Below are 57,671 nucleotides of genomic sequence, written 5' to 3' on the forward strand. Positions count from 1 at the left end.
CCGGTAAACGGCGGCCGTAACTATAACGGTCCTAAGGTAGCGAAATTCCTTGTCGGGTAAGTTCCGACCTGCACGAATGGTGTAACGATCTGGACGCTGTCTCGGCCATGAGCTCGGTGAAATTGTAGCATCGGTGAAGATGCCGATTACCCGCAACGGGACGGAAAGACCCCGTGCACCTTCACTACAACTTTGCATTGAATTCGGTTAAATGATGTGTAGTATAGCTGGGAGACTATGAAGCAGCGGCGCTAGCCGTTGTGGAGTCAACGTTGAAATACCAGCCTTTATTTGATTGGTTTCTAACCCCCTAACGGGGAGACAGTGCATGGTGGGTAGTTTGACTGGGGTGGTCGCCTCCAAAAGAGTAACGGAGGCTTCTAAAAAGTGCCCCTCAGCACGCTTGGTAACCGTGCTTCGAGTGCAATGGCATAAGGGTGCTTGACTGGGAGACATACAGGTCGAACAGGTACGAAAGTAGAGCATAGTGATCCGGTGGTTCCGTATGGAAGGGCCATCGCTCAAAGGATAAAAGGTACGCCGGGGATAACAGGCTGATCTCGCCCAAGAGCTCATATCGACGGCGAGGTTTGGCACCTCGATGTCGGCTCATCACATCCTGGGGCTGGAGAAGGTCCCCAAGGGTCCGGCTGTTCGCCGGTTAAAGTGGCACGTGAGCTGGGTTCAGAACGTCGCAAGACAGTTCGGTCCCTATCTGTTGTGGGCGTTAGAGATTTGAGAGGACCTGACTCTAATGCGAGAGGACCGTGTTGGACGAACCTCTAGTACCTGTTGTGGCGCCAGCTGCATCGCAGGGTAGCTATGTTCGGAAAGGATAAGCACTGAAAGCATCTAAGTGCGAAGCCTACCTCAAGATGAGATCTCTTTTAAGGGCCGTGGAAGATGACCACGTTGATAGGCTGCAGGTGTAAAGTCAGTAATGGCAAAGCCGAGCAGTACTAATTACCCGTAAGCTTTCATTTTTTTTTATTAATTAATTACACCCCATTCAATACGTCAAACTTATTACCTGGTAATAACCTAGTGTTATTGCTCGCGTTAAAGAGTCTTTGGTGATTATAGCGTAGGTGTCCACCTCTTCCCATTCCGAACAGAGAAGTTAAGCCCTACTGCGCAGATGGTACTTGAGTAAAATCTGGGAGAGTATGTCGTCGCCAAGTTTTTAAAAAACCCTGACTTAGGTCGGGGTTTTTTTATGTACCTACCTGAAATTTATTCATCCTTCCTACTAGTCCCCAAATCCCTATTTCTAATTGTTATTTTTTCCCCGCTTTGGAAATTCCACTAGTTTCTTATATTTGACTTACTATTTCAACTATGAAGAAAATTCTACCATTCCTGCTTATCTGTTTAACCCTTGCAACTAAGGCTCAGATTGTTAGTATCGATGAACCTAACACCTATATCCCATCTGAACTAACCGGTGCTAAACTCGGAATAGGAATTGCTGAATTCCAAAAAGTAAATGACACCACTAAAATGGAAAGGAACAGCCAAAATGGTTTTTCTTACATTCAATTTAAACAATCTAAACCTTCTGCTAATATTCTTTCTGCTACCTATAAATTTGATACGCCTCAACGTGGTGTTAATACCAACCGCCCGATGTATGAAATCGGCATCGAATTTATTGATGCAGACGCAGCTGAAAAATTTGTTTCTTCAACATTCACAAGCCAATATCGTATAAGCGCCGCTGCAGAAAAAGAATGGTTTCTTTCTACCAGCAAAGATTATTGGATTCTGATTCGTAAAACCGGAAATATGGTAACCATCGCAGCAATGATGAATGGAACTGAATGGGGATTCGAATAATTTATTTTCCTTCATTATTTTTACACCATCATGTTTTCCTTAAAAACAACCTTCAAATATATTGCCCCGCCATGTACTCCAGTGGGCAAATTTATTCCTGTTGTTTCCCTTTTATTTTTTTATAACCTTAAAAACAAATTATGCAATTAGTTAAAACATTTGCAAGCTCGGTGCAAGGCGTTAATGCCTTTACCGTTGCTATTGAAGTTAGTGTATTCACAACCGGCCAGGCCGCGGATATGAAACATTTTATGGTGGGTTTGCCCGATAACTCAATTCGTGAAAGTTGGCATCGCATTGAATCTGCAGTTAAAGAAAATAGTTTTACGATGCCGCGCACTAAAATTGTTGTTAATCTTTCACCGGCTGATGTCAGAAAAGAAGGGACACATTACGATTTGCCCATTGCAATCGGTGTACTTGGTTCTTCCATGCAAATGCCTGCTCACCATTTTCATGAATATGTGATTTTAGGTGAGTTATCGCTTGACGGAACAATTAAACCAATTAAAGGTGCACTGCCAATTGCAATCCAGGCAAAAAAAGAAGGCTTTAAAGGCATTATTCTCCCAAAACAAAATGCCCGGGAAGCTGCCATTGTTAGTGGTATTAAAATTTATGGCGTAGAAAATATTTATGAGGTAGTCCGTTTCTTAAGTGATGATATTGACCTGGAAGAAACAATAGTAAATACACGCGAAGAATTTTTTAATCAGATTGGCGATTCCGAAATTGATTTCAGTGATGTGAAAGGACAGGAAAATATTAAGCGCGCATTGGAAATTGCTGCTGCAGGTGGTCATAACGCAATATTAATCGGTCCTCCCGGAGCAGGAAAAACCATGCTCGCCAAAAGATTACCAGGTATACTTCCTCCATTGAGTTTGTATGAAGCTTTGGAAACTACGAAAATTCACAGTGTAGCAGGTAAACTCCCTGTTGGCTCTGCACTTTTGTACGCAAGACCATTCAGAAATCCGCATCATACAGTTAGTGATGTGGCTTTGGTGGGCGGTGGAAATAATGCCCAGCCCGGAGAAATTTCATTTGCACATAACGGCGTTTTGTTTTTAGATGAATTGCCAGAGTTTAAACGAAATGTGCTCGAAGTGTTACGGCAACCGATGGAAGAGCGGAGAGTTATGATTTCCAGGGCTAGAGTTTCAGTGGAATATCCCGCAAATTTCATGTTACTTGCTGCTATGAATCCATGCCCTTGTGGTTATTATAATCATCCGGAAAAAGAATGTGTTTGTGGTCCTGGCGTGGTGCAAAAATATCTGAATCGTATCTCAGGACCGCTGCTCGACAGGATTGATTTGCATGTAGAGGTTGTTCCGGTTAGTGTAACTGAAATTTCACAAACTGCTGATGGTGAAAAAAGTGCTTTCATTAGAGAACGTGTCATAAATGCGCGCAAAATACAAGAGCAGCGTTTTGAAGGAAGCAGTATTCACAGCAATGCGCAAATGACATCCAAACAGGTGAAAGAAATTTGTGGAATAACTACTGCAGGACAAAATTTATTGAATAAGGCAATGGATAAACTCGGTTTAAGCGCCAGAGCTTACGATAGAATTTTAAAGGTAAGCCGCACTGTTGCTGATTTAGCGGGTTCTGATGATATCAAAGTTGAACATCTTGCAGAAGCTATTCAATACCGCAGTCTCGACCGGGATAATTGGGCTAATTAGTGGCTAAAGTATAATAATTGATACAGAAAAAATTTATCCGGTGTATTTCAACTGTGCTGGAAGTTTGCATTTTGATATATTTGGTATGTGCAAAACATTTATAACCCTGTCACAATAAAAAGTATTTGTGGCAAGTTTATTGTAAAAACAGGGTTATGGAATGAACGGATACACTAAACCTTTTGTATGAAACGAACTGTCGGGCATAAACCACTCCTTATAGCTTTGCTATTGATATGTTGTGCATTCCAATTAAAGGCTGCGGAGGTAAAAACAATATACACCTGGACTTATAGTGATAAATTATTTACGATGGTTTATTACTTTGATCAGGCTGATTATAATTATTATAAAGGGCAGGACAGAGTATATAATGATTTTCTGTTTTATTTAAATGAATCGGTTAAGCATCCTGTAATTGCCGATTTTGCAGCTGAATTTAAATCAATAGCTTCTGAAAATAAATTGAGCGATTGGCAGTTGGCAGAATGCGTTATTGCATTTGTGCAAACCATGAAATATAAAAATGACGGCACTTATGAATATCCACGTTATCCAATAGAAACACTGATTGAAAAAGGTGGTGATTGTGAAGACACAGCAATTTTATTGGAAGCTATTTTAAGAGAATTAGGATTCGATGTTGTAATGGTTTCTCCAAATAAACATATGGGGGTTGGTATTGCATTAAAGTATGAAATTAACGGCACTGCTTTTCAGCACCGTAATAAATACTACTATTATATAGAAACTACAAGTGCAGGTTGGGGTATAGGTGATTACCCTGAACATTTAAGCACTGGTGTAAATATTTATGATCCGGGCGATGTAGATGGAGGTGTATTATTATCAGAATATGTTTATTCCTATAAAGATTATAATCCTGAAACAGAAGTAACACAACAGGAACCTACTTATGCTGCCGAACCGGATAAAACAGAACCTGCAAACGAAAATGAATTTGATGGTAATTTCAATTTCGAACCTACACCTGAAAATAGTTATACGATTGATGTAGACGAAGTAGTTATTGATGGTAAAAAAGAAACTGTTGTAACAAAAAAAGTGGAAGCTGAAGGAAAAGAAAAAGTCGTCGCCACTTCAAATTAGTTATTCTTTTTAATAGAATAATAAAATACATCAGTTTCATAAACATACCATTCTTTAATAAAACGTAATCCGCATTTTTCCAATACATGTTGTGAGCGCATGTTTTTTGGATGCGTGATGCCGACAATTTCATTCAAGTTACAGATATTAAATCCATAATCAATTAACGCTTTAGCACCTTCGGTTGCATAACCTTTCCCCCAATGTTTATGTAGTAATCGATATCCTACTTCAACCAAGTCAGTATTATCGATATACTTCAAACAAAACCATCCTATTTTTTCGTTCGTATTTTTAGTTACTGCTACCCAATTACCAAAACGGTTGTCAATTAATCGGGTATTCATAATCCTGTTATACCCAGGCTGAGCTTGATGTGGTTCGGTTATAGCGGGGCGAATGAATTCCATCACGCGCGCATCTGAATCCAATTCAAAAATTAAATTGAGATCAGATGGAGTGAATTCTTGAAATAACAATCGTTCTGTTTGAAGGAAAATTCCTGACATATTAAATTAAATATTGCAACTTTTGAAAGATAAAAATACTGCACAAAATTAATTGCTTATTACTTAAATGACAAAAGCATTTACTGCCGGAAATGATAAAGGTCATTCCGGGTGTATCTATAATGTGGTATTCTAATTAAATATCTTTTCTTATTATATATAAGATATCTTTTTCACCAACACTGTATCCGTACTCATAACAAAAATAAAGCGGAGTGCCTTTTTTGGTAATTTCAACGGAAGTGATGTAATTAAAATTAAATCCTTTTTCGTAGAGTTTTTCTTTTTGAATTTTAACCGGTTCTTTTGGGTTTAATTCAGCAAGAATTGTTCTGTTTTTACGAAGAATGGAATTAATGTTGTTTACATAAACACCATTTAAAATACGTTGGCGATTGTTGTTTGAATGACGGCAAATATCAGAGCAGAATTTTTTGTCGACACGGCCAAATAAGGCCTTGCCGCATTCGGGGCAATGTTTGTTGTCCATAGATAAACAAGTTTTTAAAGTTTTTAAGGTTTTGGATAAATAACATGGAGCAAATATATAAATATTTAAGAAAAAACGAAATTAAGCGCTTATATCCGAATATAAGCGCTTAAAATTTTGTAATTTATTTTGCCCTTCACATCTTTGTTTCGTTGATATGAAATGCATATTGACACAGCTTAAAAACATGCTGATTGTTTAACCCTTAAAATTTAACGTATGAACAACCTTAGAAACAAGGTGCAATTGATTGGCCGCTTAGGTGCCGATCCTGAAGTGAAATCCGGAGCAGGTTATGGTAAACTTGCAAAATTCAACCTCGCAACGGATGAGACTTACAAAAACGCTAAAGGCGAAAAAGTTAAAGAAACCCAATGGCATAGTCTCATAGCCTGGGGTAAAACCGCAGAAATTGTGGAAAAATACCTAACCAAAGGTATTGAAGTAGTGGTGGAAGGTAAACTGCTAAATCGCAATTACACCGACAAAAATGATGTGAAAAGGTATGTTACTGAAATTGTGGTGAGCGAACTGGTCATCGTGAGCCCGAAAAAGTAATGTTCCCCTAATACAAACTGCCTCGACATTCCTTTATGTGTGCAGGTGCCGGTTTTTGCTTTGTTGGTTAGAGGGACTAGGGGCAGTTTTCATCTTAGGTAATATTCTTTGTTGGTTAGTTTACCTGATTATCACTGAGTGTTTTTTAGGTAGATGATGATTAATTGCTGAAGGAAATTCACTGCATTTGCAACGCTATTGTTGTTTGAATCAACTTGTGAGTGTTTACGCATGGTTAAACCATTGGTGCAAGCATGCGTTGAGAATAACCTTGTAGTTAATTAAATGCTGTAATTGAACATTCAGATTTGGCTTAAAAATCTAAAAACGTAGTAAATAATTAAATGTATTAATAGAGTAGTGATTAATTTATAATCATATCTTCTAATACAGATTTCGCCTCGTCGAAATTGATGCGTTTTTTGGTTTGAAGTATACTATCGCAAAGTTCGATATCAACTGGCTGTCCGTCAAAGGCTGTGTTGCTCATATCTAATTGAATGAAGATATAACCTTTGATTAATTCATTGTCAGTTTCTGTGCCTGGCCGGGTTGCAAACCGAACCACATAGTTGGTTTCTTTTAAAACCTGAACTGCAGAGCCGCTGCCTTTAAAATATTGGTAACTTTTTAGAAAATTGCCTACTTCAAGCGCGTTTGCTTCGGTAACAGGTGGTTTATAAAAGAGTTGATCACCACCAATGTCAAGCTTGGTGCCGTAGTCGTTGGATTTAGTTGAACATGCACTTAATATCGAAACACACAATGTAAGCAGCAACAAATTTTTCATCTGTAATTTTTTTTCAAAGTTAGAGAATAATAGGAGATGTGTTATTTAAAAAGTAAAAACATAGTTGATTATGATGATTGAATATGGGGGACTTATTCGCCCTATAGCATAAAAATATAGTTGGTATAACGTTTCAGATTAATGATTGATTGTTGACATGAAGTAAAACAGGCAGTTTCCGATTGCTTTTGTATATGGCATATATACGATTTAGGGTTCAACAAAAGGGGCTGCCTGCTTCATGAAAACCTTTTAAGCAGGTTAAATATTGAACCGTTTACAGACTGCCAGGTTTCTTATGGCAGTGTAATAATTGAGGTCAATTAATATGATTAATCTATAGCAAATGTCTATTTTTGCTATAAGCAATCACTTGAAAAGAATCGTTAAATCAACCTTTTTTATTACAGCCGGCGGCACACTTCCATTGCTGTCGAGCGTGGTATTGTTAATACCCTATACAGACAATCTGAATACCGCTGATTATGGCGCTCTTGCTATATATATATCGTTTGCGTTGTTTGTGCAGATATTGATGAATTATGCGGTTGATTCCTATTTGTCGGTGCATTATTATGACCATCATGATGATGCATCTAAACTCAAACATTTTCTTAGTTCTATTTCCGGAATAGTGCTCAGTATTGGACTGCTATTCATAGGATTGTTTTCGTTGTTAGGTTATTTTTTATTTCCAATAATATTTAAAGACTCCGGCATCGAATTTTTCCCATGGGGATTTATGAGTGTGCTTACCGGCTTTTTTAATGCATGGTTTAGAACTTATGTAAATATTCAGGTATTTGCCGATCGGCCTGTAAAATATTTTTTATTCGGGTTGTTCAATTTCGTTGTAACGATTGCCATATCAGTAATTTTAATTTACCAATTCCCATTTACATTAGTAGGCCCGATGTGGGGGCGATTATTGTCAGGTGTGCTCATTTTTTTACTTACTTTTATTTATGGTTTAAAGGAATTTGGAATCAAGTTTAAATTTAACCTGCTTCCTGAAATAAAATCTTATGCAACACCTGTTGTGTTGTTTAGTTTACTTACATGGGTTCTTGGTTATATAAATAATTATATCCTCACCGGCCTTGCAACTACCAGCGATGTTGGTGTTTACGACTTTGCGCTTAAGTGTACATTAGTTATTGAGTATGCTGGGTTAGGGATTACGGGTGCAATAAATCCACGCATTTATCAGCTTTGGAAAAAAAGTGACCAGCGCGTTAGCACCCCAGAAGAAAATAGATACTACCATGTTTACAGTGCATTAAATATAATTATTATAGCTTCAAATATTTTATTGTTACCTTTTATTATTAAATTGTTTGTGAGCAACGAACAATATTATGCAAGTATTCAATATTTGCCGGTTTTATGTGCAGCATTTGTATTTAAGGGATTATATACGATGTATATCAATCCAATATTATTTTACAAAAAAACTAAGGCATTACCTGTAATGCTCATAGTAACGGCAATAGTTCAAATTGTTTCAGGAATTATTTTTATTAAACTATTCGGGTTATGGGGAGCAGTATGGAGTTATTTTCTTGTAAGGCCTATTCAAATAATTTTATTGCGATATGCAGCTCGCGAAGTTTTCACGTTTAACTACAATAGTTTTAAATTATTTTGGGTGCCATTAATTTATGTTGCCGGTGTAATAACCATGTGGCAAATTCAAATGCCCGAAAATTTCCGCTATGGTATCCAGTTTGCACTCGCTCTCCTATTAATTTCTGCAGCTTATCGGAATGAGTTAAAAGATTTGCCGGAGTTGTTAAGGAAGTCGAATTAATGACCCTTGGATAACAATTTTGGGTTGAAATTATATTGGTTGAGGGTTTTGCTGCGCCGAATAAAGTTGTAAAATAATGATAATCAATTAATTACGTTTATTTCATGTTAAAGCCGTCACATGCTCGTAAAATCGCGAAACGGTTGTATTTTAGGTTGAGTTAGACTAACTTTACCCTACAATTTTTTTTGAAAGTAACTTGAAACACACTATGAAAAACATGCGCCTCTTCATGGCATTGGCCTTTGGTTTGCTCGTAAACCAGTTAAATGCTCAATTTATTAAAGAATTTTATAAAGGTTCTGCTCAATTCACATCCTTTCATGCAATTGTGCCGGTATCTGATGCTCCTACAAGTAATCTGTATGTTGCCGGCACTTATGGCAGCCAGCTGGTGATAGGTGAGTTAAAACAAAACGGAACTGCCGTGTGGTTTAAAAAACTTATGGTAAATGATTCCAATTATATTGTTAACTCAATGATAAAAGATAGTGATGGTAACTTGATATTGTGTGGAGGTAATTATATTGGAGTTGATGACAATGGTTTTGGATTTTTGATAAAGTTTGATCCGGTATTAAAGTCATTAACATGGTTTCAGAAAACGAATGAAAATATTTTATTTTTTGATTGTACCGAAATGGGTGCAGGAGGAAATTATATTGTAGGTGGGCAGGATGAAGGTGTAGGAACCGGCAATCAGGCCGATCACCTAAGTATGGTTGCCGATCGTACAACGGGGGCATTAAGTGTTTTTACCAGTTTAAGTACGAATGTAAATGAAAACATCGATGCACTATTATTTAATAGTGCTACAAATACTTTATACACCACCGGCAGGTATGAACTTAATCCGGGTGGAACTTCCAAATTCAGAATTTGTCTGGATAAAATAGATTCAACCGGGACTGTTGCGTGGACGAAGTTTTATATAAAAAGCACCGTTGCTACAGGTAGATTTTACCCAAAAGATATTATTCAGGATGGAGATGCATTAATTATAGCAGGATGCGGAGATGATGCAGGAACTAATTCTGTTAAAAACTTTTATTTATTGAAAACCGATTTAGAAGGAAATGTAATTTGGATAAATAAATATGATTTAGCAGGAACAAGCAATGATGGCATTTTCTGTTCAATAAAAAAACATAGCAGTGGGTATATTGTTTTCGGAAGTTTATATAACGTTACTTACACGGATATTTTATTAATGAATACCGATTTTGACGGAAATATTAATTGGGCTCATTCATACCCTTATCGTAAAAAGGAAGGAGCGTTTGGAATGCAAATGTCATCTTCCTTAGCAGTTGTTGGGTCAACCATATTTCATGTAGGTGAACGCGAAATGGTTGATGGTACAATTAGGGGGATTTTATTACGGACATCTGTTGCAACCGGAGATATAGGAGCTTGTGATGTGAATTTGGATATTTCCAAAACTTCGTTAGTTACGCCATATCAGAATACTTATGTAATGTCGAACGCAACATTATCTCCAACTTATACACAACCAACGCCCTCAATTAAAAATCAATCATTTACCCAGGTAATAACCTGTAATGTTAACGGTTTAATTAAAGAGGAGGAAGTTGTGACTTCATCCGAAGGTAGCCTAAAATTATATCCAAACCCAACACAAGATATTATTACCATTTCATTTGATTTACAGGAAAATCAAACTGGGTTTTCTATTCAAATAATAGACTTAACAGGTAAAACAGTTAAACAAACGAATTCATCTGCAAATTCAATTGAACTTTATGTTGGCGATTTGCCTGAAGGGATTTACACAGTTATTGTTATGGGTGAAAATGGTAAAGAAATTATTCAGTTTGTAAAAAATTAAAAAAATACACATGAAAAAACTTATTCTTTTTTCCCTGTTTATTGCAAGTATAAATCAATTAATTGGACAATCTAATTATATTGGATCAGGTATTTCAGTGCAATTCAGCGGTGCAACCGGAAATTACATAAATTTGGGTGATGTATATAATGATTTAAATTTCCCGGTAACAGTAGAGGCGTGGGTAAAACCAACAGGGTGGACTCCGGGCGGATATTCTCCAATTATTGCAACCGATATTATTGGCGTAGGTGGAAGTTATTATGGATTTTGGTTTCGTTTTAATTCCGCAGGGCAACTTATTTTTGAAATTGGTGATGGTTCGGGATCAGGTGGTTCAGACCGAAGAGGAAAGGTGACAACTGCATCTGTAAGTTTGAATAAATGGACACATGTGGCAGTTGTGGCAACCTCTGTAACGGATATAAAATTTTATTTTAATGGAGTTTTGCAAACTGCAAATTTCACTGATGGCGGTGCTTCAAATACTTCCATTTTACATACGACCTATTCTGCAAACATAGGCCGACAAATTACGCCTACTACTGAACATGATTTTACCGGACAAATAGATGAAGTTCGTTTATGGAATGTAGCCAGGACAGAAACTCAAATTCGTGATTACATGTGCTTGAAAATAACCACAATGCCAATTAGTTTAATTGGCTATTGGAATTTCGATGAATCATATGTTGATGCAACTGCAAATGATATAACGACACCTGCTGAAAATGGCACAACTGGAGGCACTGTTACAAAATTATCCTCAGGTGCACCCATTGGAGATGCCAGGGTATACAGTTATGCTGCTGATTTCACCGGGGTTACTCTTTCACTAAACTCTTCTGGTGGTGATATACTCAAAGTAAATAAAATCGGTAATGCACCATATGGCGTGCATCTATACAGAGTTAATTTTGAGCCATATTCAACATCGGGTTTGGCATCAATTCCTAATTATTATTATGGTGTATTTACTGCAGATCATGCCACAGCAGCGAAATACACTATAACTTATTTATATTCCTACGATAATGGAGTAGTTGATTCATTTAACGAGGTGGGATCAAAAATTTACAAAAGATTGGATGGGTCTGTAACAATGTGGACCAATCTTTCTGCACTGCTAGATACAGGTAGTAATAAATTAACTAAAAAGAATATTGCAACACGCGATGAATTTATTTTTAATTACAAAGCAAATGCAAGATTTGCAGAAAACGAGCCTTCAGGTTTAGGATTTAAGTTAAAAGTTAATCCAAATCCAACTACTTCTAATATTATTGTAGAATCAGTATCTCAATTTGAACCGATTCAAATTTTTGACATTAGTGGTAAGTTAATTAAATCGTATACTGCAAATCAAATTGGAGAAATAATAATAATTGATGTTTCCGGGTTTACGCCAGGTTTGTATATCGTTAAACAAAATAATTTAGACAACACTTTTTCAACAGAAATAATTATACAATGAAAACTTTTAAATCAATTATTTTCGCATTGTTTGCAATGTTTGCGTTAAATGCAAATGCTCAATCAAATTTTATTGGGTCTGGCTTAATGCTAAATTTCGATGGTAATGCGGATAATTATTACGATTTGGGTGATAATTATAACACGCTTAATTTTCCTGTTACTTTTGAAGCATGGGTTTATCAAGAGGGTTATTCACTTTACACCCCTGTTTTTGCAACAGATAGTTACACATCAGGTAATTATTATGGATTATATGTACGATTTGACCCTACAGGTAAATTGATTTTTGAAATTGGAAATGGAGCCGGAGCCGGTGGAGCCCATCGACGTGGAAAAATTACATCAACTACAGCACCTTTAAATGAGTGGATTCATATTGCTATTGTTGCAAACTCAATAACTGATATTAAGTTTTATTTTAATGGCGTGTTACAAGCTTGTGTAAATACAGACGGTACTGCAACAAATACTTCTATTCCTCACAATTCAAATCCGGTGAATCTTGGTCGTTATGCAACTGTGCATAGGTCAGATGCATTTATTGGAAAACTGGATGAAGTGAGACTGTGGAATATTGCCAGAACCGAAACTGAAATCAGAGACAAAATGTGTGAAAAACTTACAGCTACTGAAAGTGGATTAATTGGATATTGGATAGTTGATGAAAACACAACTGATCCGACTTTGGAAGATTATTCAGTAAGTAACGTAAACGGGACTGAAATTGGTGAAGTAGTTAAAATGAATTCAGGTGCTCCGATTGGCGATATCAGTGTATTTAATTATACAGCTGATTATACTGGAATTTCATTATCGTTAAATTCTCCTGGTGGGGATAAACTGAAAATTAATAAAATTGCTAATCTGCCATACGGCGTCCATCTTTACCGGGTAAATAGTGCTCCGGCTTCAATTATTGGATTAAACGAAAATCCTAACTATTACTTTGGTGTTTTTTCGGCAGATAATGGTATTGATGCAAAATATACACTTACTTATACCTACTCCTATAGCAATGGTGTTGCTACAGCAATAAATGAAACAGATGCTACATTGTATAAACGGTTAGATGGAAGTTTAAATAGTTGGAATTTTCAACCTGCAACTTTAACGGTGGCTACAAAAAGATTAACAAAGAAAAATTTTTCCGGAAGGAGTGAATTTATTTTTAATATTGAAGCGCCAAATGGTGCTAAGATGGCTGTTGCAGAGAAGCTCGCATTAAACGCTTATCCTCAACCCGCATCTTATTTCGTTAATTTCAATAATTTTGTTCCAAATGAGAATGTGCAAATATTTGATTTGAACGGACGGACAATAGAAAATGTGCGCACTGATTGCGATGGAAAATTAATGATTAATGTTGCTGATTATCCAAATGGAATTTATATCGCAAAACAAAATTATTACGACTTGCAGCAAGGTATAAAGTTTGTTGTGCAGCATTAATTTAAGGCATTGAATATTTTGAATTATTAATTAAAGAGGTAATGATAAAGAAGGGGATTATAGGTTTGTTTAGCAATTTGGGTTATGAAATAACAAAAAAGGCATCAATTTCAAATGAAGCATTTAATGTTGATAAAGAATTTCGACTTATTTATGACGCATGTGCTCCCTTTACTATGACATCTATTGAAAGAATGTTTTCACTTTATAATGCTGTTAAATATGTTGCTGGAAATAAAATTGAAGGCGACTTTGTAGAATGTGGTGTTTGGAAAGGAGGTAGTAGCATGCTAATGGCTAAAACGTTAAACGCCTTAAATCAACCAACTAGGGAATTGTATTTATATGATACCTATGAAGGGATGAGTGAACCTACAGAAAAGGACGTTTCTATTAATGGTCGCCAGGTAGTTGAAAATTGGGAGAATGTTAAGAAAGATGAAAAACTTTTTTGCTATTCATCGATTGATGAAGTTACACGTAATATAAATTCAACCACTTATCCAGAGTCGTTAATCCATTTTGTTAAAGGTAAAGTTGAAGATACTATACCAAATGTAATGCCGGGGAAAATCGCTTTATTAAGGCTAGACACAGATTGGTTTGAATCAACTTATCATGAAATGAAATATTTGTATCCTAAATTGGAAAAAGGTGGAGTTCTCATCATCGATGATTATGGACATTGGCAAGGTGCCAAGGAGGCGATAGATAAATATTTTGAAGAAATCGGTTTAATTCCGCTGCTTAATAGAATTGATTATACAGGAAGAATAATGGTAAAATTATAATTTGTAGTATTTAGAAATACACTTTTCAATATAATTTGAATCATTGATATCAAAGTATTTACTTGCTTCAGAAAGAAACAACGTATTGTTTGTTTTGTAACAACCTCCACGGCTCACAAAATTCTTCGTAGCTTTTTTATTTAATTGACGTTCAAAAATAGTTACCAGCGTTTCCATAGAGGTTTGGTTATTAAAATTGACATCTATAGCTAAATTTCTATAAAATTCATTATTTATAAATGCAGGAAGCACATGCTTAAGATCGTCAATGTCAATAAGATACCGGCACGCATTCACAAATATGTTTATTGGGTTACTTGCATTAATTTGATTGGCTATAAAATTACACAATGTATGTTGATTTGAAGTTTTACCAACTAAAATTGGCAGTCTAAAAATCAGATAGTTAGTCGAACAATTTTGTATTAATAGTTCAATTTCTTTTTTGTGTAATATATATGCGCTGTCTTGCAGCTCAGGATCGTATATGCTAATAGTACTAAAGTAAATTAGGCGTAACTTTAAATCAAGGGCAGATTTAAGTAAAGATTTTTCCCTTTCAAATTCTGATAGATTGGTATTGCCTGAATTTGAAACCCCGGAAGCGAAAATAAGTATACTGTTATCTCCCTTATAATTACTAAAAGCTGTGGCCAGTAATCCGTTACCAATAACCATTTTTAAATTTGTTAATTTTATCCGTTATTTTATCAAAAATTGCTCAGCTTTCTATGGCAAAAAATGTGTTTTATACTTTCCCTGTTTACATATCATTCGTCCGAAATGATGAGGCTTTATTAAAACGTCATTTTAAAGTGAAATCCTTTTACTTTAAACAAAATCCAGTTAAGCTACCTTTTTACTTTGTTAAGCTCTTTCTTTCGTTACTTTTCAATATCCGAAAAACTGATATTTATGTTTCCTTTTTTGCAGGATATTCCTCCTATTTGCCAGCAATATTTGCAAAATTAACTAAACGCCCTCATTTAATTATTCTTGGAGGCACAGATTGTGTATCTTTTCCTGAGATGAACTATGGTAATTTTAGAAAACCATTCTTAGGATATTGCACTAGATTTTCAATTAAATTTGCCACTCATCTTGCACCCGTGGACGCATCTCTTAGGGAATGTGAATACAAATATTTAACGGACCAACAAAGAAGACAAGGATATTTGGAATATTGTAACAATCCTACTACGCCATTCACTGTTATTAATATTGGTTATGATCAAAATCGGTTTTACTGCAAAGAAGAAAAATTGGCTAATTCATTTTTAACAGTGGGTCAAATGAACAAGGCAAATTTTTTAAGGAAAGGAATTGATTTAATCATTTTTTTAGCAAATCGGAATCCACATTGTAATTTTACAATTGTCGGTGATTCTCCCGGAATGGATTATGGTATAGTCCCTGAGAATGTAAAAATATTACCATTTGTACCTTATGAAAAGCTCCGGGAAATTTATGCTACACACCGATTTTATTTGCAACTATCCATTATGGAGGGATTCCCAAGCGCTCCGTGTGAAGCTATGTTATGTGAATGCGTGCCAATTGTATCAAGTGTTGGTGCTTTACCAGAGATAGTTGGTGAAACAGGCTTCATTTTAAAAGTTAAGGATAAGGATAAACTTGAAACCATCATCCAATCTGCCCTAAATTCAGATTTGGATTTTTTAGGTAAAGCCGCAAGGAATAGAATAATTTCAAAATTCCCGTTACAAACCAGAAATAAATTAATTGAAGTTATTGAGCAATTGTAATGTTAAATCCTGTGACCTTCGATTGTAATTTTGAACGATTTGTCCGGAGATTTTGGATATCTATAACTTGTTGAATTGATTTTTTTAGGTAAATAAATAGCGCATAAGGAATTTGTAATGTGATAAATAGATTCGTGTGCGTTTTGAGGAGCACCAGCTAAAATTCCTGCAAACACCTCCCAGTTTATATGTTCATACTGCTCAGTGTAATCATGCCAAATAATAATTGAATTCTCATTTTTTAATAACTTAAAAACATTTTCAGTATCACTTTTTACTGCTTCAAAACGATGGTCACCATCAACAAAAATGAGATCAAATTTCCCTAGTTTACTAAAATCAAATTTTGTTGAATCTCCCTCCAGATGTGTTACATTAGGTATGTTTTTTGAATAAAACCTTTGCATAGCAATCACATTTTCGTTCAATCCAATAGCGCGCATTTCGTCATCGGAAAGGCTTAATGAAACGCAACGCTTACAATGTGGTGCAATGTTGGCTAAACTTTCACCCCGCCATGAACCGATTTCAAGATATTCACAATCGGGTAGTTGTTTTGCTAATTTTTTTAAAATTGCTAAATCTATTGGCAAAGAAGTTCCATATAAATGAGAAAATGGTTCAACTACCTCATTAAATGATGGAAACAAGTCTAATAAATCTACTTCCTTTAGGCCTGAACCTTTATCAAAATTTTTAATAACGTAGTTTTTCCTATCATAAGGTACCATCCCATGATACAAAGATTTTAATATCACCGAGGGTTGACTAAAAAGGGCCTTTAAAAAAGGTAGTATTAGTTTTTTTCTTTCCATAATTATTTTTAAGCAATTAATGCCGATGTGTATGGTGTACTCATCTGCATCCGTATTATATAATTTTTAATTCAGGCCAAAATAACTCATCTCCCCACAACAATTTCCACTCCCCAACGCATTTCACCGGACTTAACCTGGAGAAAATACAATCCTGAACTTAAATTGGATAAATCGATGTTTAATTGGTTTGCTGTAGTGTGGGTATAGGATGGGTGTATTTGCTGACCTGTGATTGAATACAATAGTAATTCATCTATCGTAATTGCAACCGGTAAATTAATTATAAGATTGGTGTTTGCAGGGTTGGGATAAACTTCAAGCGTAAAATTTGTTGATGCATTTATTGATAAACTTGGTTCGTTACATGTTAATTGGTCAGTACAACTTTGAATAAGTAAATTGTCCATCCTACCATTTAATGATTGGTTTTCGGCAAAACAACCATCAGGACAATCCAATTCCTGGCCAATTTCTAAAAATACGAGTGATAACGGTCCTTCCGGGAAGGTTAACGTAGTAGGTAATATTGTTCCATCTAACTCCATCCAAACACTGTCGGCACTGCGGTAAAATGTTGCGCAATACCATGTTTTTGTGGATATAGTAAAAGGAATTATTCCACCAACTTCGTGAATGGCAATTTCAAATGCGTTTGAACTTGCTTCATAAGATAAAGCAAACTCATGCATATTTATGCCATCTGTTCCCGCAATAAATGTATTTGTTGGAAATGAACCACTTTCGTTTAACTCGTCTAAATAAAAATTAAATGAAATTGCAAAATCAGTTATGCCATCAAGCGCAGTAATTGGCACTTCAACAAAGTCATCATCATTATATCCAATTTCAAGTGAATATAAATCTACAGCAGCACCGGCGTTTAATGTGCCATGATTAGCATATAAACCATCGTCTAAAACGTTGCCATCAAATTTATAAAATAAGGTAGTGTCGCATGCGGCTATAAATGGTTGGCAACCACTGTTATCTAAAACACAAGGATAAATACTGAAATTTTCTATTCGTCCATTTAAACATTGATTAGTGGCATAACAGCCGGTTACACAATCTAATTCCTGCCCAATTTCTAAAAATTCAATATAAAGATTACTGGCACTCATTTCATTTGATGAAATTTCAGCACCATCAATATATACTGTTACTAAATTTCCTTCGCGTGTTACAGTTAAACAATACCAGTTTTCTGCAGATAATGAAACCGGGAAAACTTCACCACTACCTTTTAATGCAACTACCACTGCTTCAATATCGGCTTGGTAGGAGATGGCAAATTCTGCCTCATTTGTGTTACTGGCTCCGGCAATAAAAGTATTTGTTGGAGCTGCGCCACTTAAATTTAAGCCGTTTAGATAAAATTCAAATGTTACAGTAAAATCTTCAACATCATATAATGCTGCAGCCGGAATTTCTGCCCGGTCATCATCGTTATAACCAATTTCCAAATAATTTGATACTGTGCTCGCGCCACTAAATAACACCGCATCATTATCATTAGCTGACACATCAATTGTATTGCCATTAAAATTATAGGCAACAGTTGGCTCGCAATTTTGGTTATATGCCAAAGTTGCAATCAGGCAGCAAGATAAAATGAGCAAAGTTTTTTTCATGGAAATGAGATGTTATAATTTTATTTTTTCACAAACTGCTTAGCACTAGCAACATCTCCGGTTTGAACTACAAGGAAATAAATACCCGCACTCAAATCTGATATGTTAATAGTTGTTTGTTGCTGATTATTTACTGCAGCGGCATACAGTTTTTTGCCTGATAAATCATAAATGTATAACATGTCGGCAGCCGCTAAATTGTCGGCATAAACAGTTAATTCGTTTTGTGCCGGATTCGGAAATAATAAGATTTCATTTTCAACTACTACTTCATTAATGCCAACAAGGTCACATTTTTCGGTAATAAATTCAGTTGCTCCTTCGTCTTTATAACGTTGATTGAATTCCTGAAAATAGATATTTGCGACGGTGGAATCGTGAATCACTAATGTGTTTTCATCGTTTCTTGAATTCGCACTTGAACTCCAGTTATGTGAACCCGTCCAAACTAATGGGTCAGATAGCGCACAATTGGCATCAATAATTAAATATTTATGGTGTAATAAATTACTGCCTGAATAATTGAAAAATCTGTTGCCTAATGCATCTTCCAAAATATTAACAGCAGTTGAGTCGGCAGCATCGGTTTGATCATACATGCCTGCTGCAAAAACACCACGTTCGGTTACTGCATCTTCTATCTCATAACTAATACCAAAACGTGTGAAAGAAAATACAGCAAACTCAAGGTCGTAATCTGCAGTATTTATTTTTTCTAACATATGTGTTTCAGTTTCATCACTCGGTGAAAAATATAATTCAATTCTTTTTCCACCAACCACAAATTCATGCGGCGTATTATTTGATTTGTCAGGTCCGTATTTACCTGCAAACATTTCATCAAATTCTAATTTATAACCACGTGCTAAACTTTGATCCTGAACAGCAATAATATTTTGTTTGTCAACTTTAATCTGGTCATCAGTAAAATTCATCGAACCACTAATAACCCATGCATCATCAACATCAGCAGAAATTGCATCTATAATAATAAATTTATTATGCATAATGCCATAAATTGCACCTTCGGCATTGGTTGATCCATCAGGTGGTGATTTTTTCTTTTTACCGGTTCCAATAGAAATTAAATTGTAATTAAAATCATCCACACCACTGTCACATATTACACGAACATCTACACCGCGAGCATATGCATCATTTATAGCTGTTATGATATTATTTACATTATCAATGTTATAAATTGCAATATCCAACGAATATTTTGCATGATCTAAATAAGCAATAATGGTATCATCCATTGCACCGTTTACAAATATTGCATTCGTTCCGGTGGAAACACTATTGTCGACAGTGTTATTAAACCAAACATTTATTTCGCCGGTTGAATTGGAAGCAGTTGCCATTGCACTCACGGCAGAAAATGAAGTGTCGTTTGTTGCACTTACACTTGCAGCCTGAACATAATAAATTGTTCCTGCAGTTAAACCGGTTAAATTTTGTGCATGTGTAGTAACTAAAGTTGCATCTTCAGATGTAGTTCCTAAAGCCATTGTTGTTCCGTAATAAATAATTGTGGAACCCGGATTTAAGGTGCTGAAATTTACTGTGAATGAAGATGTTGTTATTGCAGTTTGTGTTAACGCTGTTGAAATTACAGGTGGGTTTCCTCCGGTTGAAATATCTGCTAAATTACGTGGAAGCAACTGGTATCCGCCTGTGCCGCCCGGTGCAAACTGACTCATAATTCCGGTTACCGAAACTTCATCAGTTGGAATTGGAGTGCCATCAATATTTGTAGAGGTAACTACACGAACCTGAGCAGTTCCTGAAGCATCGGTTATATCATAATTTGTTCCTGACCCTGCAGTTGAAAATGTGCCGATATCGGTAAATAATGCAGCACTTACTTTTACCAGCTTGGCTTCATAAAACTCAGCATATCCGGAAACCGTAGTTACGCTGATAGGTGCCGGAAGTGCATTGCCTGAATTAATTACGGTAACACTGCTCGCGGGTGAAATTTCTAATAAAGAATTATAATTAAATAAAGGACCGGTAACTTCTATCGAGTCGCCTATTAATACTCCATCCAATAAGGTGGATGCAAAAGCAGCAATATTGCCGGTATTATCTTGCAAATATCGAATATCACCTAAATCTGAACCATTTAAAACCAAACCTTTTACAGTTACGTTGGTGCCAGGGCTCATGGCTCTGGCTTCAGCAATGGTAATTTGCGCGTGAACGAAATGGGTCATTCCGGCTAATAAAACGATAGTAAGTATGAGTTTTTTCATATAAAAAAATAAAGGGGCAAAGATACCCATATTTTGTTGAGCACTGAACCCCGCTCGTTATCTTTAAAAGAAGTAATTGTGATGCATTTTTATAAAGGGGGATAAATAACAGGTTTGGAAGGCGCAGCATCTAACTCAAATGCGGCAATTTGCAAGTTGAGCAGATATAAACCATCTTTTATGGCATCAGGCACAAAAATCAGTTCTGTAATAGTTGCACTTGGCCTGATTTTTTGAGGTATGCCCCAAAACGCCTTGTGGGCAAGAAGTTTGCCGCCATCCTCTTCACGATCAAGCGATGGGAGGTCTACCAACAAATGAAAAATCCCCTGTTTATTTAAATAGGCTGCCACCTTCTCATCAAGGTAGGGCGGATTGGTTTTGTTGTAGTTTCTGGTGATTTTGCTTTTATCATTTGGTAAAGTCCTGATTATCAAGGCATTAACTCCAGGTTCAGGAATGTCTTTTAATTGTGGTAATCCAATAACCCAATCGCCCGATTTTTCTTTTTGAGGCGTAACTGTTACCAATTGAGCCAGAAAATGAAATTGTTTGAGGGCCTGGTTTATGGTGAGCGGACTATCATAAATATGGCTCAAACACTCTGTATGTGTGCCGTTTCCGTGCGGATTCAGGGTCACATTTTTATAATTGAGTAAGCCGCCCTGCTGTATATCACCAATAAAATCGCCCATAACAACCGGACTGGTGCTAAATGGCGGGGCAAAGTAACAGTTAACCTGAGGTCCATCATGCAATGGCATCGAAATATCAACCGGTTTGCTCAGGTCGAAACATTTCCCTCTGTGTTCAATTATCATAATACACTTACAAATTTTCCGAAATATAAGCTATCGGCGGGCAATTTATATCATGCTTAAATCAATTTCTCTTCACAGAAAAAAAAGGACATCTCAACCCATTTTATCGTGGTTTCAACCAATTTCAGGTGGCATAAGCATCTAATTAACTAATTTTGCGAGGTATGTCCACAAAGTCAGTAGCACTTTATACTTTAGGTTGTAAACTCAATTATTCTGAATCGTCGGCTTTGGGCAGACAGATGCAGGAGGCCGGGTTTGCAATTAAGGGTTTTCATGAAGCTGCTGATGTGTATGTGGTAAATACGTGCTCTGTTACCGAACATGCAGATAAAAAATGCAGGAAAATTGTCAAACAGGCATTAAAAATTTCACCTGATGCAAGAGTAGTAATTGTCGGCTGTTATGCTCAATTAAAACCTGAAGAAATTGCATCCATTCCGGGTGTGGATTTAGTTTTGGGTGCTGCCGAAAAATTTAATCTTGTTCAACATGTCGCTCAACTGAAAACTAAAAAAAATAACGAACCGGGAAAGTATGTAAGTGGAGATATTAATGCCGTTACCGGATTTAATACAGCATGGTCTTTTGGTGAACGTACACGCACATTTTTAAAAGTGCAAGATGGTTGTGATTATTCTTGTTCATTTTGCACTATTCCATTAGCAAGAGGTTCAAGCAGAAGTAATACTATTAAAAATGTGCTTGAAAATGTTGCACAAATTGCAGAAAAAGAGGTTGCAGAAATTGTTTTAACAGGCGTAAATCTCGGCGATTTTGGACATCTTACCGGATTAGAAAATGAAGAAACGTTTTATGATTTGGTTCAGGCTTTAGATAAAACTAATGGTATATCACGTTTCCGTATATCTTCAATTGAACCTAATTTATTAAATGAAGATATTATTCAGTTTGTAGCACAATCAGAAAAATTTGTTCCACATTTTCATATTCCATTACAAAGTGGCAGCGATAAAATTTTAAAATTAATGCGCAGAAGGTATTTGCGTTATTTATACGCAAATCGGGTTGCTGTTATAAAAAAATTAATGCCACATTGTTGTATTGGGGTAGATGTTATTACCGGTTTCCCCGGAGAAACGCACGAAGATTTTTTAGATACTTTTCATTTTTTAAATGAATTAGATATTAGTTACTTACACGTATTTACTTATAGCGAACGGCCAAATACTTTTGCACTTTCATTAACAGATGTAGTGCCGCAAAAATTACGTGAAGAAAGAACAACACAATTGCGAAGTTTAAGTGAAAAAAAACGCCGTTACTTTTATAATCAATTTGTAAGCACCACGCGAAATGTTTTGTTTGAAGAAGAAACAGATGGCGAATGGATGTTTGGATTTACAGATAATTATATTCGTGTAAAAACACATTACGACCCTTTGCTGGTAAATGAAATTGTTCCGGTTTTTCTTGAGCAGATTGCTGCTGACGGTGATATGCTGGGAATACCACAAACAAACAATGAAGAAGATAATTTAACACAACATTTAATGTATAATCAACATTAAATCTAAAAAAATAATTACATGATATTACTGCGCTCGTATGCTACAATTGCCGAACTGTTGAACGATATTCTTGGTACACATATGCGGTTTCCGGTTTTTAGTTTTGGATTTTTTGTGGGTATGGCATTTTTGGCAGCAGGATATGTTTTGTATAAAGAATTAATCAGAAAAGAAAAAGCTGGGTTATTAAAACCAACTAAAGAAAAAAATATTGTCGGCAAACCGGCATCTCCCGCAGAAATTATTTTAAATGCCTTTTTTGGATTTTTAATCGGATTTAAACTTGGCGGAATGATTTTAAATTGGGATGCATTTAATGACAGTCCGCAAACATTTGTTTTTTCAAAAGAAGGAAATGCTGTATTTGGTTTAATTGGAGCAATTATTTTAGGATATTTAAAATACCGTGAAAAAAAATCACAACAATTACCACAACCTAAGGAAGAATCGATAGATGTTTATCCGCATCAGCGCTTAGGTGATATTGTTATGATGGCTGCCATTTTTGGAATACTTGGTGCTAAAATATTTTCGAATTTTGAAGAACCAAACGGATGGAAAGATTTTTTATCGGACCCATTCGGCAATTTTTTTAATGGGTTAACAATTTATGGCGGATTATTATTAGGTGCACTTGCAGTAATTCTTTACGCCAAAAGAAAAAAAATTCATGTTTTACATTTAGGTGATGCTGTTGCTCCGGCATTAATTCTTGCCTATGCCGTTGGCCGACTTGGATGTCAGGTTTCGGGAGATGGAGACTGGGGAATTTTAAACAGTGCATATATTTCGCAACCTGATGGCAGTGTTACATTAGCACAACCCGGTGAATTTGAAAAAGTATTGGAATTAAATGCAGCTTATTACGAAAGAGAATTTGATTCATTGCCGAATGTACATTCGAAACATGTAGTAGCGCCATCATTTTTACCAAGGTCGTTATTTGCTCAAAATTATGCGCATAACGTAAATGGGGAAGGCAGTTATATTTCAGGATGTCAGGATGACTGGTGCGGGCAGTTACCGGTAGCAGTTTTTCCAACACCTATTTATGAAATTATGATGTCACTCATCATTTTCGCCATACTATGGATGATGCGCAAAAAATTTAAGGTTCCCGGAATGCTACTGGCATTATATGTTGTTTTTGCAGGTATTGAAAGATACTTCATCGAAAAAATCCGCGTAAACAATGTTTTAGAATTTATGGGCATTCATGCAACACAGGCTACCTTCATATCAATAATTTTTATTAGCTTCGGGCTTGGAATGATGTTCGTATTGTGGAGAATGTCAAAACGCACACCAACAGTTTGATTAACCCAGCCATCCACAGTGCTGTTTGGAACCGAGGTCATATTTCGGTCATTTTCAGCAGTCAATAATTCTACATGTATTGTAAGAATTGTTAAATTATTTGTAAGTTTGAAAGTGTTTTAATGGGTTAACCCTAAATAAAATTTAAATGAAGCCAATTTTACGCAATTTACTCCTTGCTGCGTCTACTACTACGTTTATATTCTTTACAACCAATGCCCATGCCCAGTTAGAAACGGATGCTTCGGCTACGCCTGAAGAACTCGCTGCGTCATTAGTTGGAGAAGGTGTTACAATTTCCGGTGTCACAATGGATTGCCCAAACGGGGCATCAGGTTTTTTTGATTGTGTTGATTGCAACGTAGGTATTGCAAATGGAATTTTATTAACCTCAGGTGATGTAGATTTAGCTAATGGCCCAAATAACTCCGGTAGTGCCGGTGTTGGATATGGAGCTCCCGGCGACGCCGATTTGAACGATATTCCAGGCGTTCTTGGAACAAACGATGCATGTGTATTAGAATTCGACATAACCGTGACTTCAGACACTGTGCGGTTTAATTATGTTTTTGCTTCCGAAGAATACATAGAGTATGTTAATCTTATTAATGATGTGTTTGCCTTTTATATCAGCGGTCCTGGTATAGCAGGCACCGAAAATATGGCATTGATTCCCGGAACTGCTACAGCAGTTTCTATTAATAATGTTAATCACTTAGTAAATACCGAATATTTTGTTGGTAATGGAACAGGAGGTGATGCACCCTACAACACAGATGATTTTTACTTACAATATGATGGTTTTACAACTGTTTTAGAAGCCAAAAGAAGTGTTACTCCATGCGAAACGTACCATTTGAAAATAGCTATCGCAGATGATGCGGATGATGTTTTCGATTCTGGCGTTTTTATAGAAGCAGGTTCGTTATCGAGCCCGGGTGTGAATTTGACCTATGAAACAGAAATTGACGGATATCCTTATTTAATAGAAGGTTGTAATGAGGGAACACTAACATTTGAACTGTCTTTTGCCCCGGTTGACACTTTTGAGGTTAATATTTTTACTGAAGGCACTGCATTGTTGGGGCCTGACTTTACAATGACCACTACCATAACATTTTATCCCGGCGATACTTTAATTATCATTCCAATTATACCAATTGAAGATGGACTCGATGAAGGGGTTGAAACGATAATAATAACTCTTGACGCCGGATGTATAACCGGTATCGATGAAAGTTTAACACTTTATGTTTACGATGCAATTCCGCTCACAATATCATCTGATACCCTAATTTGTCCGGGTACCGAAGCCACTTTGGTAGCCGGCGGCGCTGATACTTATAGTTGGTCTCCGGAAACTGGATTAAGTGACCCAAATGCTGCCGTAACCCAAGCTAACCCTACGGAGCCAACGGTTTACACGGTTACAGGAACATTAGCCTCTTGCGTAAATACCGCTGAAACATTTGTAGATATACAAGGCCCTACGGCTGATGCCGGATTAGATACCACGATTATTTTGGGTGAAACAGCATTTTTAGAAGCTTCAGGAGGTGTTGAATATACCTGGACACCGGCGGCGACACTTTCGGATGCCAATATTTACAATCCTACAGCCTCTCCTGATTTTACAACGGTATATACAGTAACAGTTACAACGGCAATCGGATGTGAATTTATAGATGAAGTAACCGTTTTTGTGAGTAACGATGCCATAGTTGGTGTGCCGAATGCGTTTTCACCAAACGGAGATGCCAATAACGAAGGATTTACCATAGTTGTAAGAGGCCAGTTGGCTACTTACAACCTGCAAATATTTAACAGATGGGGTCAGCAGGTTTTTGAATCCAACAACTTTGAAAACTCCTGGAACGGAGAGTTTGAAGGAGAGGAGCAGCCTATCGGCTCTTATGTTTATTACTTAAGCTATAAAGATTTGAACGGTCAGTCGTTTACCCAACAAGGCAATTTAACCCTGGTTAGATAAAATATTGACAAGGATGTTTTTTTAGCAGTTAACCATTATACTGTTGCAGATTAAATTTGATTTAGTATTTTTAACCCTTAAGAATAGAATAATAAAAGCCCGCACTTAAAGTAGTTATGTTGCCTTAAAGCGTGGACTTGAAACAAATAACCAATAACCAACAATACATTACTCAGACAAATTAAAAAGTAACCAATGATGAAGATTTACAAAATCACGTTTTTAGCAGCTTTCATGGCTGTGGGTGTGCTCCGGGCGCAGGACATTCACTTCTCGCAGTACAATGCGGCTCCTTTAGCATTGAACCCTGCATTAACCGGCGTAAACTCCTGTGATTGGAGAGCAGGATTAAGCTATCGTAACCAGTGGGCAAGTGTTACTACTCCTTATGTAACATATGAAGCATTTTTTGATGCTCCGGTGGTTAAAAATATAGGTGGTGCCAGCAAGCTGACTGCCGGTTTATTATTATTTAACGATGTATCGGGTGACGGTAACCTCAGCAATCTTTCTATAATGGCTTCCTCGGCTTTTGTATTAGGATTGGGTGGACGCTCTAACCATAACTTATCAATAGGTTTACAAGGTGGATTCATGCAAAAATCACTGGAATTTGACCAGTTGAAATGGCCAAACCAATGGGATGGTGATGAATTCAGCAGCACTTTTAACTCTAACCCTGAACCAAACTGGACCGGTGATAATATCGGCCGTTTTAACATGAGTGCAGGTTTAGCTTACCACAATGAAGTTTCAAAAAGCTTCAACATAACAGGTGGTTTTGCAGCTTATAACCTGATTTCTCCAAAAGAATCGTTTTTTGCTGATGAAGAAAATAAACTCGGAATGCGCATGGTTGGTCACTTAAAAGCAGGTATTACTTTTGGTGGACAGTTTGGTGTTATTCCTTCAGTTTTATATCAGGCACAGTCTGGTGCTAAAGAAATTGTTGTAGGATCAGATTTTGGTTATTATCTGAATAATGCAAATTTCCCTGCTACATTTTTCCTTGGAGCAGCGTATCGTTTAGATGATGCAGTAATTGCATCTGTTGGTATGGATTATAAAAACTTCCGTTTTGGTGCAAGTTATGATATCAATACTTCAACCTTAAAAGAAGCAAGCGCAGGCAAAGGTGGTTTCGAATTGTCGTTAGTATATACCGGATGTATTTTACCGGTTATTCCAACGCATTATGTAATGCCTTGTCCTCGTTATTAATTCTGTGAACCTCAATCAATTCTCAACTGATAAAGAAATTAAATAGTATGAAAAAATTATTCGCAATACTCACTTTCGTTTTGTTTGCAGGAGCACTGCAGGCGCAAACACCAGATCCGGAAGTTGATAAAATGAATTACACGCGCAAAATGATGTACGGCGATGCATTAATGTCTGCCGGAAGTTATTACAATGCGCAAGATGTATACAAAATGGCATATGATGATGATGCTACACAAGAAGCTGCATATAAATTAGCGCGTGCTTATTATTTAGCACGTAATTATAAAGAAGCTGAAAAATGGTATAAAACTTCAATGGAAGCAGGTAAATCAAAAGATGAATATCCTGAATCAGGTTTTTATTATGCCATGAGTTTGAAATATAACGGTAAATATGCCGAAGCAAAAGAAGCCTTTAAAGCAGTTGGAAAAAACAGCAAATTAAAAGGCCCTGTAGGAACTGCATTAAAACGCCAGGCAAAAAACGAAGACAAAGGTTGTGATTTAGCAATCGAGTTAGGTAAAAAACCTGCTGACGTAAATGTTGAACACCTTGGATCAAAAGTAAATAATAACTATACTGACTTCTCACCAAAATACAATCCTGATAACAACTTAACGTATGCTTCGCTGGTATCGGAAAATGTAATTGAAATGGGAACAACTCAAAAAACTGAGTTGCGTGCACGCATTTTCGAATCTGCAGCAGATGGTGATTCTTGGGCACAGGCAAAAGAAATGTCAGCGCCATTTAACAAAGGAAATGCACATACCGGAAACGGTGCTTATTCACCTGATGGAAAACGTTTTTATTACACAGAATGTAACCCGAACGATTCACTCGTAATGGTTTGTAAAATATTTGTGAGCGAATGGGAAGCCGGTGAATGGCAAAATGGTAAAGAAGTAACTCAGGTAAACGAACCGGACATTACTTCTACGCATCCTGCAGTTGGTACTTTTAAAGGAAAAGAATATCTCTATTTTTCTTCTAACCGCACAGGTGGCCGTGGTGGTATGGATATTTGGTATTCTGAAATTCAGAACAAAGGAAAAAATTACACCAACCCAATTAACTGTGGAACAAAAATTAATACAACAGGTGATGAAATAACTCCTTTTTATAATGAAGAACAACAAATGTTTTATTTCAGCTCAAACGGGCAAATTAACATTGGTGGATTCGATATTTATAAATCAAAAGGCGGATTAAAATCATTTGATGCTCCGCAAAATCTTGGTTTACCTTTTAACAGTTCAGTAGATGATTTTTATTTCTCTACAGATAAATCAGGTAAAAAAGGATTCTTCGTTTCAAACCGTAAAGGTGGTTTCTCTGTAAAAAGTGAAACTTGTTGTGATGATATTTATGCGTATAAATATCCACCGGAATTTGTAATCATGGCAAGAGCTATTGATCAAAATACCAATCAGCCTATTTATGGTGCATCTATCGACTTAATGCGTTCAGGTGCTAAAATGGACTCTTCCGTTACTAAAACAGCAAATACCTACGAAGATTTCTTCTTAGGAACTGCTCAGGATAAATTTGAATTAACTGCTTATAAAGACAAGTACAAAAACGGTAAAGCAACTACTTCTACTGTTGGTCTGAAAGAAAATGATACTTTATTTGTTGATATCGTATTAGAGCCTATTATCGAAATGAAACCAATTGAGGTAAAAAACATTTACTATACATTGGGTAGCTGGGATTTACGTCCTGAATCATTTGTAGCGCTTGACTCTATTTATAATATCCTGCAGCTAAGTCCGCAATTAAAAGTTGAAATTGGTTCACATACCGATAGCCGTGATACTGAAGATAGAAATAAAGTCCTTTCTCAGCATCGTGCTGATACCGTTGTGAGTTATTTAATTTCAAAAGGTATTGCTGCTGAACGATTGGTTGCAGTTGGTTATGGCGAGTCAACTCCTAGAACATTATCATCTGATATTAAATTGCCGAGTGGTAATACCGTTCCAAACGGAACAGTATTAGTTGAATCATTTATTCAAAAATATAAAGGTGAAGATTTTGAATATCTGCACCAGTTAAATCGTAGAACTGAATTTACTATTATCGGTGTAATTCCAAATGCGATTATTAAATATGATGAAGCTACCATTGAAGCAAATGAAGCACGTAAACGTGAAGAAGAAGCGAAACGTGAAAAACAATTGCAAGATTTACAACAGGTAGATGAAACTGATACTCCTGATGCCGGTGAAGTTAAAACAAACACCAATACCAACACAGGAACTAAAAACACAAAAAATACCGGAACTAAAACTACCACAACAACTCCTGCAGCAGGCGCTTTAGATGCTACACTTACTAAAAAAGGTAACATGTATGAAGGTAATGCATCAGTAAATGGTAAAGTTCAAACTAAATACATCCTTAACTTAAGCCCGCAAATTGTTGTGGCAATGGTTAGCAAAGATTATTTCATTAAATTATGGGAAGCAGGTGCAATTACTGATGCTGACTTTAAAAATGAGAAACCAACAGATCTTGGAAACGGAACTACAGTTAAAGGTGATGTATTCGTAATTAAAACATTACAATTGGGAGATATCACTTTAACAAATGTTGATTGTAAATTAAGCCTTACCAGCACTCAAAACCTCGTTGTAGGTGCTAAAGTGGTTGAAAAAGGTGGATGTACTTTCGAAGCTGATAAAGCGAAATTTAAATGTAAATAAATTTTTTAGCCACAAAAAAAAGCGATTCATTTTGGTGAATCGCTTTTTTTGTTTTTAGGAATTGACTAATCAATAAAATTAATTCAAGTTATTTATTAGTTGCACGAAATAAAACGATCCAACCAGCGATGAGGGATAATCCGCCAAGCGGTGTAATAGCACCGAGCCAGCTTAATCTTGTTCCCAATAATGGTTCAGAAAGGGTGAGGAGATATAAACTTCCGCTAAAAATAATCATCCCGGTTAAAAACAGGGCAATTGCGTATTTGGCTAACTTCGGATTTAACAGATGGTAGCCTAATCCAACCGCCAACAATGCAAAAGTGTGATAAAACTGATAGCGCACTCCGGTTTCGAAAATCCTGATATCATCAGCCTGCATTTTGCCGGCTTCAACCATACTTTCAAGGCCATGAGCACCAAAAGCACCTAAAGCAACACTCAGGCCGCCTAGCAGCGCTGCAATGCCAATTATCTTTTTTTGATTCATATTATAGAAATTGATGTGTATACGTTAATTCGCATACCCGTTAATTCGGGTTAGTTTTGCAAAGGTAAGCAACGAATTATGAGCAAAAGCAAACTTTTTATTGTCAGTGGAATAGCCGCAGTTGCCGTGTTACTGACGGTGTACCTTTTGTTTTTTAATAAAACTAACGAAAAGGTGCTCAATGCAATGCCTGAAGAGGTAATCTGTTTTTTTGATATTCATAACGCCAACGATTTTTCCATTTTATTGAATCAAAACCCAATGTTTGGCGAATTGGAAAAAACACAACTTATTGGCGAACTGAAACAAGATTTGAATTTATATGCATCAGCATTATCCACTAATCCTGAACTGCTAAGTGATGTGCTCAATAATAATTTAATTGCCGGCGCTTTTGCGGGAGGGAAAACAGAAGTAGATTATCTATTATTACTACAATTAAAAGAAGCATCCCGTTTAAATCTAAAAAACTTTTTACCGGTTTTAAATAATAAAAAACCAACTGCAACGCCCCACACTTTTGAAAGAGTAACCATTTATGAATTAAAATATCCCAACAGCGATACCGCATTTTCGTTTGCCATGGAAAATGGAATTTTTATTTACAGCACTTCCGCTGTTCTGGTCGAAAATGCTATTCTACAATTAAAAAAAGGAAATCCTGTTACAGAAAATGCTGCTTTTAATGATGTTTATGATAAAATGAATACCACTAAAGGTTATAGTTTTTATGTAAATGTCCCCCAACTGGCTGATTATTTTTCGATGTTCAGTACTAACGAAAAATTTCCGGCTATTATGAAAATGAAAACATTTGCGTCATGGATTGGTGTTCAACCTGAAATTGGACCAAACGGAATTACATTAAACGGTTATGCCTCTGCATCCGGTGGTGAACAAGAATTTACGCTTGCTAAATATCATGGACAATATGCTGCTGAAATGCATGAAGCGGTGCCTGCAAATACTGTTGCGTTATATCGAATCAATGCTGAGCAGATTGCAGAAAATATTGCAGCCGGATTGAAAGATGAAAAACTGAACCGGGAATTTTTCGATTATTGGTCGCCCTGGCTTTCTGAAAATATATTAATTGGTGTATCCGAATCGTTGGATGAACATGTTGACCGCAGAACATATCTTATTTTGCCTGCAAAAGATAAAAAACTGGCCGAGAGTAAATTGAAATATGCAGTGGTGCAGGATACACTGCAATACAGAGGTCATCAATTAATGGAATTAAATTGTTATGCCATAGCCGGTAAACTAAGTGGTATGCAAATGCCTGAATATTGTTATGGCACCTGGGTGAATCAATCGCTGGTAATTACTTTCGATAAACTGCAGATTGCAAATATGATTGATGCAATTGAAAATGGTAATACCTTAGATAAAGATGCTGATTATGCCAATTTTAAAAAGCATGTATCTACAACATTTAATAATGCCATATATGTTGATTTATCTAAGAGTACACAAATTGTAAAATCTTTTGTTTCAGATAAACATATTGACTCAGTTGAACAAAATTTTAGTTTATTGCAACTGTTTTCACAAATGGAATTTCAATTTACTGAAAACAAAGATATGTATCTTGTTAATGGCTTTGTAACCTTCCAATCCAATCCAACCAGAAAAGGTGGTATTTTATGGAAGATAGAAGTTGATCAACCCATAGCGTGCGGTCCGTTTGCTGTAAAAAACCACAATAATGGTCAGCAAAATATTGTGGTACAGGATACCACTAATATGTTATATATGATTTCTGCAAATGGCGATGTTGTTTGGAAACGTCAGTTGCAGGATAAAATTATCAGCACAATTCACGAAGTAGATTTTTACGGAAATAATAAAACGCAATTATTATTTAACACAAGTTCAGGAATTTATTTAATTGATATTAATGGCGAGCCTGTTGAAGGATTTCCGATTTCATTGACAACAAAAATAATCAACCCGATTGCGTTGGTTAAGCAGGGTATGAATGATTACAGGATGTTTGTTGGATGCGAAAATGGAAATGTGTATGGTTATTATAAAGATGGTAAACCGGTTGGAGGTTGGAACCCACAAAAAGGTGCCGGACAAATTTCCTTACCGATATTTTCTTTTACTTTTCAAAAGGGGCTTACAATAGGATATTTAAATAATACGGCTATTCAGTTGAAAAAGGAAAATGGTTCATCAATACAAACTGTTCCTTTAAAAAACCCTACAGCAGATATTTTTACAACAAATAAATTGCTTGCAGTATTAGACAATAAAGGCAATGTTGTAACTATCGACAGTACCTTAAAAATATCGAATTATGCAGCCGATGGAAATTGGACAGACATGCTATTTTCTGATGTGGATGCAGATGATACATTAGATGTTATTTATCAGGAAGACGATTATTTTAAAGCACGTAGTATTTCCGGAAAAGGCATTTTTGTAGCTGAGGCGTTACCTGCTATAGATAAGTTGGTAGATATAACATTTGAGGGAACACATTATTTCGGATATAGTACTTTAGATAAGCAATTGTATTTATATACAGCGACCGGGCAAATAATAAAAGGGTTCCCGGTGCAGGGTTCTGCGGATGCTGTTATAGATGATATATCCGGTAATGGGGATAAAGTGCTGATAACCACAATCGGAAAAACTGTGCTCGCATATAGGATTTTGTAACTTTGTGGTTATAATTTATCCAGATGTCGATTCAAACCACAGAATTTAACTTACCGGGCGCAACAGCAGTTTATCATGGTAAGGTGCGTGATGTTTACACAATTAAAGATGAAATTCTTGTAATGGTTGCCAGCGACCGAATTTCGGCCTTTGATGTAATCTTACCCCGGCCGATTCCTTTTAAAGGGCAGGTGTTAAATCAAATCGCAGCGTATTTTCTGGATGCTACAAAAGATATTGCTCCAAATTGGCTGATTTCAACACCTGATCCGCGTGTTGCAATTGGATATAAATGTGAACCCGTTAAAGTTGAAATGGTAATTCGCGGATATATGAGTGGGCATGCTGCAAGAGAATACAAAAGTGGTAAAAGAACAATTTGTGGTGTTGCAATGCCGGAAGGTATGAAGGAAAATGATCGTTTTCCGGAACCGATAATTACACCAACAACAAAAGCAGCAGCGGGGCATGATGAAGATATTTCACGTGAAGAAATTTTACGCACCGGTTTGGTTAGTGAATCTGATTACATGGTGATGGAAGATTACACGCGAAAATTATTTGCGCGCGGTACGGAAATGGCTGCGAAACAAGGATTAATTTTAGTTGATACAAAATATGAATTTGGTTTATTAGATGGTAAAGTTGTTTTGATGGATGAAATCCATACTCCGGATTCATCACGTTATTTTATTCTCGATGGATATCAGGAACGTCAGGCAGCGGGCGCGCATCAAAAACAATTATCCAAAGAATTTGTCCGTGAGTGGCTGATAGAAAATGGATTTATGGGTAAAGAAGGACAAACCGTACCTGCAATGAGTGATGAATGGATAAAAACTATTTCAGACCGATATATTGAATTATATGAGCACGTTACAGGTAAAAGATTTGTTCCTGTTTTAAACAGTTTAAGCGAAATAGAAAAAAATATATTACTTGGCTTAAGTAGTTTATAAATTAAAAGTTCAGAATTTATAATTTAAGCTGAACTGCCAACCTCCATCTGTCAAAAGTTGTGGTTTATATTCCGGGCCTGTCCAGTCATCAGGTGTTGATTTTGTGATAGGAATAAACGGAAATTGTCCAAACCTATTTGCTTTTATTCCTACTTTATCTGCAATATTAATTCCGATATAACCTCCAATATTAAATCCGAAAATAAACCATACGCGCTCATATTCTTCGCTCCAGGCAATTGCGTCAGGACCGGTTCGTTCTCCTTCTACCTTTAATGGATATGTGCCAAATATGCCAAAGTCGGTACCTAGAACTAAACTATGTTTAAACAGTGAAATCCAGTCAACCTGAATGCCCAGCGGCACTTCGAGGTAATCATAAGTATGACTTTCATAACCATTATAAATTGAATTTATTGATCCGGCATGTAAGTGTCTGTAGCGTAAGCCGTAATAATATCGGCCGTGGTCGCTATCTACAATGTTATTACCATATACTTCATGTTCATAAATAAGGCCTAATCCAAAAGTTTTATTATCAACCATACCTGATTCATCGCCTCCAACAAATTTTGCATGACCATAATTGTTTTCAAATCGGAGATAAGCGTCCTGACTAAACACATCAATACTGCTAACAATGAAACAAATTGTAAATACCACGTATTTCATAATGTACCAAATTTTTGGTGCAAGATAATACAGGATTTACTTTCTTCGAAATTTCAAATTTAATTCAATACAAATGGAAATTAATCAGCAATAATTACTAATGATTTTGTAATCGAATTATTCCCTGATACAATTGTAACCGCATATAAACCGGTGGCGTATTTAGAAGTATTAATATTTATTGTTTTGTTACCTGTTTTGTTATAAATCGTTTCAACAATGTTTCCGTTAACAGTGGTAACAATAATTACTTCAATATCAGTACTCATGTTTTCGGCATCAACAATAAATTCATTTATTGCAGGGTTGGGATAAATATTTAGCGATTGGGTTTCTAGGGCTTGTATATCATCAAAGCATAAGGTATTGATATTATATAAGTAAGTATATAATGTGTCGTTTTCGCACATCGATATTAAACGAAAATCATATGATGAGCAAGGGTGCAAATATCCTACAAGCCAATACCTATCTGACGTTAATTCTGTTGTAACAAAGTCATCTGTTCCTGAAATTGCATATTGTAACTCATAACTTGAACCCGCTTGATAGTCAGCAGTAATTTCAATTGCACCTTCGTAAATTGCGCCGGTTTCAATATTGCCGGCAACACAAGGGAATGTGACTTTTGGGTCATAGGTTTTATTAATTGCTTCTTCAACTTCATCCTCATCAAAAATATAAGCATAAGAAAATTTTACCGTTTCACCGGAGAGTAGAACCGGTTGGTAAAAAATCACATTTAAATTATAATGACCCGATGCTGAGCCTTCGTAAATATAATCATAATAATGTGTGTTAGAGAGAGCGGTGTAAGCTCTTTCATTTTTTGAACCTGCTGCAAAATAGGTGTTAAATGCACTTCCAACCGCGCTGACCAGTGAGTATCCATCATTATCATATTTTGCTTCAATCGTATTCTCATTAGTATAACTATCTACCCAATATCCCTCAACATAAGGTTCAACTTCTCTGATATAATAGTAATTGTGACCATCAAAAGAATTATTCGTGATTGAAACATGGTTTATAATGTATTTTTTATTGGTATAAATAATAGATTGATGTACCAGTGTAAAATATGGCATATCACTAGTCCATTCAATTACAACACTATCCTCATTAGCTGAATAGTTAGTAAACCCACCTTTAACATCATTAAGCCAGCATGAAGTGTAGCTATTTATATAGTCTACTGTGTGACCCGAATTACTCCTATCAAAACGAAATGATTCATAATAGCTACCATTTATTAAATCACCGGAAAAATTAGGAAAACCAGTTTCCCAGCCATCGCCATTAACATCCCAAATTACACTTCTATAAGGATCACCTGGGTTTACAAAATCTGCCGGAATAGAGTCTGCACCTAAAACACCACATTCATTATAACCTAATTGAATATAGTTGGTTTTAGCAAAGGCAGAATTTCCAACTATTTGACTAAATCCTGCAGTAAGGGTGCCAAAAAATAAAATTGTAGTAAATAAATTCTTCATGGTTAAGTTTTAACCAAAATTACCAGGTGTTAAAATTTTGTTTGTCATGAGTAAAGCATAATTAAGTGCCTATAAATTTCATGACTTTCTGATGTTATTTTATAGATATTGTTATGACAAAAAAGGTAGCAAATTGTATGCAAATAAAAAAAGGGTTTTGACCATAACAGCCTGAAACCCTTTAATAAGTAGTGACCTCGGCAAGATTCGAACCTGCGACCCTCTGCTTAGAAGGCAGATGCTCTATCCACTGAGCTACGAGGCCAATAGTTAATTAGCGGGTGCAAAGGTACGGATTTTACCTGAATTGTCAGAAAGCCAGCCAGCCCACGCTGATAGTAGGGCTTACAAGGAAAAATACGTTTGTATTGATGATGTTTGCCCTATGTGGGGATTCGTAGGAGAGGGGGCTGTATTGCGGACCAAATTCATCGCCGGTATAGGAAATAGGATCCACCGTGTTTTGGAAAAACAAGCCACCTTCCAGACTCACATCAAGAGTAAATTGATCCCATAAGATGTTTTTAAATCCTAATACCCCAAATAATCCGATAGCACTCTCTTTGGCCAGCTCAAAGTTTTTGAACTCGTCAGGAACAGGTGTTTTATCAAATTCGCTGTCGGTATAAGCGATGTTAAAAATGTAATCGGTAACATATATTCCGTAATAACTACCCAGCGGCGCAGGTGTTGCAGTGATATAGGATTTATATCCGAATGTAATCATGCTACCTTTTGATTCTGCACCCATTAAATGCACTTCATCATTAACATTGTCATAATAGGATTGAGTGGTTGTTAGTTTCCAGGGATTATATCGCAACACTACACTTCCACTATTAAATATTACATATTCAATTCCAATTTTTGGAACATGTTTAAATAATAATACCTCCTGTTCAAGTGAGTCGGTATAATATTCATCGTCAAAACTGTATTTAAAATATTTTGCAGATAAAGTGGTTAGCGGTGAATAACCTATTTCCAACATAAACTTTTTTCCCTGATAACCAACTGCCTGTGCAGCAAGTGTGCTTTGTAATAACAATACAATTATTAATGAGCAGCAAATTTTTGTGATGAGTTGCATGGGTTTAATTTTTTGATGGGCTTGATAATTGATATAACATTTCATAAGTATGCGAATTTAAAATCGCACGAGTATCATTGTTATCTAAAAACATGAATTTTAATACATGGGCTTCTCTGGTTTTTACATTATACACCAGACTGAGATAGAAAAATTCATATTCCGGTTTAATTAATTCATAAACGCCATAAGGTAACAATGGTAAAAAGAAAGGGGAGAGGGCAATATAAATTACCGGCCCTAAAATATTTTGTTTATCTCTTAACGAAACAATGCCGGTCCATAAAAAATAATCCGTTCCCATGGCAGTAGCAATTGAATCTACCATATTTTGATTGTAACCAGGCATGTTTATATTTCCAAAATCGAGTTGCTCTGAAAACCAATCGTTCAGTTCATTCATTTCATTAAATGAGTTGGCATCACTTTCACTCATTTTTAAAGGATCTAATATTTCTAAGTCAACGTCAAGCAAAGCGGCGTTTGCTTTTAATATTTCCATGTAATTTAATTCACCTTCTTCACTGGAAACATATTCAATTGCATTATCCTTCCGTAAATCGATACGTCGGTAAAAAGGATTTACTACAACAACTTTTGTAATTCCAAGATGGTCACCCCAGAAGTAATTTCGAGTATCTCCTTTGTTAGTGTACTTTATACCGGCCTTTTTATATTCTTTTGCTTCTGCTTCGCGTTCATCTCTTTCAGTAACGGCTTCATTCCACATGCGGCGGAATTCTTTGTTTTCCCAATAATCGTTGTAGGCGTATAATAAATGTTTTTTGTTTTTATCGGCCTGGATTTTAGCCGTTGTTGAACGTTTTGCCTTAACAGTTGTTTTTCGCGTCACCTTTTTCGATTTGCTGCTGGGTGCGGCAACTTTTATTTTCGGATTGGCAATGTCTGCAAGTTTGTATAAGCTGTCACGGGCAATTGTTTTCCCCATTAAAAAATCTTCTTCATCGTTAAAATGATAAAATACCAAGTCGTTGATTAATGAACGGCATAATGGCATTACTTCAGGATCCTGCGGATTATTTAAATGGATACGGAAAGTGTAATCTAAAGCCAAAACATTTAATTCCACATCACTCATCGCCCACAACATGTAATATAATTGTTGTTGCTCGCCTTCGTATTCTTCAAAGCGCGCTTTTTCTGCATACACTTCATCATCTTTTGCATTTCGGAATTTTGATAACCCTGTTAGTGATTTTGCGATAATTTTTTGAAGATATATATTGTATGGATCTTTCTGCAATCCTAAATAAGCAACATAAATGGCATCCTGATACAAGTGGTTATGCAAGTAATACATAGGTAATTCAAAACGCGCCACATTGCGCATTTTCATAAATTTCTCTTCAGAAACAATATATGCTTTTCTGCTGCCACCTACCGGTACATTATCAATTTTTTCAAAAACCGATTTGCGGCGATCGCCAATACTGGGATGTGTACTTTTAAAAGCTTCCTTTTTTTCTAAATATTCAGGTTCTCCCGCAATTTTTTTAATAGAATCTAATTTGAGATTTTTAGATGTCACATAATTATTACTCTCAAAAAAGTCGATAGGGAAACTTTCATTTTCATAAGGTAAGTAAGCATATTTTAAAACATCAAAAACGGCATTTAATGATACAGTATCTGCAAGATATCTTGAGTTTAAAATTGATTGAATACCATAGTCATCTGCTTCTGTCTCTAATACCTGTGAGTATAAATTTTTAACCACCAACGATTCATTAAAACTTGATGATTTCTTTAACAACGAAATGTTTGAACTCTTTTTATCTATTTCTTTTGCTTCAACGTAAAAATCAAGTCCATGCTCTTTTGCAATATGGCCAATTTCGTGACCCATTACAAAGGCTAATTCGGCTTCATTTTCTAACATGGCAATTAATCCCATGCTGATAAAAATATTACCTCCCGCACCAGCAAATGCATTAACAACCGGTGTTTTTAATACATAAAAATGCACACTTGCTCTTAAGTCAGGATAATCTTCTAAAAGTACATCTGCAATAGATTCAAGATAAGCATTGTATTCAGGGTTGTATAAAACCAATCCGCTGCGCATCATTTCATCAATTGAAAATCCGCTTTCGAGATAATATTCCTGCTGTGTTTTTTGCGCCTTTTTTGAAAGGTCTGCTTCAATATTGGCTATTTCACTCTGGAATTTAATGGTAGAAGGCGTATACACTTCCGGAGGAAGAGGCCCCTGGTTTGTTACTCTTGTGTAATCATGTGGGTTTTGGCTGTATACCGCACTAATCATTACCACCGTGATGATTGCGGCAAATATATGTTTCATGTCGTTGTGAATTACATTACAATTATAACGATAAATAACGATATCAGCCAAGAAAAAAGTGCCCGATGGATATCGGACACTTTACAAAAAATAAATTTATTGTTATGGTTTATCGCTCATGGTCATGTGTTTAATGCCCACATTCCACATCGTAAAACTAATCCAGTCCGCATCTTCTTCAATTTGTTTTGCCAATGGTTTTCCGGCACCGTGACCGGCTTGAGTATCAATTCGAATTAATATCGGTGCATCACCTGCTTGCGCAGTTTGCAGAGCAGCCGCATATTTAAATGAATGACCAGGAACAACCCTGTCATCATGGTCGGCAGTAGTTACCATAGTTGCCGGATATTTTGTACCGGATTTGATATTATGTAATGGTGAATACTTATACAAATAATCAAATGCTTCTTTCGAGCTGTCGGCACAACCATATTCTACAGCCCATCCCCAACCAACAGTAAATTTATGATAACGCAACATATCCATTACACCTACGCCCGGTAATGCAACTGCAAATAAATCAGGTCGTTGTGTCATACAAGCACCAACTAATAATCCACCGTTTGAACGGCCTTGAATGGCGAGTTTTGTATTGCTGGTATATTTTTCTTTAATTAAATATTCTCCTGCTGCAATAAAATCATCAAACACATTTTGTTTGTTGCCAAACATTGCTGCTTTATGCCATTCTTCTCCATATTCACCACCACCACGAATATTTGCAACGGCATAAACAAATCCCTGTTCTAACATTGCGATTCGGGAAATACTGAAACTTGGTGTTATCGAAATATTAAATCCACCATATCCATATAATAAACAAGGGTTACTGCCATCAAGTGCAATTCCTTTTTTATGAACAATAAACATTGGGATTTTGGTTCCGTCTTTACTTTCATAAAATACTTGTTTCATAGTATATTTTGAAGCATCAAATTTTACATCAGCTTTTTTATACATATCCACTTTACCGGAACGGATATCGTATTTATAAATATCGGCGGGAGATAAAAATGTTGTGAAGGAGAAAAATACTTCATTATCATCGCGTTCACCTGAAAATCCGCTTGCAGTACCACCAACACCATTGTTAGGTAATGCAATTTGACGTTCAGCAGTGCCTGTTCTGCTAAATTGAACAATAACAGGTTTTACATCGCGTAAATAAAATGCAAATAATTTTCCACCGGCAAGAGAAACAGAAGAAAGTAATTCTTTTTGTTCTGCTATAATTACTTTCCAATTTTCAGGTGCAGGATTTTTTGGATCAACACTCACAACTTTGTAATTAGGTGCATTGTGATTTGTTTGAACAATTAAACGTTCATCATCATTATCCAAAATGGAATATTCGGAATCGAAGCCTTCAAATAATTTTGTAAATTTTGCATTCGGGTTGCGTAAATCTTTATATAATACTTCAGTTCCTGATGTTCCCGGACTTACATAAATAAATAAAAATTTCTCATCTTCTGTTGTTTGTGCACCGAAATAATACAAAGGATTTTTAGGGTCTGTATAAATTAATTTATCAGCACTTTGAGGCGTTCCCAGTTTATGGAAAAATACTTTCTGACTTTCACTGGTTCCTGTAAATGTTTGTGTTGGTTTATCGTAAGCACTATAATAAAAACCATCTCCCTGCCAGGCAGCACCACTAAATTTTGTCCATTCTAATTTATCTTCCAGCATTTTATTGTTGGCGATATCTTTAACATACATCGTGCTCCAGTCGCTACCGGCTTTGCTTTCACTTATAGCAACATATTTTCTGTCATTACTGAAACCTGTCATCGATTGTGTAACTGTTCCGTCTGCAGATAAGCTGTTTGGGTCAAGAAATACTTTTTCTTCCCCATTTAATCCTTTTTTATAGTAGGTTACATATTGATTTTGTAAACCATCGTTTTTAGAATAAAAGTAAAATTCACCTGCGCGATAAGGCGTGGTCATTTTTGGATAATCAGCCAGTTCAGTCATGCGCTGCTCTAATTGCTGACGATAAGGAATTTTTGCCAGGTAATCGAAAGTAATAGTGTTTTGTGAAGTAACCCAACCGCGAACGGAAGAGTCTTCATTAGCTTCTGCTTCAAGCCAGCGGTAAGGGTCTGAAACAGCGGTGCCGAAATAATCGGTAGATACATCGCCTGTAAGTGAGGCAGGATAAGTTACTTTTCCGGGACCGGTAACTTCGGCTTCGGGTGCTTCCGATTTGTTTTTGCAGGAAATCATTCCGATGCAAATTACACAGGTTAAAATGGTTATACGCATAAAATGTGATTTATAAATACAAAGTTAATTGAAAGTATACGAGATAATTGCCTGCTAACAGTTTTTAACGCTTAACTGCGAAGCGCCATCCAGCGCAACATGTCATTTTTTGTTACAATACCCATCAGTTTATTGTCTGAAACCACCGGTAAGCTGCTTATCCAGAGGTTTTGCATGATTTCCAGTGCTTCACTAATTGATGCTTCCGGAGAAATGGTGCTAATATCTTTCCGCATGATTTTTTTAACGGAAATTTCACTTAATTCCTTTTTTGCGGCTAATAATTCAGCAATGTGACCACTGGTAACCACACCTTGTAGGTTACCTTTTTTATCTTCTACTACAATATGATTAACATCATTCCATTTCATAATTTCTGCAACCAATGCAACTGGGTCGTTTGGATACACGGTAATTACATCAGTGCTCATTAATTGTTTAACAACAAGCATATTTTTAACCTGACGTTTTACTGTGGAATCAATATCAACATCCGGCCAATCGCAAACAGGAATATTACTTTGTTGTTGGATGTACATAAATTCAGTAAGGCTGACTAGTGCATCAGAAACATTCATCGCTTTTTTCAAATTTCTGAAATTGCGAACCTGCCATTGAGATCCGGTTCCGGTTTCCAGACGCTTTTCAATTATACCTAAATAAACATAAATTTCTTCATTACTAAATCCACAATTTTTTAAACCTTCATGTGCTAATGGTAATAATTCGTTTTTAATTAAATCTTTTGCAGAAATTTGTTTGCCCATCCAAATAAATACACTTTCAACACCGGAACGTGCCGATTTAAAAAAGTTGGATTTTACATCTTTAAAATCAAAATGTTCCCATATTTTTTTTACATTTTCCGGTCTGGCTTTCATTAATCCAACCCAAAATGCAGCATTTGCAATTTCATCTTTAATTGTCGGTCCTGCGGGTATATATCGGCATTCTATCCGCATATGAGCCTTATTGTCGGTAATGCCATAACACATTCTGTTCCAGCGATAAATGGTGCCGTTATGCAAACGCAATGCACTTAAATTGGGGATATTATTTTGTGCAAGGCAATTTAATGCATTTTCTTCAATGTCTGCATTAATTAAAACTTCAAAACGTGTGATATCTTCTTTATAAATTTCTGTGATGGAATTATAAATCCAGTCTTTTCCAAAAGTTACACGCGGCCTTTGCTCCCGAATTTCATCTATACTATGTCGTGTATCAATACTTTGCTGAAATAATGCAATTCTTATTTCACTCCATAATTCCTTCCCTAATAATAATGGAGAATTTGATGCAATGGCTAGTACAGGAGCTGAAATTGCCAATGCCCAGTTATATGCAGGAACAAATTCATCAGGTGGAATTTGTAAATGCGTTTGAAAACTGGTATTACATGCTTCAAACATGATACTGTCATGCCTGATATGCAATTCATCAACTCCCTTTAAATACAAATCAAATTGCCTACCTCGTAAATCGCGCAATTTTTTACTCAACATGTGGTAACGCTCCAGCGGTGTTAAATATTCAAGGGAGATTTCATTACGCGAAATGGTTGGTAAAATTCCTGCTAAAACTAATTTTGTATTATTATTTGCAGCATGGCCTGCAGCGAGATGATATTTTTCAAGCAAATCATTTTCCATTGCTGCAAAACATCCGGGTTGTAAAATTTGTGGTAATAAATTTATTTCAATATTATATTTTGCCAGCTCGGTAGTAAACTGTGGGTGTTGAATTGCATTTAATAATTCAATGGAATTATCAGCGGGTTTAAAATTTTCAGTTACAATACACACTTCCTGCTCCGCACCTATACGTTCATTATCCGATTCGAACAAATTGCCATCAATCATTAGCTCCAAAGCTGAAATATCACGCAATAAAGCATTTACGAAACGGATATGGGTTCCCGCAGTTTTTTTGGTATGTAGATTGGTTTCACCCATAAGTCCGCTTTCGATTCAAAAGTAGTAAAAAATAAGCTTTCATATAGTGATTTAAATCATATGTAAAGTAAAAAGGTATGGGCAGGAGCCCGCGACCTTGACCTCCATACAAAAAAAATGACCGGACAAGCCGGTCATTACCAAATCTATGAAAAACTATTAAAGAATGATGAGTTCTTTAATAACACGAATTGATTCGTTTCCGAGTTGTATGAGATACATGCCCGGTACCAAATCAATATCTTCAGAAGGAATTATAAAATGATGATTACCTGCAATCTGATTACCCATTGGAATATTTGCAATAGACTTACCGGTTATGTCAAAAATGGTAATTGAACATTCTAAATCTGATTGTAAATAATAATCTAAAGCAATTGCACTGGCATTGTTTGCCGGGTTTGGTGAAACAGAGCATTGAATTACACTATGCTGATTATTAACATCCAAAACACCGGTAGTGAAATTAAAATCATCAATAAAAATATTATTTACATAATTATTGTAATTAAACTCAAGTTTAAATTTCACATTTTCATTTTGTGCACCTGCAGGTAAATTAAATACTGCTGAACGCCATTGTTCTGTTTCAGTTGGGAAGAAATTACTTGCTCCTCCGTATGAGCTGATTAATTCGCTGCCTGTAATTTCACCAACACTGATCCATGTTTTGCCACAATTTGTACTGTAATAAACTTTTAATGCCATATCATAGTCTGCTTCCGCAGTAGCATAAGATGTAGTTGAGTATTTAAAAAATACATTTTCAGCCAAACCGTCCGATAAATTAAATGAAGGTGAAATGGCTTCATCTTTTTCAGCATCAGGACCAAAGCGACTGTTTAACCAGATGCATCCGGTGTTATAATATCCATTACTGCCTCTCCATTGCCAAACATAATCATCAGGGTATTTATTATATAAAACCCAATTTTCAGCAACCTCAGCTGCATCATTAAAATTGCCAAAATAAGTGCTGTTTAATATTGGATTATCGTTTGAAACATAAATATATTGATCCACCATTTTATCATTTGAACCAACAGCATTATTTACAGATAAAGTAACTTTATGCCAGCCTGTTTCTGCAAATGTTACTATTGGATCAGCTTCTGTTGAAGTAGCCGGACTACCACCTTCAAATGTCCAGGTACGCATGTCAACTATTCCTTTCCAGCTTACGTCGTGAAAAGTAACAGATTCACCCAAACAAACCATCCGGTTGATTGCATAAAAATCGGCAACTGGCGCACAAGGTTGTGAAACATAACCATCGTTTGTTCCGGTTAACATTAATGTTCCTTCTATCCACAAATTATTTCTTGCAGCGTCAGGAGAATTTAAAGCAGCGTGCATTCTGTTTTTCTGCCCTTCTGTAAACATGGTGGAACAATAAGAATATTCCATAAAATTTTGCACATTATCTAATGGTGCAATACAGGTGTGACCCGCTAAATTACAGGTGGTCCAGCCCTTTGTTTCTGGTGTGTCCGGAACCTGATCATCACCACATTCAACACCCGGCGCGTTGGTATTTCCCCAGGTATGTTGCAAATTAAAATAATGTCCGATTTCGTGTGAAATTGTATGTGCTGAATACGGGCCTGCTGCACCGGTGCTACCAACATAATCGTAACGACAAATGATACCATCTACCGGTGCTAAAAAATCAGAAATCGCAGTTGGATAATAGGCATATGCTGCAGCGGTACCCGGTAAAAATTTCACAACCCAGATATTTAAATAAAAACCATGTTGCCAGCCACCAAGTTTAGCAGCATCACCTCCGGTATAAGTGCGCATAGAAGCAATACGATCAATACCATTGGTGCACGTTCCGCTTAATTCACGTTGCGCTAAACGAAATTCAATTCCGCAATCGGCAGAAATATCAAAAAATTCTGCAACCGTTTCTGCTAAATCAGAATTCGATTTACTGAAATCTTCATTAATTCTTTCCATCGCTTCAAAAATCTGTTCATCGGAAATGTTTTCTGCGCCATAATCATGAATTACATGAAATACAACCGGTATTATATACGTTGAGCCTTCCATTTTCAAATTCGCTTTTGAAAAGGTTTGGGCAAATTGATCAAAGTTTTTTTCTCGTTGTATTATTTCCGGATATTGTTCTACTAATTGTTTTCGCACTTCATCAGTGCCACAATTATAAGATATTTGCGCTTGCGCAGTAATTACACTAATCGCAACAATAGCCGTCAATACTATCTTTTTCAAATATATATTTGACATCATAAAATAAATTTTAGTAAAATAAAAAAAGATGCTGACTTATCAGCTTATCAGATTGTTGCTGATTCCGGAGGTGGTGCAAAAATTAGTAGTGCAGTTGAAGATGGGAATTCAACTTGTGTTTCAGTCCATTCAAGTTTTGTAATTTGTAAAGGCTGAAGCGCAATTATTTCATTGCCAAAATAATTGCTATCTAATCGCTGTAAAAGTTGATTGGGATTCGATTTGTTGTCGTGTTTTTTATTTAAAAATAAATTCGACAATTGAAGTGCTATTAATTGATGAATTTTTAATTCGGCTTTATCATTCAAGCAATAAAAAATTACATCTGCACCTTCCTGCTCCATGCTGATGATGTCGTACATGGTATTGTTGAATTTGAATTCTTTATTTTCTTCTTCCCAAACAAAACCATGGGTTTCAGATTGAACGATATTAGCAGGAATGGTAATTTTTGCAATTTCATCTGTTGCGTGGCCGGAGGTTATTTCATTCCAGACATGATGTTTTGCATTGAGTTTTATAAGTTCCAGCACTACATAACTTCCCCCGCTGCTTAAAATAAAGCAGAAGATTATTACAGCAGTTAGTATCGGTTGCAGGAGCTTTTTCACCTTTTGGTGGTAAAAATAAAGCAGGAAACCAGAATTTTTATCAGAAATGCGTAAAAAACCACTTCCCTGAACCATTTGCACCATACACAGTGCGACAATAGCTGCGATGATTTTTATAATTTCACGGTTTGAGAACTGAAACAGAACTTATGCAGGAACAGGCTAAAGGCGAAGTGGCTATTGAAGATGGTTGGAAACAGGCGCTACAAGCGGAATTTACCAAGCCATACTTTGCAGGTATAAAAAACTTTTTAAAACAAGAGAAGGCTGCAGGTAAAATTATTTATCCGCCAGGCCCTATGATTTTTAATGCCTTTAACTTAACCCCATTTGACAAAGTAAAAGTGGTAATTCTTGGCCAGGATCCTTATCACGGGCCTGGACAGGCACACGGATTGTGTTTTAGTGTTCAGAAGGGTGTTAAGCCACCACCATCGCTGGTAAATATTTACAAAGAAATGCGCTCAGACCTCGGATTGGAACCGCCAACGCATGGTTGTTTACAAGAATGGACCGAGCAGGGTGTGTTTTTGCTCAATGCTATGCTTACCGTAGAAAAAGATTTACCTGCCAGTCACCAGAAAATCGGATGGCAAAATTTTACCGATGCAGCCATAGCGGCATTAAGTAAAAATCGAACCAATTTGGTTTTCATATTGTGGGGTGCATATGCCCAACAAAAAATAGAACTAATCGATCAAACCAAACATTTTATCATTAAATCACCACATCCTTCTCCTTTTAGTGCTGATAAAGGTTTTTTCGGTTCAAAACCCTTTTCTAAAACCAACAACTGGCTCGAACAACATCATCTGGAAAAAATTAATTGGCAGTTAAGCTGATTTTACTTATTGTAAAAATTACAAAAAGTAGATTTAAATATTGTTAAGGTAAGACAAAACAGTTTGTATAAAATTGAATTGGTGAACAATTTCAGGTATTTTTATATTCTTAAAACTTATGGTTTTATAAGGCACACCGCGACATGCTCAAAAAACACTATTTTAAATGGCTAATGCGAACCAACAGCATACTTTTAATGCTGATTTTTGGCATAACAGGTTATTGTAATGGTCAGGAATTTTTAGTTCAGTCGTTTGGATCAAAACAAGGGCTGGCATCTTCTGAAATTTATACTTTAACTCAGGATACGGAAGGGTATTTATGGTTGGGCACCAAGTTAGGTGTAAGTAAATTTGACGGACAACAATTCAAAAACTTTAATGGCAGCGATTCGGTATTGTTTGGAAAAGTATATGCTATAACGCAGGATGCTGATAAAACGATTTGGGTTGGAGCGGAAAATGGTTTGTTTTTTTTGCAACATGGTGTGTTTCAACATGTTCAGTTTGACTCGAAATTTCCGGATAACTGGGTGTATTCTTTATTGGCTACAAGTGCAAATGATTTATGGATAGGAACTTCTGACGGACCAATTTTTATCGACAATGAAACTAAGGATAAAATTAAAAAAGGAAGCATACTTAACTATGCTATTTTAAGTGGGTGGTTGGATGTTTCTACAGTGAGTAACCAAGTTTGGGTTATTAAATCGCATGTTGTAAATAATAAACAAGTAATTTATTTTGGCACCAGGCGAAGTGTAATTAATTATTCAGAAAAAAAATTGAATATCATTTGGGATGGGAAAGGTCTACGTTTAGAAGATGTTTCCGGAATTCAATTTGATAATAATGATGTAACTTATATTAGCACACGCTCAGGCTCATTTTATAAATTAAAAGGCACGCAATTAGATTCCATTTTTACACTTACTTATGCCACTTCAATGGCACAAATGAGCGATTCAGTTAATTATGCCCTGGGATTGGAAGGTGTATACGCTGTTTCAGACAAACAAATAAAAAAAATCACTGAAATTGCTTCATTGGGTTACGATAGTCCTTCCTGTATATTAATTGATAAAGAAAAAAATATATGGATAGGCACATGGGAAGGTTTGGTGCAATTGCGTAAAAATATTTTTGAAACATGGCTGCCTGCTCAAACTGAAAATTTAAATGATATTTTTTCTATCACAGAATCGCCACAGCGAAAAATGGTGCTAGGGGGTAATCGTGGAAATTTAATTGAATTTAATGGCAGTGGTTTTGATAAAGTTTTACCTCCCGGTAAACAGCCGTGGCCGCTTTCTGAAGTGTTTGGTATTTATTATAATGCAGATAAAAGTATTTGGTTGGGTAGTGGTTATCAGGGTATGAGTGTGTTTGCAAATAATCAGATATATGCTTATGATGAAAAAATATTATCTGATTCACATGTACATGGATTTTTCCATGATAATGAAAATAATTTTTACGCATTAAGCGAAGGTGGAATTACGCAAATTCATAATGAACAAACACCTCAACAGCTGGAATTTACATACCACGCCTGGCCCATTCATGTAGGCGGCCAATTTTTAAAAACATTCGACAATGTAGTCTTCGAAAATAATGAAATGTTTTTCGCAACCAATTTTGGTATTGTTTATTTTGATGGTGATTCATTGTATGCTGTAAAAACCGGAAATCAGTGGCTGGACAACGGATTAATTACAGCCATTAAACATGAGGATAATAATGTTGTGTGGGTTTCTACCGGAAATAATGGCATTTTTAAAGTACAATTATCGAAACGCAACGGTAAAGTTCTAGAGCATCTGGATAATACAAACGGTTTGCTAGCCAATGCAGTTTTAGATATTATTTATGATGCTAAAAGCAAATTTATCTGGTGTGCGCATTATAATGGCCTTAGTGCAGTAAAATTAGGTAACAATAAGGCTCAGGTTGTAAAAAAAATAACTGAAAGTGAAGGGTTTCTACCTTATGATTTTACCTATTGTAAATTGGGATTACAACGTAATGGTCAGTTTATCTGGCTCGTAACTACAAATGGTGTGCAGCGATTTAGTATCAATGATTTAAAAATTAATGCTATTCCTGCCACCCCGGTTATTACCGAAGTGTTGTTGTTTAATGATGCAGATGCCGTAGGTGATTACACAAAATTATTCAACCCGGTAAGCGGTTTATATTTATCACCTAAGTTCCCGCATAATAAAAATTCTATTTCTTTCAAATTTCAATCGGTGTCGCTAACTATTCCTGAATTAAATCAATGCCGTTATAAATTGATTGGTTACAACGAAGAATGGACTTATACAGCAAACTTAGGAGAAGTAACGTATGCTGCATTACCCCCCGGTGATTATGTATTTGTTCTGGAGGCTGCAAACAATGATAATTACTGGAGTGAACAACAAAATTCGTATACTTTTTCAATTGCTAAACCATTTTGGGAAACAGTCTGGTTTATTATAGCAGCAATTTTAACTACAATTGGTTTGAGTTATGCGATTTATCGCTATCGCTTAAGTCAGTTTATTAAAATAAGTAACATCAGAAATAAAATTGCAGGCGATTTGCATGATGATATTGGCTCTACCCTGAGTAGTATTGGTATGTATAGTGAAATTGTACGCAATCAGGTAAAACAAAACAGTTCGGTGAATGATGAGTTACTCGGTAAAATCACAGCCAACTCAAAAGAGATGATTGACAATATGAGTGATATTGTTTGGGCTATTAAACCTGAAAATGATGAATTAAAAAATATCGAAAGCCGCATGTTTAATTTTGCTACCGAGATGTGTAATTTAAAAGGTGTAGAATTAAATATGCCATTAGGTACCATCACTGAAAAATTATCCATAAAAATGGAGCAGCGTCGCGATTTTTATTTGTTGTTTAAAGAAGCGGTGAATAATGCTATTAAATATTCGGGTTGTAAAACACTTTCTGTTATTTTCACTCAAAAACAACGAACACTGATTTTATCAATAGAAGATGACGGCAAAGGATTTGATGTTAATCAGCAGTCGCTGGGTAATGGATTGCGCAATATGCAATCGAGGGCTCAGCGCCATGGCGGTGTTTGTATAATTGATTCTGTGCCAGGGCAAGGGACAAAAATTACGATTAACTGGCCACTCACCTGATTGTGGTATTGGCATTCGTATATTTACAGTGTATTTTTGATTTAAATTTTGCATGATGAATGATATTCGTGTAGCTATATTTGAGGATAACAAACATTTACGAGAAAGTTTATATTACCTGGTTAATGGTACACCCGGTTTTATTTGCACGGGTGCCTACCCTGATTGTAACGATGTATTGCATCACATAAGTAAAGATTTGCCCAATGTAGTTTTAATGGATATTGAAATGCCGGGGTTAAATGGTATTCAGGGTGTAAAACTGATTAAAAGCAAATTTCCCGAAGTGCAGGTGCTTATGCAAACGATCTTCCATGATGAATCAAATATTTTTAATGCAATTTGCGCCGGTGCATCGGGGTATATATTAAAAAGTACAACGCCGGCTGAAATGATAGAGGCTATAAAAGATGTGCACAATGGTGGTTCGCCTATGACCGGTTCAATTGCCAGAAAAGTACTCGATTTATTTCAAAAAAATATCCAGCCAACAGCATCAACGGATTACCAGCTAACCCCAAAAGAAAAAGAGATGCTTGCCTATATGGTGCAGGGCAAAAGTTTTAAAATGATCGCAGAAGCCGCCGGAATCAGTTATGAAACTGTTCGTACACATATGAAAAATATTTATGCCAAACTGCATGTTAATTCCAATACGGAGGCTGTTAGCAAAGTATTAAAAGAGAAATTACTCTCTCTGTTTTTTTAATTGTACCATCATCATCTTTTCAGGTATCCTTCATGTATTTCGAAAAATATGTTGCCTCGGAATAAATTTTCTACAAAGGGATAATTGTTCCTAATAAATTATAATTACATCTTGCCCTAACCCTATTGTGGTATTTCATAAAATGTTGATTCAATACAACTTTGTATATCAAATCACAAAAAACCATTTTATGAAAAAATTACTTACATTATCATTAGGTGTGGTATTACTGTCGCAAGTAAATTTATCCGCACAAACAAATACATTTCCTGCATCAGGAAGTGTTGGTGTTGGAACTACAACACCCGTTTCAAGTTCATTACTTGAATTACAATCCACAACACAGGGTTTACTTGCACCGCGTATGACAAAAGCGCAACGTGATGCAATAGCAGCACCTGTAACCGGATTATTAATTTTTCAAACAAATTCAACACCCGGATTTTATTATTATACCGGTGCAGGTTGGACGCCAATTTCTACAAAAGGTGCAAATACTTCGTTGTCGAATTTAGCAGCTGCCACTTCAATAAATGTTGCATTAACACCAAATGCAAATAATACTTTAGACCTTGGTTCAACAACTGCAAATTGGAATGAATTATATGTGAATAGCATTAAATTTATGGACGGTACCACACAATCTACCGCGGGTGGTGGTGGAGGTATTACCTATACTGCCGGCTCAGGAATAAATATTGCCGGTTCTGTAATTTCAAATACAGGTGATGTTAATGCTGCTGATGATATTACAACGGCAACAAATTTTGCAGGTGATGTAACCGGATTATACAATAATTTACAAATTGGATCAGGTGCTGTAGGGTCAACTGAAATTGCAGATGCGTCTGTAAGTTCAACCGATATTACAAATGGAACTATCGCTGCTGTTGATTTAAGTTCAATGGGTGCTGCAACAGGTCAGGTAATGCAATGGAATGGAACTGCATGGGTTGCAACAACACCTGCAGCAGGCGCAGAAACCGATCCTCAAGTGGGTGCAAACACAACAGATTTAATTCCGCGTTGGGATGGCACTGCATTAATTGCAGGTGCAATTGCCGATAATGGTGATAATATTTCTATTGGATGGAACGGTGGTATATTAACCAACACCTCAGCTGCCTTTTATAATAATGAAAGTGCATTTTTGGATGAAGAAATCGCATTAAAAGGTGTTGATCAAACAATTTCTATTGGTGGAGTTGCAACCATACATGCTTATGCAAACATTGGATACAATACTTCAGGTTTAATATTTCTTGAAACACCAATTTCACATGCCGGCGTATGGTCTAGTTCATCATCAACTGCTTCTTCCGCATCAATTTATGCAACTGCAACAGGAACCGCAACCAGTAATTATGCAATAATTGCTAAAAGTACCGGAGCGGGAACAACTAATTACGGATTATGGGCTAAAGCATCAAGTGCAACAAATAATTATGCTATTGTTGTACCATCAGACGGTGGTTATGTTGGTATTGGAACAGTTACACCAAATGTTCGTTTTCATGTAAACGGCCTGGCAGGTGAAGATGTAATGCGCATTCAGGTTTCCGGTACAACAAAAATGTTGGTGCAATCTAATGGTGGAACTTCATTTGGTTCGCTTACTGCTGCTCCTTCAAATGGAATTTATGTTTCAGGAAATGTGCAGGTAGGTACTGAGCCGGTTCCAACAGGTTATAAAATGAGTATTGATGGTAAATTAGTTTGTGAAGAAGTAAAAGTACAATTAAGTGCTGACTGGGCTGATTATGTATTTGATGATACCTATAAATTATTAAGCCTTGAAGAAGTTGAAGCATTTATAGTTGCAAATAATCACTTACCAAATATTCCTTCTGCCGATGAACTGGCTACAACCGGTTTAGATCTTTCTGCAATGAATATCCTGATGATGCAAAAAATTGAAGAACTCACTTTGTATCTCATCGAATTAAATAAACAAAATGAATTGTTAATGCAGGAAATAAAAACATTGAAACAATAATTGTTCATTTTATTAAAATCTATAACGATGAAAAATTTTAAAATGAATATAAAAATCATGGCAACCATGGTTTTATGTTACGGAACAGTCCAACTGTCGGGACAAACTGCTGTTGCGCTTGATGATGGCCTAAAACAAGTTGAATGTGTTACAGAAGAAAATTATCAGCAGTTTATTAAACCATTGCTACATCAAAATATTGTAAAGTTGCGCAGTGAGGGGAAATTGGATTTTACCAATACTGCAAAACTTGCAGATGGCACAGTACCACTTTCCTGGCCTTTGCGAATGACCAGCGAATATAAAGATATAGATGGTGTTAATGATTATTTTATCATATCCAATTTCGCCGATTTAAATCATGACGAATATTACCGGTTAGACTGGGAATGTAACACTTATGAAAATGCTCGTAATTATGATCAGCACAACGGAGCTGATATATTACCTTATCCTTTTACATGGCAAATGATGGAGGATGAAAGTATCGATATTATTGCTGCCGCAGACGGGGAAGTAATTTACAGATACGATGGTAATGTTGTAGATAGAAATTGCGAATCACCACATGTATTTAATTACGAACCATTTAATGGCGGTTATTACGGCAATTTTATTGCTTTATTGCATAGTGATAGCAGTATTACGGTATATGCACACATGAAAAACGGCACCGTTGCAAATCTTGAACTTGGTGATAATGTAGAAGCAGGCCAGTTTTTGGGTAAATTGGGCAGCTCAGGCAACTCGACAGCACCACATTTACATTTTGAAGTGCGACCATGCGAAGCTTGTTCATATATTGAACCTTGGTTTGATGCAGCTGGTTGCAACGATGACGTAACTGAAAGTCAGTGGATTAACCAAATACCTTATTCCGATACCAAAGTTTTACGTGTAACTACACATTTAAATTTACCGATTTATCAATCTTGCGCTGAATATGAATCAGGAGCTACTGAAATTGAAAATTTGGTAAATCATTTTACATCATCCGACAATTTATTAATACTGGCAGCAATTGGAGATCTTAAAGATGATTATCCTGTTTATATGGATATCATTAACAGTGCAGGATCTGTTTTAAATTCGCAGAGTTATACATCACCATATTCACTTCAATATGGGCAAGTGGTATTGTTCACACATATGTTAACGGGTTTTAGCACAGGTACCTATAAAATCCGTATAACCTATAACGGAGAAGTGGCATATCATTATTTTACCGTAAACTGTCCTGCTGCAGCAACATTAACCGGAACACATACGGGAGTAAAAGGATTTATAAACGGTGATTTTATTGCCAGTAATGCAACAATTTCCGGTGTAAGCACTAACAATGTGTTTTATCAGGCAGAAAACTATATCAAATTAAATGTGGGATTTCAGGCAACACAAAACAGTAAATTTCATGCACAAATTGATGATTGTACTGTTGGCGGATTGCGTGAAATGGAAGAGGAAACGGTTTATTCCAATGAACTTGTACTTGCGCCGAATCCAACCTTTGGTATTTTTTCAGTAAATTATAATTGTAGTGATTTGGGGGATAAAAAAATTGTGATACAAAATGTGCTGGGTAATATAATTTATACCTCACAAACATTTTCCAACACAAATGATATTTCCGAATTAATTGACCTCAGTAATTTACCAAAAGGCATTTATCTTGTTGAGATACAACAATCGGGTAAATCAGTTACCGAACAACTGGTGATACAATAAAAGGGTGTTTATGTAAAAAAGAAACCGGGAGCGTTTGTTTCCGGTTTTTTTTATGGGTAAAAGGTTTGACTAATAATATTTTCTTATATTAGACATCTTTTTAGTAGTTAGGGAGTTATTCTTTCTTGAATTTAATAATATTATGAAACGAGAGGTTTGTCTTGTATTATGCTTGTTGTTTGTGGCGCTTTCATGCTCCGTTACCCATAATCAATCAAATACAACAGAACCCAGTATTCAAACTCAAGATAATGTTGAGCAACAAGTAAATATCAAAATCGATTCCATATTCATGCAAAAAAAAGGGGAAGCAGTTGTAAGCATTCCTCTTTCCCAATTGGCATTAATAGATTATATAAACATTTTTAACCTTGATTCTTCCAAAATGCAATTAAAGATTGCGAATGGCATTTTAACCGGTTGTATTTACGACCTCCCGGATTATCGGTTTTATTTTAATTTTTGTAGTTCGGATTTTATAGTAAATTTTTACTTTCTGGAGGATTTTGATAATTCAAGCCTTTTAAATTATACGATTTGTAACACAAGAATTTATCACCAGGAGGAACAGCCGGCTGTGAAATTTGAAATAGAAACAGACACGTTGTTTATTCATTAAAAAATTATTTGCAATAATTACTAACCACAGTTTTTTTAAATAAATTTACCTTATGCCTTTATCACCACAAACCGCTGAAACCATATTTAATACACTAGTTGAAGCAATGACATCCTTATGTCCGCCTTTAGTTATTACTAAAAATAAAAAAGATGTTTTTGAAATTATTGGCAATACGCCGGTGCCTTATGGGTCGACAAAAAAAATTATTCCGGGAATGTATTTTGCTTCTGCTGTAATACGGAAAGATATGGTGAGCTTCTATGTTTTCCCAATTTACGGCCATCCCGAATTATTTATTGATGTCGCGCCAATTGCAATGAAATGCCTGAAAGGGAAAACCTGTTTCAACTTCAAAAAAACCGAACAGGTGAACAAAAAAGAAATCCTAGCCATGTTAAAAAAAGCGCTCGCTGTTTGGAAAAAAGCAGGTTATGTAAAAGGCTAACATACCACAAAAACGCAAGCGAATAAAATCGCAGCGAAACGAAAATTTTACTATTTCACCTTTTTTACCTGCGGTTAAAACCTGAGGAATTATTTCTGATTTATTCGTACTGAGACTTTTTCGTCGCTAAAATTCATCACTATAATCCCCTGAATAAATTTGAGGATATATGAGAATTATCAAACCATTAACCGCTTACACCCTACAAAAACGCGACCCTAAGCGCTTAAGGGAATGAAAAAAATGGGCTAAAATGTTGCCTATCTGTTTCATATACACTACTTTAGATGCTGCATACACGTTTGCAAAAACCCTTAGGAACAAACCAAATATGCACACATTTAAAAAGGCTGCCCTTTTTACCGTTATTCTTTTATCTGCCTACTCCACATTTGCCCAAACTGAGGCCTGGTATATCCGTCGCACCCCTCCTGAACCATGGACCTGGTGCCCGGTTTTAAATACCAATATCACCGAAATGGATAATGTGTTTGGTGTCGGCGGATGGAACTCCGGTTACTTTACCACAGTTGACGTTACTGATGCATTTGGACCCGATTCGAAATTCGTTTTTCTGGAAGGTGGAGATGACCATGCTATTGAACTCAAAACATTTCTGACCGCAAATATTACTGCAATCGAAAATTGGGTATATGCCGGTGGAAGCCTCTTTTTAAACGCGGCCCCCAATGAAGGTGCTGATATCAATTTTGGATTTGGTGGTGTTTTACTTGATTATACGCCAGGAGCTTATGCCAGCAATGTTGATGCTTCTGATCCTTTACATCCAATTTTTGCCGGACCTTATACCCCAACAGGCTTAAGCTGGACAGGCACTTCCTATACCCACGCTAAAGTTACCGGCCCATGTTTAATGCCATTAATTGAAGATTCATTTTCCGGTTTTTATGCCGCAGCCGAAAAACGCTGGGGAGCAGGTGT

Annotated in this window: 42 protein-coding genes, 1 tRNA gene and 2 rRNA genes (2 of these 45 only partly in view); 27 read left to right on the plus strand and 18 right to left on the minus strand. The window is 36.1% G+C overall.

The annotated features are described in order from the left end of the window. The 5 genes from IPI65_04340 to IPI65_04360 all read left to right on the plus strand — a co-directional run. Positions 1 to 983: ribosomal RNA gene (locus tag IPI65_04340) — 23S ribosomal RNA — on the plus strand; it begins 1,892 nt to the left of the window's first position. Positions 984 to 1,069: 86 nt separating this feature from the next. Further along, positions 1,070 to 1,181, plus strand: a 5S ribosomal RNA gene (rrf, locus tag IPI65_04345). A gap of 157 nt (positions 1,182 to 1,338) precedes the next feature. Further along, on the plus strand, positions 1,339 to 1,836 hold the full coding sequence (locus IPI65_04350) for a hypothetical protein (GenBank protein MBK7440772.1): 498 nt from the start codon (positions 1,339 to 1,341) through the stop codon (positions 1,834 to 1,836). A 140-nt stretch (positions 1,837 to 1,976) separates the two neighbouring features. Next, complete coding sequence (locus IPI65_04355) at positions 1,977 to 3,530, plus strand: YifB family Mg chelatase-like AAA ATPase (GenBank protein MBK7440773.1); 1,554 nt, start codon at positions 1,977 to 1,979, stop codon at positions 3,528 to 3,530. A 186-nt stretch (positions 3,531 to 3,716) separates the two neighbouring features. Next, positions 3,717 to 4,640 carry a hypothetical protein gene (locus IPI65_04360; protein ID MBK7440774.1) on the plus strand — a complete coding sequence of 308 codons (924 nt, stop codon included), beginning with the start codon at positions 3,717 to 3,719 and terminating at the stop codon, positions 4,638 to 4,640. Here IPI65_04360 and IPI65_04365 read toward each other — a convergent pair. Both IPI65_04365 and IPI65_04370 read right to left on the minus strand, forming a co-directional pair. Then, entirely contained in the window at positions 4,637 to 5,149 is a 513-nt protein-coding gene (locus IPI65_04365; protein ID MBK7440775.1) for a GNAT family N-acetyltransferase, read from the minus strand. The two genes, IPI65_04360 and IPI65_04365, sit on opposite strands and share 4 nt — an antisense overlap. 136 nt (positions 5,150 to 5,285) lie before the next feature. Beyond that, positions 5,286 to 5,639, minus strand: a complete 354-nt coding sequence (locus IPI65_04370) for a hypothetical protein (GenBank protein MBK7440776.1) — start codon at positions 5,637 to 5,639, stop codon at positions 5,286 to 5,288. A 219-nt stretch (positions 5,640 to 5,858) separates the two neighbouring features. Between IPI65_04370 and ssb the strand changes: the two genes are divergently transcribed. After that, positions 5,859 to 6,197, plus strand: coding sequence for a single-stranded DNA-binding protein (ssb, locus tag IPI65_04375; protein MBK7440777.1), 339 nt, complete (start codon positions 5,859 to 5,861; stop codon positions 6,195 to 6,197). 364 nt (positions 6,198 to 6,561) lie between these two features. Here ssb and IPI65_04380 read toward each other — a convergent pair whose 3' ends face one another. Then, positions 6,562 to 6,987, minus strand: coding sequence for a hypothetical protein (locus tag IPI65_04380; protein ID MBK7440778.1), 426 nt, complete (start codon positions 6,985 to 6,987; stop codon positions 6,562 to 6,564). Between the two features lie 373 nt (positions 6,988 to 7,360). Between IPI65_04380 and IPI65_04385 the strand changes: the two genes are divergently transcribed. The 5 genes from IPI65_04385 to IPI65_04405 all read left to right on the plus strand — a co-directional run bounded on the left by IPI65_04385 (position 7,361) and on the right by IPI65_04405 (position 14,362). Further along, on the plus strand, positions 7,361 to 8,797 hold the full coding sequence (locus tag IPI65_04385; GenBank protein MBK7440779.1) for a polysaccharide biosynthesis C-terminal domain-containing protein: 1,437 nt from the start codon (positions 7,361 to 7,363) through the stop codon (positions 8,795 to 8,797). A gap of 220 nt (positions 8,798 to 9,017) precedes the next feature. After that, the gene (locus IPI65_04390; GenBank protein MBK7440780.1) at positions 9,018 to 10,646 is read left to right on the plus strand and encodes a T9SS type A sorting domain-containing protein; all 1,629 of its coding nucleotides are present in this window, start codon (positions 9,018 to 9,020) and stop codon (positions 10,644 to 10,646) included. A 10-nt stretch (positions 10,647 to 10,656) separates the two neighbouring features. Beyond that, positions 10,657 to 12,120: a T9SS type A sorting domain-containing protein gene (locus IPI65_04395; protein ID MBK7440781.1), complete on the plus strand. Its 1,464-nt coding sequence runs from the start codon at positions 10,657 to 10,659 to the stop codon at positions 12,118 to 12,120. After that, entirely contained in the window at positions 12,117 to 13,571 is a 1,455-nt protein-coding gene (locus IPI65_04400) for a T9SS type A sorting domain-containing protein (protein MBK7440782.1), read from the plus strand. The genes IPI65_04395 and IPI65_04400 overlap by 4 nt, the downstream gene beginning before the upstream one ends. Before the next feature lie 41 nt (positions 13,572 to 13,612). Continuing rightward, positions 13,613 to 14,362, plus strand: a complete 750-nt coding sequence (locus tag IPI65_04405) for a class I SAM-dependent methyltransferase (GenBank protein ID MBK7440783.1) — start codon at positions 13,613 to 13,615, stop codon at positions 14,360 to 14,362. On the opposite strand, the gene IPI65_04410 is transcribed toward IPI65_04405, so the two are convergent. Continuing rightward, positions 14,357 to 15,040, minus strand: a complete 684-nt coding sequence (locus IPI65_04410; protein ID MBK7440784.1) for a hypothetical protein — start codon at positions 15,038 to 15,040, stop codon at positions 14,357 to 14,359. The two genes, IPI65_04405 and IPI65_04410, sit on opposite strands and share 6 nt — an antisense overlap. Positions 15,041 to 15,048: 8 nt before the next feature. On the opposite strand from IPI65_04410, the gene IPI65_04415 reads away from it, so the two are divergent. After that, positions 15,049 to 16,128 carry a glycosyltransferase family 4 protein gene (locus IPI65_04415; GenBank protein ID MBK7440785.1) on the plus strand — a complete coding sequence of 360 codons (1,080 nt, stop codon included), beginning with the start codon at positions 15,049 to 15,051 and terminating at the stop codon, positions 16,126 to 16,128. A 2-nt stretch (positions 16,129 to 16,130) separates the two neighbouring features. Here the strand turns inward: IPI65_04415 and IPI65_04420 are convergent, their stop codons facing one another. From IPI65_04420 to IPI65_04435, 4 genes are all read right to left on the minus strand, one after another. After that, a complete protein-coding gene (locus IPI65_04420; GenBank protein ID MBK7440786.1) occupies positions 16,131 to 16,943 on the minus strand; it encodes a class I SAM-dependent methyltransferase in 813 nt (270 codons plus the stop codon). Between the two features lie 86 nt (positions 16,944 to 17,029). Beyond that, the gene (locus IPI65_04425) at positions 17,030 to 18,577 is read right to left on the minus strand and encodes a T9SS type A sorting domain-containing protein (GenBank protein MBK7440787.1); all 1,548 of its coding nucleotides are present in this window, start codon (positions 18,575 to 18,577) and stop codon (positions 17,030 to 17,032) included. Positions 18,578 to 18,597: 20 nt separating this feature from the next. After that, complete coding sequence (locus tag IPI65_04430) at positions 18,598 to 20,835, minus strand: T9SS type A sorting domain-containing protein (protein ID MBK7440788.1); 2,238 nt, start codon at positions 20,833 to 20,835, stop codon at positions 18,598 to 18,600. 89 nt (positions 20,836 to 20,924) lie between these two features. Continuing rightward, complete coding sequence (locus tag IPI65_04435; GenBank protein ID MBK7440789.1) at positions 20,925 to 21,656, minus strand: cyclase family protein; 732 nt, start codon at positions 21,654 to 21,656, stop codon at positions 20,925 to 20,927. A gap of 164 nt (positions 21,657 to 21,820) precedes the next feature. On the opposite strand from IPI65_04435, the gene mtaB reads away from it, so the two are divergent. The 5 genes from mtaB (at position 21,821) to IPI65_04460 (ending at position 30,427) form a co-directional block, all read left to right on the plus strand. After that, entirely contained in the window at positions 21,821 to 23,188 is a 1,368-nt protein-coding gene (gene mtaB, locus IPI65_04440) for a tRNA (N(6)-L-threonylcarbamoyladenosine(37)-C(2))-methylthiotransferase MtaB (protein MBK7440790.1), read from the plus strand. Positions 23,189 to 23,206: 18 nt separating this feature from the next. Next, positions 23,207 to 24,505, plus strand: a complete 1,299-nt coding sequence (locus IPI65_04445) for a prolipoprotein diacylglyceryl transferase (GenBank protein ID MBK7440791.1) — start codon at positions 23,207 to 23,209, stop codon at positions 24,503 to 24,505. A gap of 148 nt (positions 24,506 to 24,653) precedes the next feature. Further along, entirely contained in the window at positions 24,654 to 26,495 is a 1,842-nt protein-coding gene (locus IPI65_04450; GenBank protein ID MBK7440792.1) for a gliding motility-associated C-terminal domain-containing protein, read from the plus strand. Between the two features lie 195 nt (positions 26,496 to 26,690). After that, the gene (locus IPI65_04455) at positions 26,691 to 27,716 is read left to right on the plus strand and encodes a PorP/SprF family type IX secretion system membrane protein (protein MBK7440793.1); all 1,026 of its coding nucleotides are present in this window, start codon (positions 26,691 to 26,693) and stop codon (positions 27,714 to 27,716) included. Positions 27,717 to 27,763: 47 nt separating this feature from the next. After that, on the plus strand, positions 27,764 to 30,427 hold the full coding sequence (locus tag IPI65_04460) for an OmpA family protein (protein MBK7440794.1): 2,664 nt from the start codon (positions 27,764 to 27,766) through the stop codon (positions 30,425 to 30,427). Between the two features lie 88 nt (positions 30,428 to 30,515). On the opposite strand, the gene IPI65_04465 is transcribed toward IPI65_04460, so the two are convergent. Further along, positions 30,516 to 30,917, minus strand: coding sequence for a DUF423 domain-containing protein (locus IPI65_04465; protein ID MBK7440795.1), 402 nt, complete (start codon positions 30,915 to 30,917; stop codon positions 30,516 to 30,518). A gap of 78 nt (positions 30,918 to 30,995) precedes the next feature. Here IPI65_04465 and IPI65_04470 point away from each other — a divergent pair, with 78 nt between their 5' ends. Next, a complete protein-coding gene (locus IPI65_04470; protein ID MBK7440796.1) occupies positions 30,996 to 33,590 on the plus strand; it encodes a hypothetical protein in 2,595 nt (864 codons plus the stop codon). A gap of 23 nt (positions 33,591 to 33,613) precedes the next feature. After that, entirely contained in the window at positions 33,614 to 34,549 is a 936-nt protein-coding gene (locus IPI65_04475) for a phosphoribosylaminoimidazolesuccinocarboxamide synthase (GenBank protein MBK7440797.1), read from the plus strand. Between the two features lie 9 nt (positions 34,550 to 34,558). On the opposite strand, the gene IPI65_04480 is transcribed toward IPI65_04475, so the two are convergent. The 9 genes from IPI65_04480 to IPI65_04520 form a co-directional block, all read right to left on the minus strand. After that, positions 34,559 to 35,221 (minus strand): hypothetical protein, encoded by a 663-nt coding sequence (locus IPI65_04480; GenBank protein ID MBK7440798.1) that lies wholly within the window; start codon positions 35,219 to 35,221, stop codon positions 34,559 to 34,561. Between the two features lie 80 nt (positions 35,222 to 35,301). Then, the gene (locus IPI65_04485) at positions 35,302 to 36,720 is read right to left on the minus strand and encodes a T9SS type A sorting domain-containing protein (GenBank protein ID MBK7440799.1); all 1,419 of its coding nucleotides are present in this window, start codon (positions 36,718 to 36,720) and stop codon (positions 35,302 to 35,304) included. Between the two features lie 192 nt (positions 36,721 to 36,912). After that, positions 36,913 to 36,985, minus strand: a tRNA-Arg gene (locus IPI65_04490). Between the two features lie 45 nt (positions 36,986 to 37,030). Continuing rightward, positions 37,031 to 37,810, minus strand: coding sequence for a hypothetical protein (locus IPI65_04495; GenBank protein MBK7440800.1), 780 nt, complete (start codon positions 37,808 to 37,810; stop codon positions 37,031 to 37,033). 4 nt (positions 37,811 to 37,814) lie between these two features. Beyond that, the gene (locus IPI65_04500) at positions 37,815 to 40,133 is read right to left on the minus strand and encodes a M48 family metalloprotease (protein MBK7440801.1); all 2,319 of its coding nucleotides are present in this window, start codon (positions 40,131 to 40,133) and stop codon (positions 37,815 to 37,817) included. Between the two features lie 102 nt (positions 40,134 to 40,235). Then, positions 40,236 to 42,407: a S9 family peptidase gene (locus tag IPI65_04505; GenBank protein ID MBK7440802.1), complete on the minus strand. Its 2,172-nt coding sequence runs from the start codon at positions 42,405 to 42,407 to the stop codon at positions 40,236 to 40,238. Between the two features lie 71 nt (positions 42,408 to 42,478). Next, positions 42,479 to 44,362, minus strand: a complete 1,884-nt coding sequence (locus tag IPI65_04510) for a CBS domain-containing protein (GenBank protein ID MBK7440803.1) — start codon at positions 44,360 to 44,362, stop codon at positions 42,479 to 42,481. A 159-nt stretch (positions 44,363 to 44,521) separates the two neighbouring features. After that, positions 44,522 to 46,618, minus strand: a complete 2,097-nt coding sequence (locus IPI65_04515) for a PKD domain-containing protein (protein MBK7440804.1) — start codon at positions 46,616 to 46,618, stop codon at positions 44,522 to 44,524. Between the two features lie 47 nt (positions 46,619 to 46,665). Continuing rightward, on the minus strand, positions 46,666 to 47,229 hold the full coding sequence (locus tag IPI65_04520) for a hypothetical protein (protein MBK7440805.1): 564 nt from the start codon (positions 47,227 to 47,229) through the stop codon (positions 46,666 to 46,668). A 149-nt stretch (positions 47,230 to 47,378) separates the two neighbouring features. On the opposite strand from IPI65_04520, the gene ung reads away from it, so the two are divergent. The 8 genes from ung to IPI65_04560 form a co-directional block, all read left to right on the plus strand. Continuing rightward, the gene (gene ung, locus IPI65_04525; protein ID MBK7440806.1) at positions 47,379 to 48,071 is read left to right on the plus strand and encodes a uracil-DNA glycosylase; all 693 of its coding nucleotides are present in this window, start codon (positions 47,379 to 47,381) and stop codon (positions 48,069 to 48,071) included. 173 nt (positions 48,072 to 48,244) lie between these two features. Further along, entirely contained in the window at positions 48,245 to 51,232 is a 2,988-nt protein-coding gene (locus tag IPI65_04530; GenBank protein MBK7440807.1) for a hypothetical protein, read from the plus strand. Between the two features lie 55 nt (positions 51,233 to 51,287). Then, a complete protein-coding gene (locus IPI65_04535; protein MBK7440808.1) occupies positions 51,288 to 51,941 on the plus strand; it encodes a response regulator transcription factor in 654 nt (217 codons plus the stop codon). A gap of 190 nt (positions 51,942 to 52,131) precedes the next feature. Then, positions 52,132 to 53,937 (plus strand): hypothetical protein, encoded by a 1,806-nt coding sequence (locus tag IPI65_04540; GenBank protein MBK7440809.1) that lies wholly within the window; start codon positions 52,132 to 52,134, stop codon positions 53,935 to 53,937. 27 nt (positions 53,938 to 53,964) lie between these two features. Then, complete coding sequence (locus IPI65_04545; GenBank protein ID MBK7440810.1) at positions 53,965 to 55,662, plus strand: peptidoglycan DD-metalloendopeptidase family protein; 1,698 nt, start codon at positions 53,965 to 53,967, stop codon at positions 55,660 to 55,662. A 142-nt stretch (positions 55,663 to 55,804) separates the two neighbouring features. Further along, the gene (locus IPI65_04550; GenBank protein ID MBK7440811.1) at positions 55,805 to 56,281 is read left to right on the plus strand and encodes a hypothetical protein; all 477 of its coding nucleotides are present in this window, start codon (positions 55,805 to 55,807) and stop codon (positions 56,279 to 56,281) included. Between the two features lie 52 nt (positions 56,282 to 56,333). Then, complete coding sequence (locus IPI65_04555) at positions 56,334 to 56,729, plus strand: hypothetical protein (protein MBK7440812.1); 396 nt, start codon at positions 56,334 to 56,336, stop codon at positions 56,727 to 56,729. Between the two features lie 253 nt (positions 56,730 to 56,982). Further along, positions 56,983 to 57,671, plus strand: the 5' end (the start) of a protein-coding gene (locus IPI65_04560; protein MBK7440813.1) for a gliding motility-associated C-terminal domain-containing protein. The gene runs 2,122 nt beyond the window's last position; 689 of the gene's 2,811 nt are visible here — the first part of the coding sequence; it begins with the start codon at positions 56,983 to 56,985; its stop codon lies beyond the right edge, outside the window.

This window comes from Bacteroidota bacterium (assembly GCA_016706255.1).
In the GTDB taxonomy this organism is placed as follows: domain Bacteria; phylum Bacteroidota; class Bacteroidia; order Chitinophagales; family BACL12; genus UBA7236.

Excerpts from the sequence above, each read along its gene's own strand:
- IPI65_04495 (MBK7440800.1), bottom strand. The coding sequence starts at position 37,810 with ATGCAACTCATCACAAAAATTTGCTGCTCATTAATAATTGTATTGTTA.
- IPI65_04500 (MBK7440801.1), bottom strand. The coding sequence starts at position 40,133 with ATGAAACATATATTTGCCGCAATCATCACGGTGGTAATGATTAGTGCG.
- ssb (MBK7440777.1), top strand. The coding sequence starts at position 5,859 with ATGAACAACCTTAGAAACAAGGTGCAATTGATTGGCCGCTTAGGTGCC.
- IPI65_04380 (MBK7440778.1), bottom strand. The coding sequence starts at position 6,987 with ATGAAAAATTTGTTGCTGCTTACATTGTGTGTTTCGATATTAAGTGCA.
- IPI65_04485 (MBK7440799.1), bottom strand. The coding sequence starts at position 36,720 with ATGAAGAATTTATTTACTACAATTTTATTTTTTGGCACCCTTACTGCA.
- IPI65_04510 (MBK7440803.1), bottom strand. The coding sequence starts at position 44,362 with ATGGGTGAAACCAATCTACATACCAAAAAAACTGCGGGAACCCATATC.
- IPI65_04370 (MBK7440776.1), bottom strand. The coding sequence starts at position 5,639 with ATGGACAACAAACATTGCCCCGAATGCGGCAAGGCCTTATTTGGCCGT.
- IPI65_04430 (MBK7440788.1), bottom strand. The coding sequence starts at position 20,835 with ATGAAAAAACTCATACTTACTATCGTTTTATTAGCCGGAATGACCCAT.
- IPI65_04365 (MBK7440775.1), bottom strand. The coding sequence starts at position 5,149 with ATGTCAGGAATTTTCCTTCAAACAGAACGATTGTTATTTCAAGAATTC.
- IPI65_04530 (MBK7440807.1), top strand. The coding sequence starts at position 48,245 with ATGCGAACCAACAGCATACTTTTAATGCTGATTTTTGGCATAACAGGT.
- IPI65_04445 (MBK7440791.1), top strand. The coding sequence starts at position 23,207 with ATGATATTACTGCGCTCGTATGCTACAATTGCCGAACTGTTGAACGAT.
- IPI65_04410 (MBK7440784.1), bottom strand. The coding sequence starts at position 15,040 with ATGGTTATTGGTAACGGATTACTGGCCACAGCTTTTAGTAATTATAAG.
- IPI65_04505 (MBK7440802.1), bottom strand. The coding sequence starts at position 42,407 with ATGCGTATAACCATTTTAACCTGTGTAATTTGCATCGGAATGATTTCC.
- IPI65_04515 (MBK7440804.1), bottom strand. The coding sequence starts at position 46,618 with ATGATGTCAAATATATATTTGAAAAAGATAGTATTGACGGCTATTGTT.
- IPI65_04350 (MBK7440772.1), top strand. The coding sequence starts at position 1,339 with ATGAAGAAAATTCTACCATTCCTGCTTATCTGTTTAACCCTTGCAACT.
- IPI65_04390 (MBK7440780.1), top strand. The coding sequence starts at position 9,018 with ATGCGCCTCTTCATGGCATTGGCCTTTGGTTTGCTCGTAAACCAGTTA.
- IPI65_04455 (MBK7440793.1), top strand. The coding sequence starts at position 26,691 with ATGATGAAGATTTACAAAATCACGTTTTTAGCAGCTTTCATGGCTGTG.
- IPI65_04535 (MBK7440808.1), top strand. The coding sequence starts at position 51,288 with ATGAATGATATTCGTGTAGCTATATTTGAGGATAACAAACATTTACGA.
- IPI65_04545 (MBK7440810.1), top strand. The coding sequence starts at position 53,965 with ATGAAAAATTTTAAAATGAATATAAAAATCATGGCAACCATGGTTTTA.
- IPI65_04470 (MBK7440796.1), top strand. The coding sequence starts at position 30,996 with ATGAGCAAAAGCAAACTTTTTATTGTCAGTGGAATAGCCGCAGTTGCC.
- IPI65_04405 (MBK7440783.1), top strand. The coding sequence starts at position 13,613 with ATGATAAAGAAGGGGATTATAGGTTTGTTTAGCAATTTGGGTTATGAA.
- IPI65_04355 (MBK7440773.1), top strand. The coding sequence starts at position 1,977 with ATGCAATTAGTTAAAACATTTGCAAGCTCGGTGCAAGGCGTTAATGCC.
- IPI65_04360 (MBK7440774.1), top strand. The coding sequence starts at position 3,717 with ATGAAACGAACTGTCGGGCATAAACCACTCCTTATAGCTTTGCTATTG.
- IPI65_04465 (MBK7440795.1), bottom strand. The coding sequence starts at position 30,917 with ATGAATCAAAAAAAGATAATTGGCATTGCAGCGCTGCTAGGCGGCCTG.
- IPI65_04540 (MBK7440809.1), top strand. The coding sequence starts at position 52,132 with ATGAAAAAATTACTTACATTATCATTAGGTGTGGTATTACTGTCGCAA.
- IPI65_04555 (MBK7440812.1), top strand. The coding sequence starts at position 56,334 with ATGCCTTTATCACCACAAACCGCTGAAACCATATTTAATACACTAGTT.
- IPI65_04475 (MBK7440797.1), top strand. The coding sequence starts at position 33,614 with ATGTCGATTCAAACCACAGAATTTAACTTACCGGGCGCAACAGCAGTT.
- IPI65_04435 (MBK7440789.1), bottom strand. The coding sequence starts at position 21,656 with ATGATAATTGAACACAGAGGGAAATGTTTCGACCTGAGCAAACCGGTT.
- IPI65_04420 (MBK7440786.1), bottom strand. The coding sequence starts at position 16,943 with ATGGAAAGAAAAAAACTAATACTACCTTTTTTAAAGGCCCTTTTTAGT.
- IPI65_04395 (MBK7440781.1), top strand. The coding sequence starts at position 10,657 with ATGAAAAAACTTATTCTTTTTTCCCTGTTTATTGCAAGTATAAATCAA.
- IPI65_04460 (MBK7440794.1), top strand. The coding sequence starts at position 27,764 with ATGAAAAAATTATTCGCAATACTCACTTTCGTTTTGTTTGCAGGAGCA.
- IPI65_04425 (MBK7440787.1), bottom strand. The coding sequence starts at position 18,577 with ATGAAAAAAACTTTGCTCATTTTATCTTGCTGCCTGATTGCAACTTTG.
- ung (MBK7440806.1), top strand. The coding sequence starts at position 47,379 with ATGCAGGAACAGGCTAAAGGCGAAGTGGCTATTGAAGATGGTTGGAAA.
- IPI65_04480 (MBK7440798.1), bottom strand. The coding sequence starts at position 35,221 with ATGAAATACGTGGTATTTACAATTTGTTTCATTGTTAGCAGTATTGAT.
- IPI65_04400 (MBK7440782.1), top strand. The coding sequence starts at position 12,117 with ATGAAAACTTTTAAATCAATTATTTTCGCATTGTTTGCAATGTTTGCG.
- mtaB (MBK7440790.1), top strand. The coding sequence starts at position 21,821 with ATGTCCACAAAGTCAGTAGCACTTTATACTTTAGGTTGTAAACTCAAT.
- IPI65_04450 (MBK7440792.1), top strand. The coding sequence starts at position 24,654 with ATGAAGCCAATTTTACGCAATTTACTCCTTGCTGCGTCTACTACTACG.
- IPI65_04550 (MBK7440811.1), top strand. The coding sequence starts at position 55,805 with ATGAAACGAGAGGTTTGTCTTGTATTATGCTTGTTGTTTGTGGCGCTT.